This window comes from Pseudomonas sp. GW821-FHT04D07 (assembly GCF_059420225.1).
This window is the reverse complement of sequence record NZ_JBWKTH010000024.1, coordinates 1-57,671: the sequence shown is the minus strand read 5'-3', so window position 1 is coordinate 57,671 and position 57,671 is coordinate 1. Positions and strand designations below refer to the sequence as shown.

The 57,671-nt window shown below is 59.7% G+C and carries 49 protein-coding genes and 5 pseudogenes; 33 read left to right on the top strand and 21 right to left on the bottom strand.

What is annotated here, in order from left to right; genetic code table 11:
* Positions 1-30 precede the first annotated feature (30 nt).
* A complete protein-coding gene (locus AC07T0_RS23725; protein ID WP_495003508.1) occupies positions 31-2,019 on the bottom strand; it encodes a sigma-54 interaction domain-containing protein in 1,989 nt (662 codons plus the stop codon).
* Between the two features lie 210 nt (positions 2,020-2,229).
* On the opposite strand from AC07T0_RS23725, the gene AC07T0_RS23720 reads away from it, so the two are divergent.
* The 3 genes from AC07T0_RS23720 to AC07T0_RS23710 all read left to right on the top strand — a co-directional run bounded on the left by AC07T0_RS23720 (position 2,230) and on the right by AC07T0_RS23710 (position 5,067).
* Positions 2,230-3,252, top strand: a complete 1,023-nt coding sequence (locus AC07T0_RS23720) for a Gfo/Idh/MocA family oxidoreductase (RefSeq protein WP_495003470.1) — start codon at positions 2,230-2,232, stop codon at positions 3,250-3,252.
* A complete protein-coding gene (locus AC07T0_RS23715) occupies positions 3,249-4,037 on the top strand; it encodes a TIM barrel protein (protein WP_495003469.1) in 789 nt (262 codons plus the stop codon). The genes AC07T0_RS23720 and AC07T0_RS23715 overlap by 4 nt, the downstream gene beginning before the upstream one ends.
* 100 nt (positions 4,038-4,137) lie before the next feature.
* On the top strand, positions 4,138-5,067 hold the full coding sequence (locus AC07T0_RS23710) for a sugar ABC transporter substrate-binding protein (protein ID WP_495003468.1): 930 nt from the start codon (positions 4,138-4,140) through the stop codon (positions 5,065-5,067).
* On the opposite strand, the gene AC07T0_RS23705 is transcribed toward AC07T0_RS23710, so the two are convergent.
* The 4 genes from AC07T0_RS23705 to AC07T0_RS23690 form a co-directional block, all read right to left on the bottom strand.
* Positions 5,024-5,251 (bottom strand): YbiU family protein, encoded by a 228-nt coding sequence (locus tag AC07T0_RS23705; RefSeq protein WP_495003507.1) that lies wholly within the window; start codon positions 5,249-5,251, stop codon positions 5,024-5,026. The two genes, AC07T0_RS23710 and AC07T0_RS23705, sit on opposite strands and share 44 nt — an antisense overlap.
* Positions 5,252-5,538: 287 nt before the next feature.
* Positions 5,539-8,625, bottom strand: coding sequence for an efflux RND transporter permease subunit (locus AC07T0_RS23700; protein WP_495003467.1), 3,087 nt, complete (start codon positions 8,623-8,625; stop codon positions 5,539-5,541).
* The gene (locus AC07T0_RS23695; protein WP_495003466.1) at positions 8,622-9,743 is read right to left on the bottom strand and encodes an efflux RND transporter periplasmic adaptor subunit; all 1,122 of its coding nucleotides are present in this window, start codon (positions 9,741-9,743) and stop codon (positions 8,622-8,624) included. Before AC07T0_RS23695 ends, AC07T0_RS23700 begins: the two co-directional genes overlap by 4 nt.
* Before the next feature lie 178 nt (positions 9,744-9,921).
* Positions 9,922-10,542: a TetR/AcrR family transcriptional regulator gene (locus tag AC07T0_RS23690; RefSeq protein WP_495003465.1), complete on the bottom strand. Its 621-nt coding sequence runs from the start codon at positions 10,540-10,542 to the stop codon at positions 9,922-9,924.
* Between the two features lie 88 nt (positions 10,543-10,630).
* Between AC07T0_RS23690 and AC07T0_RS23685 the strand changes: the two genes are divergently transcribed.
* Together AC07T0_RS23685 and AC07T0_RS23680 are read left to right on the top strand one after the other, a co-directional pair.
* Positions 10,631-12,100, top strand: a complete 1,470-nt coding sequence (locus tag AC07T0_RS23685; RefSeq protein ID WP_495003464.1) for an efflux transporter outer membrane subunit — start codon at positions 10,631-10,633, stop codon at positions 12,098-12,100.
* Between the two features lie 323 nt (positions 12,101-12,423).
* Entirely contained in the window at positions 12,424-13,062 is a 639-nt protein-coding gene (locus AC07T0_RS23680) for a LysE family translocator (protein WP_495003463.1), read from the top strand.
* 67 nt (positions 13,063-13,129) lie between these two features.
* On the opposite strand, the pseudogene AC07T0_RS23675 reads toward AC07T0_RS23680, so the two are convergent.
* Together AC07T0_RS23675 and AC07T0_RS23670 are read right to left on the bottom strand one after the other, a co-directional pair.
* Positions 13,130-13,606 (bottom strand): annotated as a pseudogene (locus AC07T0_RS23675) (ATP-binding cassette domain-containing protein); the annotation flags it as partial.
* Positions 13,585-14,310: a B3/B4 domain-containing protein gene (locus AC07T0_RS23670; protein WP_495003462.1), complete on the bottom strand. Its 726-nt coding sequence runs from the start codon at positions 14,308-14,310 to the stop codon at positions 13,585-13,587. The gene AC07T0_RS23670 and the pseudogene AC07T0_RS23675, both read right to left, overlap by 22 nt.
* 46 nt (positions 14,311-14,356) lie before the next feature.
* Here AC07T0_RS23670 and AC07T0_RS23665 point away from each other — a divergent pair, with 46 nt between their 5' ends.
* Together AC07T0_RS23665 and tnpC are read left to right on the top strand one after the other, a co-directional pair.
* Positions 14,357-14,974, top strand: coding sequence for an XRE family transcriptional regulator (locus tag AC07T0_RS23665; RefSeq protein ID WP_121131710.1), 618 nt, complete (start codon positions 14,357-14,359; stop codon positions 14,972-14,974).
* A gap of 498 nt (positions 14,975-15,472) precedes the next feature.
* Positions 15,473-16,246, top strand: a pseudogene (gene tnpC / locus AC07T0_RS23660) (IS66 family transposase); the annotation flags it as partial.
* Positions 16,247-16,267: 21 nt separating this feature from the next.
* Here tnpC and AC07T0_RS23655 read toward each other — a convergent pair.
* Positions 16,268-17,014 carry an NADPH-dependent F420 reductase gene (locus tag AC07T0_RS23655; protein WP_495003461.1) on the bottom strand — a complete coding sequence of 249 codons (747 nt, stop codon included), beginning with the start codon at positions 17,012-17,014 and terminating at the stop codon, positions 16,268-16,270.
* Positions 17,015-17,116: 102 nt separating this feature from the next.
* On the opposite strand from AC07T0_RS23655, the gene AC07T0_RS23650 reads away from it, so the two are divergent.
* Positions 17,117-17,470, top strand: a complete 354-nt coding sequence (locus AC07T0_RS23650; RefSeq protein WP_495003460.1) for a winged helix-turn-helix transcriptional regulator — start codon at positions 17,117-17,119, stop codon at positions 17,468-17,470.
* Positions 17,471-17,502: 32 nt separating this feature from the next.
* On the opposite strand, the pseudogene AC07T0_RS23645 reads toward AC07T0_RS23650, so the two are convergent.
* Positions 17,503-17,613 (bottom strand): annotated as a pseudogene (locus AC07T0_RS23645) (hypothetical protein); the annotation flags it as partial.
* 308 nt (positions 17,614-17,921) lie between these two features.
* Positions 17,922-18,374: an Lrp/AsnC family transcriptional regulator gene (locus AC07T0_RS23640; protein WP_495003459.1), complete on the bottom strand. Its 453-nt coding sequence runs from the start codon at positions 18,372-18,374 to the stop codon at positions 17,922-17,924.
* A 147-nt stretch (positions 18,375-18,521) separates the two neighbouring features.
* Between AC07T0_RS23640 and AC07T0_RS23635 the strand changes: the two genes are divergently transcribed.
* From AC07T0_RS23635 to AC07T0_RS23625, 3 genes are read left to right on the top strand one after another with little or no spacing between them, the layout of a single operon-like run.
* On the top strand, positions 18,522-19,139 hold the full coding sequence (locus tag AC07T0_RS23635) for a LysE family translocator (protein WP_495003458.1): 618 nt from the start codon (positions 18,522-18,524) through the stop codon (positions 19,137-19,139).
* A gap of 24 nt (positions 19,140-19,163) precedes the next feature.
* Positions 19,164-20,006: a 3-methyl-2-oxobutanoate hydroxymethyltransferase gene (gene panB, locus AC07T0_RS23630; protein ID WP_495003457.1), complete on the top strand. Its 843-nt coding sequence runs from the start codon at positions 19,164-19,166 to the stop codon at positions 20,004-20,006.
* A 16-nt stretch (positions 20,007-20,022) separates the two neighbouring features.
* Positions 20,023-20,508, top strand: a complete 486-nt coding sequence (locus AC07T0_RS23625) for a MaoC family dehydratase (protein WP_495003456.1) — start codon at positions 20,023-20,025, stop codon at positions 20,506-20,508.
* 62 nt (positions 20,509-20,570) lie between these two features.
* On the opposite strand, the gene AC07T0_RS23620 is transcribed toward AC07T0_RS23625, so the two are convergent.
* The 4 genes from AC07T0_RS23620 to AC07T0_RS23605 form a co-directional block, all read right to left on the bottom strand.
* On the bottom strand, positions 20,571-21,131 hold the full coding sequence (locus tag AC07T0_RS23620) for an NADPH-dependent FMN reductase (protein WP_495003455.1): 561 nt from the start codon (positions 21,129-21,131) through the stop codon (positions 20,571-20,573).
* Positions 21,132-21,178: 47 nt separating this feature from the next.
* On the bottom strand, positions 21,179-21,697 hold the full coding sequence (locus tag AC07T0_RS23615) for a cupin domain-containing protein (protein WP_495003454.1): 519 nt from the start codon (positions 21,695-21,697) through the stop codon (positions 21,179-21,181).
* Positions 21,698-21,757: 60 nt separating this feature from the next.
* Positions 21,758-22,873, bottom strand: coding sequence for an alcohol dehydrogenase catalytic domain-containing protein (locus AC07T0_RS23610; RefSeq protein ID WP_495003453.1), 1,116 nt, complete (start codon positions 22,871-22,873; stop codon positions 21,758-21,760).
* An 83-nt stretch (positions 22,874-22,956) separates the two neighbouring features.
* Positions 22,957-23,538, bottom strand: coding sequence for an amino acid synthesis family protein (locus AC07T0_RS23605; RefSeq protein WP_495003452.1), 582 nt, complete (start codon positions 23,536-23,538; stop codon positions 22,957-22,959).
* 118 nt (positions 23,539-23,656) lie between these two features.
* Between AC07T0_RS23605 and AC07T0_RS23600 the strand changes: the two genes are divergently transcribed.
* Genes AC07T0_RS23600 through AC07T0_RS23585 form a run of 4 tightly spaced genes read left to right on the top strand, consistent with a single transcriptional unit; the run spans position 23,657 to position 28,215 of the window.
* Positions 23,657-24,508: a fumarylacetoacetate hydrolase family protein gene (locus AC07T0_RS23600; protein ID WP_495003451.1), complete on the top strand. Its 852-nt coding sequence runs from the start codon at positions 23,657-23,659 to the stop codon at positions 24,506-24,508.
* Between the two features lie 42 nt (positions 24,509-24,550).
* Positions 24,551-25,108, top strand: coding sequence for a VOC family protein (locus AC07T0_RS23595; RefSeq protein WP_495003450.1), 558 nt, complete (start codon positions 24,551-24,553; stop codon positions 25,106-25,108).
* 59 nt (positions 25,109-25,167) lie between these two features.
* On the top strand, positions 25,168-26,598 hold the full coding sequence (locus AC07T0_RS23590) for an aldehyde dehydrogenase family protein (protein ID WP_495003449.1): 1,431 nt from the start codon (positions 25,168-25,170) through the stop codon (positions 26,596-26,598).
* Positions 26,599-26,652: 54 nt separating this feature from the next.
* Positions 26,653-28,215 carry a bifunctional 3-(3-hydroxy-phenyl)propionate/3-hydroxycinnamic acid hydroxylase gene (locus AC07T0_RS23585; RefSeq protein ID WP_495003448.1) on the top strand — a complete coding sequence of 521 codons (1,563 nt, stop codon included), beginning with the start codon at positions 26,653-26,655 and terminating at the stop codon, positions 28,213-28,215.
* A 60-nt stretch (positions 28,216-28,275) separates the two neighbouring features.
* Here the strand turns inward: AC07T0_RS23585 and AC07T0_RS23580 are convergent, their stop codons facing one another.
* The 3 genes and pseudogenes from AC07T0_RS23580 to AC07T0_RS23570 form a co-directional block, all read right to left on the bottom strand.
* On the bottom strand, positions 28,276-28,962 hold the full coding sequence (locus AC07T0_RS23580) for a GntR family transcriptional regulator (protein ID WP_495003447.1): 687 nt from the start codon (positions 28,960-28,962) through the stop codon (positions 28,276-28,278).
* A gap of 85 nt (positions 28,963-29,047) precedes the next feature.
* Positions 29,048-29,569, bottom strand: a pseudogene (locus tag AC07T0_RS23575) (methyl-accepting chemotaxis protein); the annotation flags it as partial.
* A gap of 336 nt (positions 29,570-29,905) precedes the next feature.
* Positions 29,906-30,094 (bottom strand): annotated as a pseudogene (locus AC07T0_RS23570) (HAMP domain-containing protein); the annotation flags it as partial.
* Between the two features lie 1,194 nt (positions 30,095-31,288).
* Here AC07T0_RS23570 and AC07T0_RS23565 point away from each other — a divergent pair.
* From AC07T0_RS23565 to AC07T0_RS23545, 5 genes are all read left to right on the top strand, one after another.
* Positions 31,289-32,944, top strand: coding sequence for a DUF1302 domain-containing protein (locus AC07T0_RS23565; RefSeq protein ID WP_495003446.1), 1,656 nt, complete (start codon positions 31,289-31,291; stop codon positions 32,942-32,944).
* Positions 32,945-32,970: 26 nt separating this feature from the next.
* Complete coding sequence (locus AC07T0_RS23560) at positions 32,971-34,323, top strand: DUF1329 domain-containing protein (protein ID WP_495003445.1); 1,353 nt, start codon at positions 32,971-32,973, stop codon at positions 34,321-34,323.
* A 70-nt stretch (positions 34,324-34,393) separates the two neighbouring features.
* Entirely contained in the window at positions 34,394-35,512 is a 1,119-nt protein-coding gene (locus AC07T0_RS23555; protein ID WP_495003444.1) for a WD40/YVTN/BNR-like repeat-containing protein, read from the top strand.
* Positions 35,513-35,579: 67 nt separating this feature from the next.
* On the top strand, positions 35,580-37,919 hold the full coding sequence (locus tag AC07T0_RS23550) for an efflux RND transporter permease subunit (RefSeq protein WP_495003506.1): 2,340 nt from the start codon (positions 35,580-35,582) through the stop codon (positions 37,917-37,919).
* A gap of 238 nt (positions 37,920-38,157) precedes the next feature.
* Positions 38,158-38,805 carry an alpha/beta hydrolase gene (locus AC07T0_RS23545; RefSeq protein ID WP_495003443.1) on the top strand — a complete coding sequence of 216 codons (648 nt, stop codon included), beginning with the start codon at positions 38,158-38,160 and terminating at the stop codon, positions 38,803-38,805.
* Positions 38,806-39,118: 313 nt separating this feature from the next.
* Here the strand turns inward: AC07T0_RS23545 and AC07T0_RS23540 are convergent, their stop codons facing one another.
* Positions 39,119-39,766, bottom strand: coding sequence for a methyl-accepting chemotaxis protein (locus AC07T0_RS23540; RefSeq protein ID WP_495003505.1), 648 nt, complete (start codon positions 39,764-39,766; stop codon positions 39,119-39,121).
* A gap of 1,492 nt (positions 39,767-41,258) precedes the next feature.
* On the opposite strand from AC07T0_RS23540, the gene AC07T0_RS23535 reads away from it, so the two are divergent.
* Positions 41,259-41,456: a hypothetical protein gene (locus AC07T0_RS23535; RefSeq protein WP_495003442.1), complete on the top strand. Its 198-nt coding sequence runs from the start codon at positions 41,259-41,261 to the stop codon at positions 41,454-41,456.
* 104 nt (positions 41,457-41,560) lie between these two features.
* On the opposite strand, the gene AC07T0_RS23530 is transcribed toward AC07T0_RS23535, so the two are convergent.
* Positions 41,561-43,336, bottom strand: coding sequence for a helix-turn-helix domain-containing protein (locus tag AC07T0_RS23530; RefSeq protein WP_495003441.1), 1,776 nt, complete (start codon positions 43,334-43,336; stop codon positions 41,561-41,563).
* A gap of 168 nt (positions 43,337-43,504) precedes the next feature.
* On the opposite strand from AC07T0_RS23530, the gene AC07T0_RS23525 reads away from it, so the two are divergent.
* The 12 genes from AC07T0_RS23525 (at position 43,505) to AC07T0_RS23470 (ending at position 56,091) form a co-directional block, all read left to right on the top strand.
* Positions 43,505-44,104, top strand: a complete 600-nt coding sequence (locus AC07T0_RS23525; protein WP_495003440.1) for an amino acid synthesis family protein — start codon at positions 43,505-43,507, stop codon at positions 44,102-44,104.
* 129 nt (positions 44,105-44,233) lie between these two features.
* On the top strand, positions 44,234-45,217 hold the full coding sequence (locus tag AC07T0_RS23520; RefSeq protein WP_495003439.1) for a flavin reductase: 984 nt from the start codon (positions 44,234-44,236) through the stop codon (positions 45,215-45,217).
* Positions 45,218-45,239: 22 nt separating this feature from the next.
* A complete protein-coding gene (locus AC07T0_RS23515; RefSeq protein ID WP_495003438.1) occupies positions 45,240-46,751 on the top strand; it encodes an aldehyde dehydrogenase in 1,512 nt (503 codons plus the stop codon).
* Between the two features lie 22 nt (positions 46,752-46,773).
* On the top strand, positions 46,774-47,850 hold the full coding sequence (locus tag AC07T0_RS23510; RefSeq protein ID WP_495003437.1) for an LLM class flavin-dependent oxidoreductase: 1,077 nt from the start codon (positions 46,774-46,776) through the stop codon (positions 47,848-47,850).
* A 5-nt stretch (positions 47,851-47,855) separates the two neighbouring features.
* Positions 47,856-48,668 carry an alpha/beta fold hydrolase gene (locus AC07T0_RS23505; RefSeq protein WP_495003436.1) on the top strand — a complete coding sequence of 271 codons (813 nt, stop codon included), beginning with the start codon at positions 47,856-47,858 and terminating at the stop codon, positions 48,666-48,668.
* Complete coding sequence (locus AC07T0_RS23500) at positions 48,661-49,050, top strand: carboxymuconolactone decarboxylase family protein (protein WP_495003435.1); 390 nt, start codon at positions 48,661-48,663, stop codon at positions 49,048-49,050. The genes AC07T0_RS23505 and AC07T0_RS23500 overlap by 8 nt, the downstream gene beginning before the upstream one ends.
* 250 nt (positions 49,051-49,300) lie before the next feature.
* Complete coding sequence (locus tag AC07T0_RS23495; protein ID WP_495003434.1) at positions 49,301-50,434, top strand: quaternary amine ABC transporter ATP-binding protein; 1,134 nt, start codon at positions 49,301-49,303, stop codon at positions 50,432-50,434.
* Positions 50,427-51,323 (top strand): ABC transporter permease, encoded by an 897-nt coding sequence (locus tag AC07T0_RS23490; RefSeq protein ID WP_495003433.1) that lies wholly within the window; start codon positions 50,427-50,429, stop codon positions 51,321-51,323. Before AC07T0_RS23495 ends, AC07T0_RS23490 begins: the two co-directional genes overlap by 8 nt.
* A gap of 71 nt (positions 51,324-51,394) precedes the next feature.
* The gene (gene proX / locus AC07T0_RS23485; RefSeq protein ID WP_495003432.1) at positions 51,395-52,429 is read left to right on the top strand and encodes a glycine betaine/L-proline ABC transporter substrate-binding protein ProX; all 1,035 of its coding nucleotides are present in this window, start codon (positions 51,395-51,397) and stop codon (positions 52,427-52,429) included.
* Between the two features lie 165 nt (positions 52,430-52,594).
* Positions 52,595-54,067 carry an NAD-dependent succinate-semialdehyde dehydrogenase gene (locus AC07T0_RS23480; RefSeq protein ID WP_495003431.1) on the top strand — a complete coding sequence of 491 codons (1,473 nt, stop codon included), beginning with the start codon at positions 52,595-52,597 and terminating at the stop codon, positions 54,065-54,067.
* Between the two features lie 11 nt (positions 54,068-54,078).
* Entirely contained in the window at positions 54,079-55,464 is a 1,386-nt protein-coding gene (locus tag AC07T0_RS23475; protein WP_495003430.1) for an aspartate aminotransferase family protein, read from the top strand.
* Positions 55,465-55,599: 135 nt separating this feature from the next.
* Entirely contained in the window at positions 55,600-56,091 is a 492-nt protein-coding gene (locus AC07T0_RS23470) for an Lrp/AsnC family transcriptional regulator (RefSeq protein ID WP_495003429.1), read from the top strand.
* Between the two features lie 171 nt (positions 56,092-56,262).
* Here the strand turns inward: AC07T0_RS23470 and AC07T0_RS23465 are convergent, their stop codons facing one another.
* Together AC07T0_RS23465 and AC07T0_RS23460 are read right to left on the bottom strand one after the other, a co-directional pair.
* Positions 56,263-56,502 carry a transcriptional regulator gene (locus AC07T0_RS23465; RefSeq protein WP_495003428.1) on the bottom strand — a complete coding sequence of 80 codons (240 nt, stop codon included), beginning with the start codon at positions 56,500-56,502 and terminating at the stop codon, positions 56,263-56,265.
* A protein-coding gene (locus AC07T0_RS23460) for an IS5 family transposase (protein WP_495003427.1) occupies positions 56,469-57,322 on the bottom strand; the annotation gives its coding sequence in 2 pieces (ribosomal slippage) (positions 56,469-56,978 and positions 56,981-57,322; 852 coding nt in all). The genes AC07T0_RS23465 and AC07T0_RS23460 overlap by 34 nt, the downstream gene beginning before the upstream one ends.
* Between the last annotated feature and the right edge of the window lie 349 nt (positions 57,323-57,671).

The window sequence follows — 57,671 nt, the reverse complement described above, 5'->3', positions numbered from 1 at the left end:
GTAGCGAGGGAGCCAGGTCCAGTCAGCCCGTCAGAGGCCCGGCCCCGACCGAAAAGTATCAGCACTCAGCCCGTACCGACTCATCTTGTTGTACAGCCCACCACGAGAAACATTCAGCTGTCTGGCGGCCAGGCGGATGTTGCCGCGGGAATCCTCGAGGGCCGCGATGATCGCGTTCATTTCATGGGCGCCGAGATCCAGGGCCGCCCGGGGTTCAGGCACACCTCCCCGCGCCGAAGGCCGCATGCCCTGCTTGATTTCGAGCGGTAGATCTCCGGGCTGGATCAGTTCGGTCACCGACAGATTGGTCGCGCGCTCAATGGTATTTTCCAGCTCGCGAACATTACCTGGCCAATGGTAAGCCGACAGGATATCCAACGCCTCTGGCGAGAAGCCTTGCACCGACTTGCGCAACGACCGAGCGCAACGACTGAGAAAATGTCGCGCCAATAACGGCACATCCTCCCGGCGCATTCTTAGCGGCGGAACCGTCAAGTTCAGTACGTTGAGCCGGTAGTAAAGATCCTCGCGGAACGCGCCATTGGCCACCGCCTGACTCAGGTTGCGGTGGGTGGCGGCGATGATGCGCACATTCACCTGCCGGGATTTTTTCGCGCCCACCCGCGTCACCTCGCCTTCTTGCAAGACGCGCAGCAGGCTGACCTGGGCATCGAAGGACATGTCACCGATTTCATCGAGAAAGATCGTTCCGCCATCGGCCAATTCGAACTTCCCGGCCGAGCCGCCACGGGCCGATCCGGTGAAGGCGCCCTCTACATGCCCGAACAGTTCGCTCTGCACCAGGTCTCGCGGAATCGCCCCGCAATTGACCGCCACAAACGGACCGCTGCAACGGTCGCTGGCGTTATGGATCGCCTGGGCGAACAGCTCCTTGCCAGTGCCGCTTTCACCGAGGATCAGCGTGGTCGAGTCACTGCGACTGGCGATCCGCCCCAGGTGCAAGGCGTCCTGAATCGCTCGCGAACTGCCCTGAATGGTTTCAAAGGTGTAGCTGGCCTGAGTGCCGATGATCCGCCGGGTAATTTCCCGGATGCGTCGGTTCTCCCGTAACGAAACAATGCGCCCGCCCTGCTCCAGCGAGCATACGGACACCAGGCACGCCAGGTGACTGCGATCATGCAGCTCAAAGGTGCAATCCAGATCCCGCAGCCCTTCCCCGCCACGTCGCAAAATCTCGTCGGTCAGTTCGCTCTGGCCCAGATGCTGGAACGGACTGCCCAGCAGGTCCCGACCCACGCGAAACAATTGCCGTGCATAGCGGTTGAGTGCCTTGATGCAGCCACGCTCATCCAGCACCACCAATCCCTCGTTGAGCACTTCAAGCACGGTTTGCTGTTCTTCCAGCAAGGCCTGCAGCGCCATCTGCCGCGAGACCGCCTCGGCCGCCGCCTGCACAGTGCCCAGGGTGTGAAAATGAAACCAGCCCGGCTCTGCGGTCAGGGTCAACATGGCCAGCGTCCGGCCCTGGGCATCCCGGATCGGCGCGGCGGCACAATGCATGCGCCGCCGGCGCAGGCCAAGCCCGAAATTTTCCTCGGCCAACACATATACCAATCGGTCTTCGGCAATCGCCAGCCCCGTGCAATTGGTGCCCTGCACTGACTCCAGCAAGCGGCTGCCCACCGGCGTGAGATCGAGGCCGCAGAAATACAGCGTCGTGCCTTCGGCATCGGTCAGGTTGATATGGCCCCTGGGGTTGTATGCCAGCAATCCGCGCATAACTTCCGCCGCCGCGATGATCAACACCCGATTGGCCGCCAGCGTTGCGGCCAGATCGACAGGGGCGACAAAGCGATATTCGCCATCTTCAGGATCGAGGCCGGCACTGACGCTGCGCAGCCAGGAATCCCAGATCACCTGCCGAACCCCGGCGGGTCGATCGATGCGCCCCTTCAAACACGCCTGCCAGGCCTGCTCCAACGCAGCGATCGGTCCTTCGCTCAACGACGCAGGCCCGAGCGCGGTGATGTAATCGAGGTCTTGCACGCTGAAGGCCATTGGCTGCTGGTTCACGTCCCGCTCCTATGTTCATATTTTCGACATGTCAGTATAGACATGTCATAGGAATGAACACTTATTTCAACGACATCAAATTAACTCGTTAAATATCAATAAGTTAAATATTGGCACAGCACTTGCTGACTGCCTTGTACCAGCGAGGGCATTCCTGCTGTCGAATCATTGAACAACAATAAAAGGGAGTCATTCATGAGTGCATCCAAGACCCTCCGTCTCGGCCTTATCGGCGCCGGCCGCATGGGCAGCTTTCACGGCCTGACCGCGGCCCGGCACATTCCTGGCGCTTGTCTGGCCGCCATCGCCGACCCGACACCCGGCCAGGCCTCTCGCCTGGCGGCAGAGTTGGGTGTACAGCGGGTCTATACCGATCCACAGCAACTGCTCGATGACCCGGACATTGACGGCGTGTTGATCGCCGCCCCGGCCCGCAGCCATGCCGAACTGGTGATCAGCGCCGCCCGGGCCGGCAAAGGGGTGTTCTGTGAAAAACCCATGGCCATCACCCTGGACGAAGCCGACCGCGCCATCGCTGCCGCTGCCGACGCCCAAGTGACACTGCAAGTCGGCTTCAATCGCCGCTTCGCCAAAAGCTTCCGGGCTGCGCACCTGGATGTGGTCGCCGGCCGTATCGGCAAGCCGCAACTGCTGCGCTCGTTGACTCGCGACCCGGCGCTGAACAATCCGGCCGCCTCACCACAGTGGGTGATTTTCCTTGAAACCCTGATTCATGACTTCGATACCCTGCGCTACCTGAACCCCGGCGCCGAAGCGGTCGAAGTGTTCGTCATGGCCGATGCGCTGATTGCACCGGACTACAAGAGCAAAGGATTTCTGGACACCGCTGTGGTCACGATCCGTTTTGATAACGGCGCCATCGCCACGGCCGAGGCCAACTTCCAGGCAGTTTATGGCTACGACGTTCGGGGCGAAGTCTTCGGCAGCGCAGGCATGCTGACCATGGGCGGCGTGAATGACTCTGACCTGGTTCGCTATCTGGCCAATGGTATCCAGGCCGACACCCAGCGCCTGGACACTGACCTGCTGCGTGACGCCTATGTGGCCGAGCTCAACCACTTTGTCGATTGTCTGCGCACTGGCGAAAAACCACTGGCCAGCGGCGAAGATGCCCGAGCGGCACTTGCGATTGCCCGCGCCTGCATCGAGTCCTTCCAGCAGGGCAAACCGGTGCGTGTGCAAGGAGCCCGCTCATGAGTTTCACACCGTTCAAACTGGCGGTCAGCGCCGAGATGGTCTTCCTCGACCTGCCATTCACCGAGCGCGTCAAACGGATTCACGCACTGGGTTTCAGTGTCGAAATCTGGGACTGGACGACGAAAGACATGGCGGCCCTGGTCGCCACCGGCGCTGACTTCACCTCCATGACCGGCTACATCTCGGGCAACCTGACCGATCCCGAGGACATCCAGCACCTGCTTGACAGCGCACGGGAATCGCTGGCTGTCGCCGCACAATTGAATTGCCCGAGTCTCAACCTGCACGGCACTGGCCTGGGCGACCAGGGCTTACCGGTCAAACCCGTGGCCCAGACCACGGGCCGCATGTGGTTGAGCGCCTGCAAGACCCTGGAAAAAATCGCGCGCCTGGGCGAAGACGCCGGCCGGGTGTTCCTGCTGGAAAACCTCAACACCGAAGTGGACCATCCCGGCACTCCGTTTGCTCGCGCCGACGACACCCTGGCACTGATCGAGGCCGTGGGCAGCCCTTATCTGAAGATGAACCTGGATCTTTACCACGCCCAAATCGGCGAAGGGAACCTGATCGAACTGATCGGACGCGCCGGCAGCGCCATCGGGGAAATCCAGGTCGCCGACGTCCCCGGCCGCATGGAACCCGGCACCGGCGAAATCCATTATCCAGCCATTGCCAAAGCCTTGTTCGGCATGGGATACACCGGTGTTGTCGGGCTCGAGAGCTGGGCCAGCGGCGCTAGCGAAGCGGCATTGGAACGCTTCCGACAGGCGTTCACGCTGGATTGAGGAGCCTGCGGCGCGCTCGGACGTTGACTCAAAGCGCGCCACCAACCTTCACGGTTGATCTTGATGAGCTTCAACTCATAACAACAAAAGGAAAACCATCATGCGTCGTTGCACAGTGCTTTTTGCCACCCTGTTATTACTCTTCAGCCAATGGGCCGCTGCCTCCAGCTATCGTATCGGCGTCAGCATTGCCAGGGTTGACGACAACTTCATGACCTATGTACGCAGCGGCCTGGAAGACGCCGCCAAAAAGGAAAACGTCCAGATCCAGTTCGAGGATGCCCAGGGCGACGTGGTGCGCCAGCTCAATCAGGTCCAGGACTTTCTCAATCAGAAGGTAGACGCGGTCATCGTCTTGCCCGTGGACACCGCCGCCACCGCCAACGTGACCCGCGCCGCCGTCGAGGCAAAGACCCCGCTGGTCTACGTCAACCGTCACCCGGACGAACGTGTCCTGCCCAAAGGCGTGGTCACGGTGGCGTCCAATGACATTGAGGCCGGACAGCTGCAGATGCGCTATCTGGCGAAAAAGCTGGGGGGCAAGGGCACCCTCGCGATCATCATGGGCGACCTGGCGCAAAACTCCACGCATGACCGCACCGAAGGCGTCAAACAGGTGCTCAAGGACTATCCCGACATCAAGATCGTCGAACAACAAACGGCTGAATGGCAGCGCAACAAAGGCATGGACCTGACTAGCAACTGGCTGCTGGCCGGCACCCGCTTTGACGCCATCGTGGCCAACAATGACGAGATGGCCATCGGCGCCGCCATGGCACTGCAGCAAGCCGGTAAAGCCAAGGGTGAAATAGCCATTGTCGGCATCGACGGCCTGCCTGACGGACTGGCGGCGATCAAGCGCGGGATGCTGGTCGCCTCGGTCTTTCAAGACCCCAAGGCCCAAGCCAGCGTCGCACTGCAAGCGGCCATCAAAATGATCAAGGGCGAGCCGGTCGAGACGGATGTCTGGGTGCCCTTTCAGCTGATCACGCCGGAACAGGTGGCCATGTTTGAGCAACATTATAAATAGCGTCGAATGCTAACCCAACCCCGGCACGTCCCAGCGCGTTCAGGCGCTCTACGGTGAAACGCGCCTCCCAGGCCTTTTCGTAATCTTCACGAGGAAAATCGTCAGGGGGCACGCCCTGCTCGAACGCCCTGAACACCTCCTCGGCGTAACGCAGGTTTTTCGGGCACATAGGCGCCGCGGGCATGTCACCGTGCAAATTTTTGCCAAGCGTGGTTGTCGGGTGTTCGGCACCGCGCAACCACTCAGAAGCGGTAGGTGACAGAAGTACCGAAACCGTTGAGAATCCAGTCCCCATACCGCTGATACTTTGTTCGTTGATGGCAAAACCACTCGCAAACAAATGCCCGGATGCAAGCATTGCAGCGAGGCCAAGGGAAGTCTTGAGGATTATTTTTTCATTATTATGACTCCATGATTAATCACTGAACGTGGGTAGCAGAAACGGATGAAGGCGATCCAGGTACTCAGCCATCAAGCAACGTGAGTGTTCGCAGCGAGCTCATGTGCAGGCTCGGGCTTGATCTTGAACCAGAGGGAATACATCGCCGGCAGGAACACCAGTGTCAGCACTGTGCCGGCAAAGGTGCCGCCGATCAGCGTGTAGGCCAGCGTTCCCCAGAACACCGAGTGAGTCAGCGGAATGAATGCCAGCATCGCCGCCAGCGCCGTGAGAATCACCGGCCGCGCACGCTGAACAGTGGCTTCAACCACTGCGTCATAAGGCGAAAGACCGAACTTCTCATTGGCGTGAATCTGTCCGATAAGGATCAGCGTGTTGCGCATCAGAATCCCTGACAACGCAATCAGTCCAACCAAGGCGTTGATCCCGAACGGCTGCTGAAACAACAGAAGAATCGGCACCACACCAATCAGACCCAAAGGCGCCGTGGCGAAAACCATCATCATGGCCGACATCGAACGCACCTGAATAATGATGGTCAGCAACATCAGCGCGATCATGATCGGGAACAACGGCAGCAATGCCTTGTTCGCTTTGTCTGATTCCTCGATGGAACCAGCCAGCTCGATCCGGTAGCCCACGGGCAACTTTTCAATGAGCGGCTGCAACTGCGCCATCACGGCATTGGAGACATCGGGAGGCTGAAGACCTTCGGCCACATCACCGCGTACGGTTATGGTCGGCGTACGATCGCGACGTCGCAGGATAGGCTCCTCCATCCGAACATCGACCACCCCTACCTGGGACAACGACACTCGCTGCCCCTGGGCGCCGGTCAGCGTGAAGGCGGAAATTTTCGACGGATCCAGACGCGTCTCTCCGGCAGAGCGTGCGACCACCTGAACCGAACGAATGTCTTCACGCACCTCGGTAACAGGCACCCCCACCAGCAGGAACTGCAGCTGTTGCGCGACATCCGTCGAGGTCAAGCCGAACGCTTGTAGACGATCCTGATCCAGCGTGAGATGAAGTGCCGGTGCGCGCTCACCCAAGTCCGTGTTGACGGTTCTCATCATTGGGCTGGCAGTCATCACCTCACGCACCTGCGCGGCGATATTACGCAACACCGCCGGATCCGCACCCACCACCCGAAAAGCCACCGGAAAAGGTGAATAAGGACCAAATACCAACTGCGTCACACGCACCCGGGCTTCAGGCGCCAAGCCATCGGCGGCGGCTTGCCTGAGTCGGAGCTTGAGTGCCTCACGCTCTTGCTGATTCGCGGTCAGTACGACGATTTTTGCAAACGAAGGATCGGGCAACTCAGGTGCCATGGCCAGGTAGAAGCGCGGTGCACCCTGACCAATGTAAGCGGTGACGATCTTGGCTTCCGGCTGCGTTGCCAACCACGCCTCGACCTTGGCTGTGGCTACATCAGTCTGCTCGATCGACGTGCCGTAAGGCATCTGCACCTCAACCAGCACCTCGGGTCGATCGGAAGTTGGAAAGAACTGCTTCTTCACCACGCCCATGCTCAGAATCGCAGCAATGAACAAGCCTACGACGCAGACAGCCACCAGGCCTTTGCGGCGGATAACGCCGCCCAGCAGGCGCCTGAAACGCCGGTAATTCGGCGTACCGTAAATGGCGGTGTGACCACCCTCGGGCACCTTGAGCTGCGGCAGCAGTTTGACGCCCAGGTAGGGTGTAAACACCACTGCCACGACCCAGGAGGTGATGAGTGCGATACCGACGATCCAGAACATATTGGCGGTGTACTCACCGGCCGTCGACTTGGCAAAGCCGTTGGGCATAAAGCCGATAGCCGTGACCAGCGTACCCGACAACATCGGAGCGGCCGTGTGGCTCCAGGCATAAGCCGAGGCTTTGATCCGGTCGTAGCCCTCCTCCATCTTCACCACCATCATCTCGATGGCAATGATTGCATCGTCGACCAGCAACCCCAGCGCCAAAATCAACGAGCCCAGGGTAATTCGGTCAAAATCCTTGCCTGTGGCCGCCATGACAATGAACACCGCGGCCAGGGTCAACGGTACTGCCGCGGCGACCACAATGCCGACGCGCCAGCCCATGCTGAGGAAGCACACCAGCAGCACGACGCCCAGCGCGGCAAAGAACTTCAGCATGAACTCGTTGACGGACGCCCCAATGTTCACCGCCTGGTCCGTGACCTTGGTCAGACTCATGCCCAAGGGCATTTGCTCATTGATCGCTGCAGCCTCGGCTTCCAGCGACTTCCCCAGATCCAGGCCGTTCCAGCCATCGCGCATGACCACGCCGAGCAACAATGCAGGCTCGCCGTTGTTACGCACCAGGAACGTCGCCGGGTCCTCATAACCGCGCTTGACCTCGGCCACATCGGACAACTTGAGGGTTCTGCCCTGCACCGTCAGTGGGGTATCACGAATCTTCTGCAGATCGTCAAATGCACCATCCAGACGAATGAAAACCTGCGGGCCCTTGGCTTCAACCGAGCCGGCCGGAGTCATCATGTTCTGCGTGTTCAGCGCACTGAAGATGTCTCGTGCGGAAATGCCCAGTGTCGCCAGACGCTCGTAGGACAGCTCGACGAAAATGCGCTCGGCCTGTTCACCGATGATATTGACCTTCTTCACTCCCGCTACATGCAGCAAACGCTGGCGCAAGCCCTCGGCTTCGCGCACCAGCAAGCGTTGCGGTTCACCCTTGGCCTTTAGCGCATAAAGAGCGAAGGTGACATCGGAATACTCATCATTGACCATCGGCCCGATTACCCCGGACGGCAACCCTTTCTCCTCATCCAGGATTTTCTTGCGAGCCTGGTAAAACTCCTCCTGAACAGCGGAGGGCGGTGTGCTATCGAGCAGGTAAACCGTGGTGAAGGCCAAGCCGGGCCGGGTAAAGGTCTCGGTCCGATCGTACCAACGCAGTTCCTGCATGCGTTTTTCCAGCTTTTCCGCCACCTGGTCTTGCATCTCCTGAGCCGTTGCCCCAGGCCAGGCTGTCACCACCGTCATTTGCTTGATGGTGAATGCGGGGTCTTCCGCACGTCCCAGTTTGAAGAAGACAAACAGCCCACCCACAGAAATAAGCAGGATCAAGAACAGGGTGATTGAGCGCTCGCGCACCGCCAGTGCGGACAAATTGAACCCGCTCATCGACGCACCTCGGCCACGGGTGGCTGAAGGGTCATTGCCGTTTCAGTCCTGACCTGCTCTCCCTCACTCAACAGGTGAGCGCCCAATGCAACGACACGATCCCCCACCTGCAAATCACCCATCACGCGCACGCTGGCTTCATTGTTCAGACTGCGAACCGTGATCGGTCGCCAGGCCACACGCTCCGGCTCGCCCCCGACCACCCAGACGCCCGGACCTTTACCTGCGTCGTAAAGGGCCCCCATGGGCACCTGCAACTCCCTGGCATCGGCAACCTCCGCATCAGCTATCACCACTGAGATCGTCGAGCCCAGCGTCGCCTTGGAAAGTACCCCCTCCAACACATAACGCGCTTCGAAAGTTCGGGTCTGTCGGTCAGCTGAATCGGATAGTTGGCGTAAACGCGCGCTGCCTGCACTTAGGCTCTGCCCATAGAGCTCAACCGTCGCCGACGAACCCAACGAAGGACGTAGCGTCTCGGGTAACTGGATCACTGCCTCGCGTTGTCCTGAATGGGCAACGCGCACCACCACCTGACCTGCGCCAATCACCTGCCCCGGCTCCGCCAAGGTGTCCACCACAACCCCGTCGGCATCAGCCAATAACGTCGAGTAACCCGTCGCGTTTCTCGCCACATCAGCCTGGGCTTGGGCCGCGTTGAGTTGGGCTTTCGCCGAGTCGGCAGCCGCTTTAATTCCTGCGTAAGTGGAAGCGGACACCGCTCCGACAGATACCAGATCACGGTAGCGAAGCTCATCATCAGAGGCCTGCCGGGCCCGAGCCAAGGCCGCCAGTACGGCGTCCTGCTGTGCCCGTGCGGTCAGCGTCAGATCGTTAGCATCGATTCGCATGAGTGGCTGCCCGCGCTTGACACTCTGTCCGGTATCCACCAAGCGCTCCAACACTTTCCCTGGCACTCGAAAACCGAGATCACTCTGAACTCGGGCAGCGACGATACCGGTGAACACCCGTGGCGCAGGCGCGGAAGGTTGAACCACACCGATACGCACCAAGGGCACTTGGAGACGAGGATCTGCAGGCATGGCTTCGTTGCATGCAGCCAGGGCAAACGGCAACAAACCAATGAAAATAAATAATCTGTAATGGCGCTGGATCATGGAGACCTCTCGGTAGCGGATGCACCATGCTTATTCAAGTAACCATTTATGTCAATAGTCACAATCCAGGCAAATGATAGTCGCCCTGCAGATCAGGGCAACCGAGAGTGGTTTGATATCTGATTTTTCAGACGCGCTCGCTGACACGGGTGCGCAACACATCTGCCAGCTGCAACGCTTAAGGCATCAGGCTACGCAGAACAAGATTGGAGATGAGCGAAGGGGCCTCTTCAACAAAATCGAGGTTGTACTGCAACAACAAAGGGTTGATGAAGGGCCGTAGAGCGAGATGTATCGCTTCGACTGTCTCATCCAACGGTGTCTTGCGTTCAAACTCCCCAAGCTCTCGCCCCTGACGCACGATTTGCAACACAAAGTGCTTGATACGTGCGTCATAGACCTGCGAGCTGGGCCAGCTTTCCGACGCGGCGAACGCTGCGATGTCATAGAGTTTTCGGTCGTTAAAAAACAGGTTCACACCTGTAACGATCAGGGTTTTGACCAAGCGCCGAAAGCGCTCGGTCGGCGAGATGGCGTCCGCATTGATCGCCTGTTCCACCGTCGCGACGATTTGCTCCAGGCAATGTGCGCAGATGGCATCACCAATCGCCTGTTTGGAATCAAAGAACTTGTAGATGTAAGCCTTGGAAAAACCGATGGCCTTGGCCAGATCGGAGACCGTTGTTTTACCGTAACCGTATTGACTGAAATGTTCGTTGGCCGCCGCAACAATCTGGTCTCGAATGTCGTGATCGGCTGGGCCACGGGCGCTGGGCGAAGATATTGATGGCGGGTTCATGCGATCAGCTTACTCACCCAAAGGGTGATTGACAACAAGTGACCAAATTGTAATATGGTCACATACCCAACCATTCCGAAGGTATCGCATGTACCCTCCTCTTCGTTTCGCCGCCTTGCTGTGTTTCGGTATGGTTGCGGGCTGCACAGTGGGCTCCGACTACTCAGAACCCATTATGGAATTGCCCGAGCATTTCTCGACTCAAACACCCAAAGCACAACAGGCGAGTGCTACAACAACCGATCTAGCCGCTTGGTGGAACACGTTCAATGACCCGGTACTGAGCCAACTGATAAATCGAGCGCTTGAACAGAATCTCGACTTGGCCCAGGCAACTGCAAGGATCAAGCAGGCTCGTGCAGGTCTGAGCGCAGCCAACGCCGCCCTTTTGCCATCGGCCACCGTCAATGCTCAAGCAGCCCGGGCCCGTCAGTCAGTAGAGACACCGCTAGGCCAGGTGCTGAACTCAAACCCTTCCTATGATCGCTACGGGAGTGCCTACGAGGCGGACTTGAATGCAGGCTGGGAGCTGGATGTGTTTGGTGGGCTGCGCCGGGGCAAAGAGGCCGCCCTCGCCGACTATCAGGCATCGCAAGCCGGAGCAATTGCCACACGCCTGGCAGTGGTGGCGCAGACCGCAGACCTTTACCTCAGCGTCCGTGGCCTGCAGGCACGCTTGGAAATTGCCCGACAGCAAGTTGAGACTCGCCAACAGTTGCTCACTACCCTTGAACACCTCTACGCAAAAGGACTGGTTGCTGATCTGCAATTGAACCAGACCCAAGGATCGCTGAATCAAGCCCAGGCAACCGTACCGGTACTGCAAGCCAGCCTCGACGCGGCGATGAATGCCTTGGATGTATTGTTGGGCAAACCACCGGGCACTTACAGCGCGCAGTTGACTGAGCCGGCGCGTATACCCGATGTGCCAAGCTTCGCCAAAATGGGCTCTCCGGCCGACCTGCTACGCCGGCGCCCTGACTTGATCGTCGCTGAGCGCCGCCTTGCGGCATCCAGCGCCCGCATTGGCGAAGCCATTTCCGAGTATTACCCCAAACTCTCCGTGAGTGCCTTGCTAGGCAGCGCCACATCGGTCTCCAGCGCAAATCTGTTCAGCAACGGCGCCAGCCAGGCCTCGACGGTATTGGGATTGCGCTGGAGACTGTTCGATTTTGGCCGCATCAACGCCCAGATTGACTTGGCGAAAGGCCAGGAAGCGGAAGCGTTAGCCGCTTACCGCCAGTCAGCTCTACGGGCCACCGAGGACGTCGAAACCGCTTTTTCGGCGCTGGTCAACCGCAAGCAGCAATCGACAAAGCTCGCCCAGGCCGAGTCTGCCTATGCGAAAGCCCGAGCGACGTCGTTTGCCGCGTATCAAAAAGGTGTTATCAGCCTGATCGAAGTGCTGGACGCCGATGAGCACCTGTTAGCGGCATCTGACGGTAGAGCACAGGCACAAACCGAATCGGCTCGCGCTGCTGTGGCCACATTCAATGCATTGGGAGGCGGCTGGAAGAGCGACGACTCAGAGTCTCGCTTTATCACGAAGGCACACTAGCGCCCTTTGAATGTAATACCGCCGTTTCATCCCAATTTACGGCCTTAATCGGCCGTTTTTTTCTGGCGCACAGTGATTTACCAAGCGCCGGATTAATTACAAAAAAATGTACCAAGAAAACTTCGTGGATTCCTGAGGGCAGAAATGGGCTTGATTCTGGACTGGTTTTCATCGGGTATCGAGCCTCCAAAAAATCGCGAAGAGCGCAACACCAACCTGGCTCGACCGATTGCGGAACACTCACAAAGGTCACTATATTGACCAAAACGGTCGGTGATATCTATAGTGCCCTCGCCGTCACTCATCCTTCAACGAGGCTATACATGTCAGCTGATTTTCATCATCTATTGCTGGTTTTCACGGTCTACGTCATCGGTGCGGCAAGTCCAGGGCCGAGCAATATGCGCATCATGGGGGTTGCCATGCAGCAAGGCAGGCAAGCCGCCCTCTGCTTGGCGGCAGGGGTGGTAAGCGGCTCACTGTTCTGGGGCTTCCTTGCCGCCACGGGCATATCCGCTGTCCTGGCCGAGTACGCGAAAGCGCTGATTGTCATGAAGGTTTTGGGAGGAGCTTATCTGCTTTTCCTCGGTTTCAAAGCTGCTCGTTCTGCACTCAAGACCGATGAGCAACTTGAGAAAGGTGCTGCTACCCAATCGTCTAAAATAACCGGCTTCAAGCTGTACCAACGTGGCCTGCTCATGCATCTGACCAACCCCAAGGCACTCCTTGGCTGGGTCGCCACGATGACGCTTGGCTTGGGCCCAGAAGCTTCGCAATCGACAGTTTCCCTCATTTTGGCAGGTTGCGCGGTACTCAGCATCACCATCTTCTGCGGCTATGCAATTGCCTTCTCAACTGCGCCCATGATTCGTGCTTACCGGTGTGCGCGCCGATGGATTGAAGGTTCGCTGGCGATGGTTTTCGGAGCGGCAGGACTTAAGCTTTTGTTAACGAGGACCTAATGGAGGCGAAGCGTTATTTTTTCTCTTCGCATCCATTCTCAGCTTTTCTCACTTCAGCCCATTGAGTAGGTTCGTCGAACAGAAGAATCTCCGGTTCCATGGCCAGTGCACGAGCAATCGCCACCCGCTGTTGCTGGCCGCCGGAAAGGAACGCCGGGTATTGCTCCGCCACGCGCGCCGGCAGCCCCACCTTGTCCAGATAACGCCGAGCACGCTCTTCAGCCTCCTTTTTGCTGACACCCAGTACCCGGCGCGAGGCCATGGTGATGTTTTCCAGCACAGTCATATGGCTCCACAAGTTGAAGTGCTGGAACACCATGGACAGACGGGTACGCAGTCGTTGCAGTTCAGCAGCGTCAGCCACATGCATACCATGGTGGTCCTTGACCATGCGAATCGGCTTGCCATCCAGACTCATGGCACCATCGTTGAGGGTTTCGAGAAAGTTGATGCAACGCAGGAAGGTACTTTTACCCGAGCCGCTGGCGCCGATCAGGCTGATGACATCACCGGTTTTGGCGCTCAGAGAAACGCCCTTGAGCACTTCGTGGTTACCGTAACATCCGAACCAATGAGTGCGCTCTCGATCTGGGCACCTGGCATCATCAGCTGCAAGCCTTCAATCAGCTTGTCACCGGCTTCCGTCAACGCCTCAAGTGGCATGGCTGGCAGGCTTTCGAGAATGAACCACATGTGCTTTGCATCAGCGCTCAGTCGTGTTCTGACGCCTTGGCGCCAATTCCAACGGCGGCAAGTCACCCCTTTGTCGTCCCGCCAGACGACCTCACCCGAATCAGGGTACTCATGGGCAGGGGCGCCTTCTTTCACGGTGTCAAAGGGTTCGCTGCCATCAGCGACAGCAAGTCGTGGCGACCCCACATAGGCTTCGACATTCTCCCCCCCGACAGGGACGGCATACTCAATGCTGATCGCATTGTAGAGGTCTACCACCGGATCGATGCTCGGCAGGCTGCCGTCACGCAGCACCCGCTTGCGCAGCGCTTCAGCCGAACAAGGGGTACGCTGCGGTTTGGCACCGAATTTTCGGAAGAGATCCGCCCAGGCCGCCAGGTGAGCGTCCGCCCAACTGGCGCCGCCTGCCGCGACCGATTGACAGGCTCGATCCAAAGCTTCCCTGGCGATGTCCGGATTGGTAATTGGCGCAGCTTCGACCACAATGCTCAACGCTCTGAACTCAGGGGCCAGATTGGCAACATCTTGGTCGATTGACGGCAGTACGGACAGCATCAGAGAATCCCCTTGAACCCTAAATTTCATCACATGCTAGCGACCAATGACCAAAAAAGTCAATATATCGACCGAGCCAGGTGCTGATGCTCAGGCTGTCAGCGAAGCTGTAGCCCGCAAGCTCAAATATGAGCGAAAAAAGCAGAAGATCACCTTGGACGAGCTTTCTCGTCGCTCAGGTGTCAGTAAGGGGATGGTCGTCGAAATAGAGAAATGCACCGCCAACCCAAGCATCGGCATCCTGTGCAAAATCGCCGCAGCGCTAGGTCTTTCGGTGGCGGATGTTGTGAATGTGGCGGATACCCCCTCTGCCCACCTGATCGAAAGTCAGGATATACCGACCCTTTGGACCGGGAGCCTTGGAGGTTCAGCGCGGCTTCTTGCCGGGACAACCGGGCCCAACATGATTGAACTATGGCGCTGGGAGATGTTTCCAGGGGAGTCATTTGCGTCGTCAGGACACCCGCAGGGCACTTTTGAATTGTTCCACGTAGAGAAAGGAACCCTTCAATTCAAAGTAGGCGAGACAGAGCTGATCATTAATGCCGGTTGCTCCGCGGTGGCCAAAACGGACCTTCCACACGCCTACTCAAACGGCGGTAAATCCAAGCTGACATTCACTATGTCCGTCACTGAAATACATCAGTCAGCCCCAGAGATCTGAGTTTTACTGCAGCAGGGCTCAAGACGCCATCGCCCTTCCAGGAGTCGGGTTTACCTGCCGCGCTCGGCGGCAGGCATGAAGGTCATCTAGCGGTTTTTCCAGGCATCCGAAGCCGGCGCACGGGTCGCGGTAGGGATGGCAGTTACCTGCCACCCCCCCGCACAGATCCGTACGTGCGGAACTACCGCATACGGCTCCTGCCTCGGGTATGTGACGCGAAGCGATCCTCAGGGTAAGGATGTGCATTTCTGGGTCTAGGTATGTAGAGATCGGCAAGGCGTCCGTAGCGTGACCATTGAAGCCGATTTCGCTGGCTGCGACGTGTGAGGGCTTGCCGCCATAGACGGCATACCGCCAACCGAAAACCACCAAGACGTATCAGGTTTCCCGGCACCGCGTGGTAATTGAAGTATCCCGTGACCACCCGGGTAAGCCACTGACCCACGACTTGAACAGACTCGTGGCGTCGGCGTTTCAGTTCATCCCGAATGGCCCGCAGGCGAGAAGAAAACTCACCGGGCTTACGTCTGGGCCTACGGCACCACGCCATTCTCGGCACTCAGGGCCGTGGTTTACGACTTCAGCCCGAGTCGGGCGGGAGAGCATGCGCGCAACTTCCTGGGAGCCTGGAACGGCAAGCTGGTATGCGATGACTTCGCCGGCTACAAAGCTAGTTTCGAAAAAGGCATCACTGAAATCGGCTGCATGGCCCATGCCCGCCGCAAGTTTTTCGATCTGCATGTAGCCAAGAAAAGTCAGTTGGCGGAACAGGCGCTGCACTCGATTGGCGGCTTGTACGAAGTTGAACGGCAGGCCCGAGACATGAGCGATGAGGATCGTTGGCGAATACGCCAGGAAAAGGCCGCGCCGATAATCAACACGCTGCATGACTGGATGTTGGCCCAGCGCGATTTGGTGCCCAACGGCTCGGCCACTGCCAAAGCCCTCAATTACAGCCTGAAACGCTGGGTAGCGCTGACGCGCTACCTGGACGATGGGGCTGTGCCCATCGATAACAACCAGATCGAAAACCAGATACGACCGTGGGCACTTGGGCGCTCGAACTGGCTGTTCGCCGGGTCGCTGCGCAGCGGCAAACGAGCGGCAGCGATCATGAGTTTGATCCAGTCGGCACGCATGAATGGGCATGATCCGTATGCCTACTTGAAGGACGTTCTGACCCGCCTACCTACACATCGAGCAAGCGAGGTCGAGCTACTGTTACCCCAGCGCTGGAGCCGTTCACCTTCCAAAGAGGCAGGTGTTGTTTGAGTCGCTCGTATTTGGCGAACGTCAATCCAGCGGGTTGAAGGAGCGGTTCATGGCTACAAGATCACCATGGCTTGGGTTCGGCCCGAGCCACTCGAAGTGCTGGGGCAGTTCATCTCTCTTTATTGCTGCCTGTCCCTTAACTGCCACCGCTAGAGCCCTGCGCATGGTTTCAGCGTCATAGTCACAGCAGTAGCACGGTGTGGACGGTTGTTGCCTCCAAGACTCTTCAAGAGAACCGCCGTCAACCGGGTCGAAGCCAGCTTGGTTCACCAGTGACATTACCGTCTCTTTGGCCTCGTGATCGTCACCCGCTACCGCTGCCGCCAGGCGACCTTCAGTACCCTCCGGAAGACCTAGCTCTGCCAAGGTATAGGCCAGCACATTGTTGAAAGCTTTAATTACAGGACGCCCAATTTGCTTAGTCACCCAGACGCTTTCCGTCATCCCTTGATCGATTTCAGCAATGTGGGGATCACGCAAGCCAGGGTAATAATTACTGGTGTCCACCACCGGGACGCTGTCAGGCACAGAGGTAAACAGGTCAGAAGGGAGTGCGCTCAACGCAGGTAGCGGTATCGACAGTACGATCAAATCCACCCCATCTACCGCGCCTCGAATATCTGCAGGTTCCGCTCCAATTTCTTCGGCGAACGCACGAACGCCGTTGACGCCTCCAGAGTTTGCGACACGGATCTCATGACCGGCAGCTCTAAGCTTACGGGCGATGGTACCCCCGATATTTCCGGTTCCGATGATGCCGATTTTCATGGCTAAACCTCGTTAATTGATTGCCTTGCACCGAGTTTAGGGTGCTCATGAGATAATGGTAAGTACACACCAAAAGGTGGGTAACTCACTTGCGAGAAAGAAATGGGACGAGACTGGAACTGCGACGATCCACAAAATCGAAGAAATTGGGCTGAGGCGACGACTGAAACTCTTCGCATACTGGAAGGGAAATGGAAGATCATCATCTTGTGCCAGCTTTTCGCGGCAAAGGGCGCGCTTCGCTTCTCGGATCTGGAGAAATTGATCGAGGGGATCAATCAGAAGATGCTGATCCAACAGCTTAAGCAGCTAGAAAAGGACGGTATCGTACTCCGGACGGTGTACCCGCAGGTGCCACCTCGGGTGGAGTATCAGCTCACGCCTATTGGCCATGCACTCGGGCCGTCAATCCAGGCGTTGATTGAATGGGCGGAGATGAGGCGCGATCACGTCTGAGCGCTATGAGTGGACTTGCCCCTACCAGACCAGACACTGCGAATAGCCTTGTCGTTATCCTTACGAAAGTCGGCGATGGTTTTGAAATCTGGAGCCAAACGGCCCGTCAGCCACATCAACTCGACGTTGCGCTGGGCCTGCTGGGTCCAGCCCGGCGTCACTGGCGGCGTCACTGGCGGCGCATAGGACAATTCGAGTAGCCACGTCCAATTTTTTGCTTGGAATGATCGCGTCCAATGCATGTTGAACATCTGGGTAGCTGGATGCCAAACGTGAAGGCATGTCTTTTTCCTGGCCCACTTTAGATGGAGTGTGAAAGACCTAAGGTTGTTTGTCTTATGCTATTTGATCCATCGGCAATGTTTTCACACAACCTGGGCCAAAAGCGGACATTTTCCACCTCACGCTCACACACGGGTATCCCCCCATACCTTTTCGCCTGCATCCAGCGCTATAGAGGCAATGGCCTATCCTGTACAACCCGCTTCATAACAAGTGTCGAAGTCAGCCGCAGCACATTGGGCAACGTCGATAGGCTTTCATCATAAAGCCGTTGAAATGCTGGCAAATCCTGAGTGATGACGTGCAATAGATAGTCCGGTTCCCCAAATAACCTTTGGGCATCGACCACCTGCGGGATGTCAACCAGTGCCGCCTCGAAAGCCTCGACAGCCTGTCTGTTCCCCTCACGCAATGTAGCAAACACCATGGCAGAAAAGTTAAAGCCCAATGCACCCGGGTCCAGCTGTGCTCTATAGCCGAGCAATACACCCGACTCTTCCAGTGCCCGTACTCGTCGATGACAAGGGGAAAGACTCAGCCCCACACGCTCGGCCAATTCGGTGACCGAAAGGCGACCGTCCTTTTGCAGCTCAGAAAGAATCTTTCGATCAATCCTATCCATCTGGAATAATCTCCCCACCTGCAGCAATCAAATGATTATCTTTGGAAGTAAATTCTAACAGTAATTCATTATTCTTCCTCGCACCAATAATTACCGGAGCCGGACGATGCAGCACGCGGTGTGTCAGCAGCAGAGGTGGGTAGCACCATGACCTTGAGCGTTTTTGTTGCCTTTTGGGCAGTGTCGATTCTATTCGTTATCACGCCGGGCGCAGATTGGGCCTATGCGATTTCGGCGGGTATGAAGGGCCGAGTCGTCATACCCGCCGTGGGCGGGCTCGTGTCCGGCCATTTGATCGCGACCATGATTGTTGCCGGTGGTATCGGCACGCTGGTTGCGAACCACCCCACTGCCTTGACCGTACTGACCGTTGCCGGGGCGGGCTATCTGCTTTGGTTAGGTCTAAATATGCTTGCCCGCCCCGCTACGCCACACTCTGATGATGTTCAGACGTCGGGGTCCTGGAAGCGCTGGGCGATCAAGGGTCTTTGCGTGAGCGGGCTGAATCCGAAGGTGTTCCTGCTGTTCCTGGCGCTTTTGCCTCAGTTCACCGACGCCACCGCTGTCTGGTCTGTTCCGATGCAGATGATTGCACTGGGGTTCATCCACACGGTCAGTTGCGGCGTGATCTATCTGCTGGTCGGATTTGGCTCACAGGTGGTCCTGCAGGCACGTCCAGCTGCGGCTCGTTTCGTCAGCCGATTCTCCGGCGCAGCGATGATCATCATCGCGATCGCTCTGCTCACCGAGCAAATGCTGGGTTAATCCATTTTTAAACGAGGCGACACCATGACCGATCAGTCTTCACCATATGGCGGTACCTCTGACGTCTCCCAGGCACCGCGCGTCCGGATCCCCCATCTAAAACAGATGAAAGTAGAGGGCCAGAAATGGGCGATGCTCACTGCGTATGACATGTACAGCGCAGCCATCTTCGAGGAAGCGGGAATACCCGTCCTGTTAGTCGGCGACTCTGCGTCCAACAATGTCTATGGTAATGAATCCACCCTATCCATCACTGTCGACGAACTTATCCCTCTGGTTCGCTCGGTCAGCCGTTCGACACGGCGGGCGCTGGTGATCGCCGATCTTCCTTTCGGCTCTTATCAGGCCTCGGCGGAGCAATGTTTCCATACCGCCGTCCGGTTCATGAAGGAAGGCGGTGCGCATGCTGTCAAACTCGAGGGAGGAGTTGAAATGCTGCCTCAGGTCGAGAAACTCGTTCAGTCCGGCATTCCCGTCATGGCTCACATCGGCTTCACGCCGCAGATGGAACATCAACTAGGTGGTTATCGTGTTCAAGGTCGGGGCGAAGATGCGCAGCGCCTGATAGACAGTGCCAGAGCGTTTGAAGCAGCGGGTGCATTTGCTGTTTTGATCGAGATGGTGCCAGGAGATGTGGGGCGAGCGATCACTGAAGCCATTTCAATTCCTACCGTCGGGATTGGCGCAGGTAGCCAATGCGATGCCCAGGTGCTGGTCTGGCAGGATATGGCAGGACTGCGCACCGGTCGCTTGCCGCGATTCGTCAAACAGTACGCTGACCTTCGTTCAGTGCTTCACACGGCGGCAAGGGACTTTGCACTTGAAGTGGGGGCAGGAACGTTCCCAGGTCCCGAACACACATTTTAACTGCGCGGGAATCGTTATGAAGAGCCCCAGAGAACGCGCAGCTGAAGGTTTACAGATAGGCGACCGGTTCACGATATTCCGCTGTTTTTCAGATGAGGAGATTCGTCAATTTTCGCAAATTTCTCGCGACTACAATCCGGTTCACTGTGATGCACGCTATGCGCAACTGCGCAGGTTCAAGACGCCCATCGCCCATGGCCTGCTCACAGCCAGTCTCATCACTGAAATTGGCGGGCAAATCGGTTGGCTGGCGACGGGGATGAACCTTGCATTCAAACGGCCGGTTTACCCGGGAGAGTCGATCGCCTGCCACTGGCTGATCGTTGACATCGATGAACGTGGTCATGCAAAAGCCGAAGTCAGGGTACTCAACGCAGAGGGCATCACCGTGCTGGAGGCGACCACAACTGGCGTGCTCCCCGGAACCGAAGAACGAGAATGCCTCAAACAGATGCTTTCTGAAGGAGATCCTACCAACGGTGCTGCCGTCTCCATAAATTGACCGGGTGGACGATCGTGTGTCGATTTCTCAACACACTCGTAGAACAAGTGTCCCTACTCGGCTCAAGTACTGGATTGAGCCTGGGCTGTCTGAATCAGCCGCTCAATCCCGCCCATCAAAAACTGCTCAACGGCTTCGTCTACCAGAAATCCGTCCTGGACCTTGCCGGTCACGCCGCCAATCACAATCTGCGGATAGACCACCAGTTGCGCCTGGATGGCCCACAAGGTTTCATTCAGTTGTTGATGAGCCCGCACGCCACCGGTAAAGGCCGGGGAGGCGGTAAAGGTCAGCACCGGTCGGCCGCTCAGTACCGAATGGCCATGGGGGCGGGACAACCAATCCAAGGCGTTTTTCAACAACCCCGACATGCCGTGATTGTACTCCGGCGAACCGATCAACAGCCCGTCGGCCTCGGCCACCGCGGCACGTAGGGCGACCACCGCCGGCGGCGCGTGGGGGCCATCGTGGTCTTCGTTATAGGGCGGAATATCCTGCAGTCCATGCAGGCTCAGTCGCACCGAATCGGGCAACCTTTCGGCCACCGTACGCAGCACCGCCGTGTGCGCCGATTGCCGACGCAGACTGCCGGATAAACCCAGAATATTGATAGTTGCTGTCATGGATGGCATTCCTGGCGAATCGTTTGTACCCAGTCCCAAGCCAAAGCTCAACGACCCAGGCCCTGCATAAAGACCGCGGCCTTGGCCACCTTGTCGGACTTGTTGCGCCAGGCATGGCGGGTACCGTTCTGGATCACCACCTCGCCGCTGCGCACCAGGCGTTCCTGGCCGTCATCCAACTCCAGCCATAATTCACCTTCGATCAGCACTACATAGTCGATCGTCGGGGTGCGGTGCATACCCGGCACCTCGGGTTCGAAGCACTCGATCAGCCCCGGCAACGCTTCGAGCATCTCGCCAAACGCCCGTTGCGGGTCCACTGGCGCAGCCATCACCGAATCCGGCGGCAGGCTGATCATCAGCAAGGACGAACCACCCGCCCCCGGCAACAACGAGCCGCCCAGTGTGCTCTGATCGCCGTCGAGCGCCGGCCCAGCGAGCCAGACCAAGCTGAAGCCATAACCCGGAATATCGCTGAAATCCTTGGCCCGGGGGGCACAGGCGTCGCTGATAAACACCGACTTGCCCTGCCCATCGTGACCGGTGACCACTCTACGTATCTGCATTGTGCTTTCTCCTGCCCAGCCCATGGCGAGGGCACGGAACTATCCGCGCCCTCGCGCCATTCAAGGACGAATAACGAAGTTGCCGAAACCACCCTGGCGATTCTCGATCCCGCTGATGGCCTGGTTGACGTCTTCCAGGGCAAACACGCTGTGCTCGAAGAACGACAGGTCCAGTGCGCCGGACTCCACCATATCAGCCATGTTCTGCCCTTGGCCGGTGGTGAACCAGGCCGAACCGCTGAGCTGGATATCATTGTCCATCATCCAGTGCAGATCGAGCGGCACTTCACCCGCTACCGCGCCGATATTGACCAGATGCCCGCCGCGCCGCAGGCCGCGCATGGCGTCCACCAGGCCCGCGGCAGGAGCGCCGGGCCCAAGAGCATCGATCACCACATCCAGGCCTTCGCCGCCGGTGACCCGGTCAGTCCACTCGTGGGTTGGGCAGGAACCCAGGGAAAGGATTTCGATACGTCCCGGCGCAGCCAGGTCCTTGACCCGCTGGAACAGCGTCTCGTTGCGCGCGGTGCCGAGGATCTTGCGTACCCCCATCGCCAACGCCAGCGCCACGGCTCCCAGGCCAAGGGTGCCAGTGATGCCGTTGATCAGGATCGTACTGCCCGGACCGGCATTGGCCTTGATCAAGGCGCGGTAGGCGGTCCCCAGGTAACCCAGGCGCGCGGCGGTTTCGAAGCCCAGGTTATCCGGCAGCCGCACCAGGCTGTACTGCGGTGCAGGCATGTATTCGCAAAGGCCACCGTAAGGGTAATCCTCGAACATCCTCGGGCTGCGCGGGGTAAAGCCGAAATAACCGTTGAAGGTGTAGGCACTGCAACCGGTGGTATTGCCGGCACGGCAGGCGCGGCACGAACCGCAGTAACGCGCCGGATTGACATAGACCCGATCACCGGGCTTGAAGTCGTAGACCTGATCGCCCACGGCCTCGATCACCCCGGCCGGGTCCAGGCCAAAGATCGCCGGAAGTTTCGGCAATGGCAGATGAGGGAACCAGGTGACCCAGTTGGTCAGGATATTGTGCAGGTTGGGCACGATGCCGCAGGCGGCGACCTTCACCAGCACCTCTGTGGGGCGAATGGCCGGCACCGGTACCTCTTCGATTTGCATCGGCTGGCCGCCTTCGTACATACGTGCTGCACGCATCATTTTCGGACTCATGACTTTCTCCAACGTTTTTTGTTGTTGTTCTCGGCGGCGGCCTGAATCAGACAGGCACGCCTTTTATACAGAATTCGTGGGACTCAGCGCAGGCCATCCTCGCCTTTGACGTCACTGGCGGCGAGACCGCCGATACGCGCGTGGATCCGCCCGCCGGTGGCCATGGCCAGGCCGAAGGCGATCTCGTTGCGGCGCGGACCGTCCCACAGACTCATCTCGGCCACGCCGAAGTGACTGCGCACATACGCCGCCTGGATATGCCCAAGGGGGATCATGATCCGCGAACCGGGCCCGGCGATGCTTTTTGCCGCCGGGACGATGGCCTTGGGATTGCCCAACGCTTCACGCATGGCCCAGCCACCCGCCTCGTGCCACACCGCGCCATGCTCCAGTTCACCGTCCTCACCGACGATGGCGCCCTTGCCATAGGCCTGGATCCGTTCCGGGCCGCCCAGGGCGGTGATCAGGCGCAGGGACAATTCACTGCCCAGGGCCCGCAGTTGCTCCATGAACGGCAACAGGTTTTCTTCATAACGCCCGGCATAGGGATTCTCCACCACCGCCACGGCCACCGCGATCAACAACGGCTCCGCCACCACCGGGCCGCCCTCATGATGCACTTCTTCTATATCCAGTTTGAATTTGCGGATCTTCACCAACGACATGCTTGATCTCCGGCAGGCACCCGCCTGTAAGAAGTTGCTTGGCGGGCTTCCATAATATGCATTTTGTAATGTATGGTGCAAGAAATTATGTTTTATGCACAAAAAGGAAAAGCACTCCATGAAACTGATCTCCTATCACCATGACCAGCAAGCCTGCTTTGGCGCAGTGGTTGACGACCAGGTCATCGACCTGGGCCGGCAATTCCCCGGAGTCGACAACCTGGCGGCACTGCTGGCCAATCCACAACTGCTGTTGCAGGCCCGGGCCCGGGTCGCTGAAGTGGCGCCGGACTATCCCCTGGCCAGCGTGCACCTGGACCCGGTGATCCCGGCTCCGGGCAAGGTCATCTGCGTCGGCATCAACTATGTGGCCCATGCCGAAGAAGCCGGACGCAAGGTCGGCCAGTACCCGGTGATCTTTCAGCGTTTCGCCGAAACCCTGCTGGCCCATGGCGAGCCGCTACTGCGCCCGACCGTCTCCGAGCAGTTCGACTTTGAAGCAGAGTTGGCGGTGGTCATTGGCAAAGGCGGCGCGCATATCGCCGTGGAAGACGCCATGGAGCACGTCGCAGGCTACACCTGCTTCAACGACGCCAGCGTGCGCGACTGGCAGTTCCACACGCACCAGTACGGCATGGGCAAGACCTTCCGCAGCACTGGCGCCCTTGGCCCATGGCTGGTAACCGCCGATGAAATTGCTGACTATCGCGCGCTGCAAGTTCGCGGCATTCTCAACGGTGAACAGCTACAGGAGGGTTCCCTGGGCGACCTGGCGTTCGATATCCCGACGCTGATCGCCTACGTCTCCAAGGCCCTGACTTGGAACCCGGGCGATATCCTGGCGACCGGCACCCCGAGCGGCATCGGTTTCAAACGTACGCCGCCAATTTTCCTCAAGCCCGGGGACATCTTCGAGGTGGTGATCACCCAGATCGGCACCTTGTCCAACCCGGTGATCGACGAGGCTTGAAGCCCGCTTCGCACAAACAATGACAAGAATCAGGAGCAAAGCATGAACACCCTTCCGCGCATCAACTTCACCCACACCGGGACCTTCTGCGCCGACCTAGACAACATGGTCGATTTCTATTGCAGCAAGCTGGGCTTTGTCGTCAGCGACAAAGGCGTGGCGTCCACCGGCCACCGCCTGTTTTTCATGACCCAAAATCCTGAAGTCCACCATCAATTGGTGCTGTTCGATGGCAAGCCGGTGGACCTGCCTTTCAACCCGATCAACCAGCTGTCCTTCCTGCTCGACTCCCTGGAAGACCTGCAGCGTTTTTACCAGTTCGCCAAGGCCAACGGCATCGGGCCCATTGACCAGGTTGACCATGGCAACGCCTGGTCCCTGTACTTCAAGGACCCGGAAGGCAACCCGATCGAGATGTACGTCGACTCGCCCTTCTATACCGCCCAGCCGTGCCGCGAACCTTTGGACCTGGAGCAAAGCACTGAGCTGATCCGCGCCCAGACCCACGCCATGTGCCTGCGTCGTCCCGGATTCCAGACCCGTGCCGAGTGGATGCAATCCATCAGCGAGCGAATCGCCGAACAGCGCGTGCGCTGGTAAGCCTCCTGGCGGCGACCGGCGTCGGGCCGGTCGCCCACATATGCACTCAGAGCCATGCCATGCATAAGAATCTGATAGCGGGACAGTGGATTGAAGGCTGCGGAGTCAGGGAAAACCTCAGCCCCTCGGATATCCATGATCTGGTCGGGCTGTATGCCCAGGCCAGCGCCGAAGACGCGCGCAACGCCATCCAGGCCGCGCGGGTCGCGCAACCGATCTGGGCGGCCAGAAGTCCGCAGCAACGGGCCGATGCCCTGGATTTCGTCGGCAGCGAATTGCTTGCCCGCCGGGACGAGCTCGGCCATCTGCTGGCACGGGAAGAAGGTAAAACCCTGCCGGAAGCCACGGCGGAAGTGATGCGCGCCGGACAGATCTTCAAGTTTTTCGCTGGCGAATGCCTGCGCCTGCGTGGTGAGCACCTGGCCTCGGTGCGCGCCGGCATCGAGATCGACATCCTGCGTCGGCCGGTAGGTGTGGTGGGGATCATCACCCCGTGGAATTTCCCCATTGCCATACCCGCCTGGAAAATCGCCCCGGCCCTGGCCTACGGCAACAGCGTGGTGTTCAAGCCCGCCGACCTTGTGCCTGGAAGTGCCTGGGCCCTGGGTGAAATCATCAGCCGCGCCGGACTGCCGGACGGCACCTTCAACCTGCTGATGGGCCGAGGCAGCATTGTCGGCCAGGCGCTTCTCGAAGCACCGGACGTCCAGGCCATCAGCTTCACCGGTTCCCAGGACACCGGACGCCAGCTGATGCAGGTCGCCGGCGCGCGCTTTGCCAAGCTGCAACTGGAAATGGGCGGCAAGAACCCGCTGGTGGTGTTGGCCGATGCCGACCTGGCCCATGCGGTTGAATGCGCGGTGCAAGGCGCCTATTTCTCCACAGGGCAACGCTGCACCGCGTCGTCGCGATTGATTGTCGAGAAGGCGATCTACCCGGCCTTTGTCGCTGCGCTGACGGAACACCTGAAGGGCTTGCGAGTCGGCCATGCGCTGTCTCCGGACAGCCAGATCGGGCCAGTGGCGGACGGCTCGCAACTGCGTCAGAACCTGGAATATGTCGCCATCGGCAAAGTCGAAGGGGCTACCCTGGCCTGGGGCGGTGAAGCCTTGCAACGTGGCACCGACGGCTACTTCATGAGCCCGGCGCTGTTTGTCGATACCGATCCCCAGGCGCGCATCGCCCGTGAGGAAATCTTCGGTCCCGTCGCCTGCGTGATCGTTGCCGATCACTACGAGCACGCCTTGCAACTGGCCAATGACACACCCTTCGGTCTGTCGGCAGGGATCTGCACCACCTCGCTGAAGTACGCCACGCATTTCAAGCACGAGGTGCAGAGCGGCATGGTGATGGTCAACACCGCCACTGCGGGAGTGGATTACCACGTGCCCTTCGGCGGCAGCAAGGCTTCCAGCTACGGCCCGAGGGAACAGGGCAGCCATGCCGTCGAGTTTTTCACCACGGTCAAAACCGCCTACACCCAGGCCTGAGGTATTTCCCTATCGGCCTCAGCTGGGTAAAACAACAAGAAGATGGAGCACAACATGGATTACGATCTGATCATTGTCGGCATGGGCCCGGTGGGTGCCACGGCAGCCAACCTGGCCGGCCTCTGGGGCCTCAAGACCCTGGTCCTGGACAAGGCCCCCGACATCTATGAAAACCCGCGGGCCATGGGCTTCGACCATGAAGTCATGCGCACCCTGGACAATATCGGCCTGGCCGACGCCATCGCCAGCCACACCATGCCCTATCGCGCCTCACACTACCTTTCCAGCGGCGCGCGCCTGATCAAGCGTATCGACGCGGCCAAGCCACCGCACCTGTTGGGCTGGTCGCCCAATTACGTGTTCTCGCAACCCCCGGTGGAACGGGCGCTGCGGGCGCGGATCGACACCTACGCCCACGTAAAGGTGCAGTTGGGGGCCGAAGTACTGGACGTGCAGTCCCAGGACCAACAGGCCGAAGTCCTGGTGCGTGACGCCCAGGGCCAGGAGCACCGCTGCAGCGCCCGCCATGTGCTGGCCTGCGACGGTGGCAGCAGCCCGATTCGCACTCGCCTCGACCTGGGCATGGAGGACCTGACCTTCGATGAACCCTGGCTGGTGGTGGACGTGTTGCTCAACGAGGGCGCAGGCAGCTCCCTACCGGAAACCAATGTGCAGTACTGCGAAGTCGAACGCCCCTGCACCTTCGTGGTCGGCCCGGGCCGCCATCGGCGCTGGGAGTTCATGATCAACCCTGACGAATCACCAGCGGACATTGCCCAGCCCGAGTCGATCCGCAAGCTAATCTCGCGCTGGCTGCCGACGGCGGACTACGAGATCTGGCGCGCCTCCAGCTACCGCTTCCATGCGCTGATCCTGCGCCAGTGGCGTGCCGAACGCATCTTCTTCCTCGGCGACGCCGCCCACATGACCCCGCCGTTCCTGGCCCAGGGCATGTGCCAGGGCATTCGCGATGCATTGAATCTGGTCTGGAAACTGGCCTTGGTCGGCCGTGACCTGGCCGGCCCGGGCCTGCTCGACAGCTACCAGGCCGAACGCGAGCCCCATGTACGGCGTACCACCGAAGTGGCCAAAACCTTCGGCCAAACCATCTGCGAGCGCGATCCACACAAGGCCGTGGAGCGTGACGAACGCCTGCTGGAGCAGATGCGCACCTCCCCCGACGGGATGATCCGCCAATCGCTGATCCCACATCTGAATGCCGGGTTGATTGACAGCTCACCGGCTGCCGGAGAGCTGTTCCCGCAACCCTGGGTCAGCAACCGCGACGGCGAACAAGGTTTGCTCGACCGTTTCACCGGGCAAAGCCTGCGCCTGGTGCTGGCCGCCGACTTCGCCGCCGACAACCTGCTGCGGCGCTTGCCCGAGGGCCTGAAACGCCTGCCGTTGCAGATCGTCCAACTGGTGGACAAGGCGCCCGTTGTCGGCGATTCAGCGAATCACTATCAGGAGCGAGAGGGCTTGCTCGGCCGCTGGATGGCAGAGCATGAGTGCAAGGTGCTGCTGGTGCGTCCCGACCATTATGTGTTCGGCAGCGCCAGCAGCGAAGATCAGGCGCGGGCCCTGATCGATCGTCTGCTGCTGGAACTGAACCGCTAACCCCCATGAAAAACGCCGCGCCAGGATCACTGGCGCGGCGTTCTTTTTTTTGGTCCGGATTTATTGCAGGGTGGAATGCTGTCCCAACAAGGCATCGGTGACCCGACTCAGGGTTTCGGTGATATGGCTGTCGAGCAAGGCCACTGCCTTGTCGGTATCACGCGCCAGCACCGCGTCCATCAGGCGCTTGTGCTCGTTACCCTTATGCCGCTCGACCTTGCGTCGCAGGGCCGAGAAACGCCGGTAGCGTTCGGCCCGATCAAACAACGAATCGATGGTGCGCAGCAGCAGTGACGACTGGCAGGCGGAGAACAAGGCGAAGTGGAACGCCTTGTGCCGCTCCGACCAATCATCATCCAGGGCCACCGGTAAGCCACTGAGCTTCTTCTCCACCAGGCTCAGGCGATGATAGGCGCCGAGCACATCGGCTTCCCAGGCATCGTCGCCGTGGGCGATAGCGTTGGCCAAGGCCTCGCGCTCCAGCAGACAGCGCAGGTGGGTGATCTCACCGAAATCCGCCACCGACAACCCAGCCACGCGAAAGCCCTTGTTTTCGCTGGCTTCGACAATGCCCTCCTGGGCAAGGCGGTTGAGCGCCTCGCGGATCGGCGAACTGCTCAAGCCGTAAGACTTGGACAGTTCGGCGACTTTAAGCTTTTCGCCGGGAGCCAGGTCGCAGCAGATGATGGACTTCTTCATCTGCTGCAACGCCACTTCGATCAACGACCCGCTTTGATTACTGAGCATGTTCATGGACCTGATAGATATTGCACTGTTGGCAATTTTATGCGCAAAAAACACTTTGTGCAATTTACTCTTGAACTGAAAAGCCTCAGGACAGACGGAAAAACTGCAGGATATCGTGCAACTCCTGTCCCAGTCGCTCCATGTCCTTGCTCGCCGAACCCAACTGCTGGTTGCTGGACAGGTTGCGCTCACAGGTTTCCCGAACCTTGAGCATACTCAACCCCACCCCCTGCGCCACCTGGCATTGCTCCTGGGTAGCATGGGCGATCTGCTGGTTGAGGCCGTGCATGATGCTCAGGTTATCGGCCACCTGTGCCAGGGCGACGCTGGCCTGGGCCGAGAGTTGTTGATTCAGTAGGGCCTGCTCCCGGGCAATTTCAATGTCCTGCACCGCGCCCTTGGTCTGGCGTTGCAGGGACTGGGTCATGGTGCCGATCTGCGCCGCTGCTTCCTGGGTGCGATTGGCCAGATGCCGGACTTCGTCGGCCACCACGGAAAAACCCCGGCCCTGCTCACCCGCCCGCGCCGCTTCGATCGCAGCGTTCAACGCCAGCAGATTGGTCTGCTCGGCCAATGCATGAATCACCTCCAGCACTCCGGCAATGCGCCCGCTCTCTTCATCCAGGCGCCGCATGGTCTGGCTGGCCCCCTCCATTTGCCCGGCCAGTTCGCGACTCTGTAGCGCCACTGCCGCGACGTCGCGCTCACCGGCCTCGTAACCGCTACGGGCCGCATCCGCCGATTGCAGGGTGCGCTCGGTGTGCCGGGCCACTTGCACCAGGCTGGCATTGAGCTGCTGCATGGCCGCGGCCGTGCTGTCGGCTTCCCGCGATTGTTCCCGGGCGCCCCGCTCGGCGGCAGCGGTGGCCGAGGACAGCTCACCACAGGCCAGGGTCAGGCGGTGACTGCCCTGGCCAATACGACTCATGATCTCGTGCAGGCTACGGGTCATTCCCTGCATGGCCAACAGCACCTGACCCAGCTCGTCCCGGCGTGTCACCTCCAGGGACTGGTTCAGGCTGCCCGCCGCCACATCGCCGGCCACCCGGGCGGTGTAACGCAGCGGCGCGACAATGCGCCGACGAATAAATACCGCCGCGCCGGCACTCAACACCAATGCCAGCAAGGTCATACCCAGCAACCCGGAATAGGCCTGCCTGTCCAAGGCACTCTGGTGCGCCATCACCTGCTGCTTCAAGGTCGTGAAATCCGCTAGCATCTGCTGTGCCAGGGCGTCCATGATCTGTTCGCTGACGCGGCTTTCCTGGGCCCGCAAGCGAAACTCTTCAAAGGCCTGACGATAGCCACCCAAGGACTCCAGGGCCGCTTCCAGGGTCTGATGTTGAACCTCAGCGGCGCCATTGGCCAGGGATTGGGTCGAGGATTGCAGGTCGCTCATCAGCAACAGCCATTGGTCGTAATGCACCGCGTCAGGTTGTCTGGCGAAGGCCCATTCACTACTGCGCACGGCCATCAACTTGCGCATCAAGGCCATGGCGTTATCGGCCTGAGTCACCAGATCGAGGTTGGCCTTGCCTTGACCAATGGTCTCGCCCAAGGCTTCGAGTAGGTCCTGCTCCACCCCTTCAAAACCACCCTTGGCCGCTTCAGCCTGGCTTTGCATGCTGCCCTGGGTGGCCAGCGTGCGCTCACGCGTGACGCTGAAACGCTCGAACTGGTCAAGGTATTCCTGGCTGGCCCGAAGCAATGACTGACTGTCGGCAAATCCTCCGTCAAGCACCTTGATCATCCCCCGAAGGGTGCTCAGCACCTCCTCACGGGCGCTGTCCGCGCCCTCCACACGGTAGGTTTTTTCCGCGGCACGGGCACTCAGCACTCCGGCGTGCAGGTCGTTGACTTGCTCCAGCCACTCCTCCCCCTCCACCACCGCCCGCAAGGCATAAGCCGCCGTGCCGGCCAAGACCACGGTCAAGCCGCATAAAAGGCTGAACCCCGTGATCAGCAAGGCGCTGATGGACAAAGGACGGCGCAGGACACCGGGCAATTTTCGCATTGTTGTTTTTCCTGGGCAGATAACGGGAATCAAGGAAATCGCCCCTGGCCTGGTAGAGCCTGCGGTTTTCCTTGACTTTGCAAAACAGCGGATTTATTTTTTGTGCACAAATTCATTTTTAGGGCAAATTAAAGTTAATAATGCACAAAATAACAATCCGTGCAACAAAAGCCAGTTACCCCACCCCTCAGGAGACCTGATCACCACCTTTCGCGCTTCACCGGAGCCGCTCCACCGCCAGACCGCTGTTCAGTGCTGCCGCACATCTGAATCGACTCGCTTAACAACAATAAAAAAGCAGAAGAGGTCACCATGAAAACACTCCACAGCCGCCCGGGCCGTCCACAGTACTTCGCCCGTGCCACCGGTACCGTCGGCGCTGCCATCGCCTTGTGCACCTCGGTCAACGCCGTTGCTTTTCAGTTCGATACCGGTATCCCCGACCTCACCACCAGTTGGACCAACACGCTCAAGTACAGCAACGCCTTTCGCGTCAAGGGTCGCGAGGGCAGTGTCTCTGGCGGCCCCGGCACCTCGGTCCCGAACCCGAACATGGATGACGGCGACCGTAACTTCAGTACCGGCCTGATCTCCAACCGCCTCGATTGGCTGTCGGACCTGGACGTGCACTACAAGGATGTCGGCGCGCGCCTGAGCGGCGCCGCCTGGTACGACTCGGTGTACAACGAGAGCAACGACAACAATTCGCCGGGCACCGCCAACGCCCTCAGCGTGCCCAACAATCACTTCACCGACGCCACCCGCAACCTCCACGGACGCAAGGCCGAAGTGCTCGATGCGTTCGTCTACGGCTCCCGTGATGTGGGTGACACCCGGGTCTCCGGGCGTCTTGGGCAATTCACCCAGATCTACGGTGAAAGCCTGTTCTTCGGCGCCAACGGCATCGCCAATGCGCAATCCACCGTCGATCTGGTCAAGCTGCAATCGGTGCCCGGTTCGCAGTTCAAGGAAATCCTCTTGCCCACCAAGCAGGTGTCCGGCAACTGGCAACTGAGCGATAGCGTCAGCGTCGGCGCCTATTACCAATTCGAGTGGAAGAAAACCCGCCTGCCGGGCTCCGGCAGCTATTTCAGCGGCGGTGATTTCGTCGGCGCGGGGGCCGAAAGTGTCTACTTTCCCACCGGGGTCCTGGTGCATGACGGCAGTATCAATGCACGCAACTCGGGCCAGTTCGGTGCCCAGCTGAAATTCAGCGTCGACGATTGGGACTTCGGTCTCTACGCCGCCAAGTACCACGATAAAACCCCGATTTTCTACTTCCGCCCCGCTGCACTGATCCCCGGCGACAACGACACTTACGTCGAGGTCTATGCCCAGGACATCAAGGTCTTCGGCGCCAGCTTCAGTACCCAGGCCGGTGAGGCGAATGTCGCCGGCGAGCTGTCGATGCGGGTCGATACTCCCCTGGCAGCCACCGGTGGCGTAGTGATCACCGGCATGGGGGCCGACAACGACAGGAATCCCGCATACCCGATCGGTAACTCGTTGCACGCCCAGGTGTCGATGATCAACGTCTACGGCGGCAATAAAATCTGGGATGCGGCGTCCTTCGCCGGTGAGTTGGCGTTCAACCGACGCTTGAGCATCAAGGAGAATGCCGACCAGCTGGATCCCAACACCACACGTGACGCCTACTCACTGCGTTTCACCTTCGAGCCGCAGTACTTCCAGGTCATGCCCGGGGTCGATGTGCAATTGCCGATCAACGTCGGTTACACCCCTTACGGCCGCTCTTCGGTGACCCCGCAAGCCTTCTCTCCGGAACACGGTGGCGACATCACATTCGGGCTCAAGGCCGACTACCAGAAGACCTGGTATGCCTCCCTCAGCTACACCAATTTCTTTGGGGCCGGCGGGCCGATCATCGACTCCAGCAACGCTTACACCTTCAAACAAAACATGAAAGACCGCGACTTCGTCGCGCTCTCGATTCAACGCACGTTCTGATTCCAGTCATGCTCCGGAGAACAATTATGAAACAGCATGCCCCCCTTCTTTCTGCCCTGGCCCTGCTCAGCCTCGTCTCGGGCCAGGCCCTGGCCGCGGTGTCCGCCGAACAGGCCGCGACCCTGAAAACCACCCTGACGCCGATGGGCGCCGAGAAAGCCGGCAACAAGGATGGCAGCATCCCAGCCTGGACCGGCGGCCTTACCCAGGACGTGCCCGGGCCGAAGTTCGGCGATGTGCCGGCCGACCCGTTCCCCGGTGAAAAACCACTGTTTCAGATCACCGCGAAGAATGCCGCGCAATACGCCGACAAACTCAACGAAGGCACCCGCGCCCTGCTGGAGCAGTACCCGGACACCTTCCACCTGGAGGTCTACCCGAGCCACCGCAGCGCCGCCGCGCCACAGTGGACCTATGACAACACCCAGAAGAACGCCACACAGTGCCAACTGACTCAGAACGGCCTGTCGGTGCAGGGCTGCTACGGTGGCGTACCGTTCCCGATTCCGGCCAACGGTAACGAGCTGATCTGGAACTTCCTGCTGCGCACTGAAGCCGAGTCCATCGAACACGGCTACCGCAACATGATCGGTAACTCCGATGGCTCGCGGACCCTGGCCAGTCGGGGCGTGGAGAACTGGCAATACCCGTACTACTACAAGGATGGCGACACGCAGAAGTGGTCCGGCCAGTATGTACTGCTGCGTTTTCTCACCAACGAACCACCGTTCAAGGCTGGTGAGTCCCTCGTCACCCACGACAGCATCGATGCCGCCAACCCCCGTGAAGCCTGGCAGTACCTGGTGGGCCAGCGCCGCGTGCGCCGCGCGCCGACCGTGGGTTACGACACACCCGACTTCGTCGCTTCCGGCGCCAACTACTTCGACGAGGTCCATGGTTTTATCGGCCATCCGGACCGCTACCAATGGAAGCTGATCGGCAAGAAGGAAATGTACATCCCGTACAACCTCAACAAGTTCCACGCCGAGAAGCCGGATGACGTATTCACCGAGAAAACCCTCAACTCCAGCAAGATGCGCTGGGAGCTGCACCGGGTCTGGGAAGTCGAAGCCAGCGTCGCCCCCGGCAAGCGCCATGCCGTACCGAAACGGCGCTTCTACATCGACGAAGACAGCTGGACCATCGCCCTGGCCGACGGCTACGACGCCCAGGACAAGCTGTGGCGCGTAACCCAGGCGCTGCCGTTCGTGGTGCCGTCGATCCCGGCCGTGGTGGTCAAGCCAGTGGTCATCTACAACCTGCAGGCCAAGACCTACAGCGTGGTTCAGGGCCTCAACGGCGAGACCTACAAAGTCGTGCCGCGCAAGCCGGAGAACTTCTTCAGCGGCAACGCCGTGGCCTCGGGCTCGGCACGCTGACTCTGTGACGCAGCACATGGGGCCGGCACCTGGCGGGCCCCATTCCCGGATTGTCGAGGTAGAGATGTCCATGCACCTATTCAAACGCACTGTCCCCCACCTCCCCTGCACTGCGCTGGCCCTGCTGTTGGGCCTGGCACCGCTGGCCCAGGCCGAATCCGCCAGCGAGGCCGAGCTCTTTCAACGTCGGGCGCTGCACAGCGAGCTGGCTCCGCGCTCACTGATGCTCAGCGTGGCCCGAGCCGGTCAATCATTGGTGGCAGTGGGAGAGCGCGGTTTTATCCTGCGCTCCGCAGACAACGGCCAGTCCTGGCAACAGATGCCCTCGCCGGTGAGCGTGACCCTGACCCAGGTGACCTTTCCCTCCGCCGATCAAGGCTGGGCGGTAGGGCATGCCGGGGTGATCCTGCACAGTGCCGATGGTGGCCTGAGCTGGACCTTGCAACTGGACGGTAACCAGGCCGCCCGACTGGCGCTGGATGCGGCCAACCAGGCACTGGCCGAAACTCCGGGCGATGAGGCGCAACAACGCATCGACGACGCGCAACGGCTGCTGGAAGACGGTCCGGACAAACCTTTCCTGGCCGTGCACTTCTTCAACCCACAGCACGGCCTCGTCGTTGGCGCCTACGGCCTGGCCTTCGAAACCCTGGATGGCGGCCAGCACTGGCAGTCCATCAGTGCGCGCCTGGACAACCCGTCGGCGCTGCACCTATACGGCATCCTGGACCTGCAAGGCACGCTGTTTATCGCTGCCGAACAAGGCCTGCTGCTGCGTTCCACCGACCAGGGCGGGCATTTTCGTCGTATCGAGATCCCGGCCAATGGCACTTTGTTCGGCCTGCTCGCCAGCCACCAGAACCATCTGTTGGCTTTCGGCCTGCGCGGCAAGATCTACCGTTCCGAAGATCAAGGCAACAGCTGGAGCAACATCGCCAACAACCAACCCGTGACGCTCACCGCTGGCCTGGCCAGCGCCGACGGCAGCCTGTTGCTGGTGGACGAAACCGGGCGGGTGCTGCGCAGCCAGGATGACGGCCGCAGCTTCAGCGCCACCGCCCAAGGGCAGAACACCGCCCTCAATGGCCTGGTCCAGACCGCCGGCGGTGGCTTGGTGGCCGCCGGTGCCCATGGGCTTATCGCCTTTTCCCTCAGAGACAGCCAGCGGAGCAGCGCCCGTGAACAGTAAAGTGATCGACCCTCACAGCAACACGGCGCCTGAACCGCTGCTGTTCGACAAACGCTCCGGCGGCTTGATGGAGCGCCTGCTGTTCAACCATCGCGCCCTGGTCGTGGCCTTGTGTCTGCTGATCAGCGCGGTGCTGGGGTATCAGGCCACCCACCTCAAGCTCAGCGCCGCCTTCGAAAAGATGATCCCGGTGGGTCATCCCTATATCGAAAACTACTTCAAATACCGTGGCCAATTGGGCGAAGGCGGCAACACCCTGCGTATCGCCCTCGAAGCCAAACAGGGCACCATCTATGATGCCGAGTACCTGGACACCCTCAAGCGCATCAACGACGAGTTGTTCCTCGTCGACGGTGTCGACCGGCCCTACATGAAATCCCTGTGGACCCCGGCCACCCGCTGGATCGGCGTGACCGAAGAAGGCTTCGACGGCGGGCCGGTGATCCCCGACGACTATAACGGCTCGGCGGCGAGCATCGATCAGGTCCGCCAGAACGTCGAACGCTCCGGAGAGTTGGGCCGCTTGGTGGCCTCGAACCTGCACTCCAGTGTGATCCTGCTGCCGCTGCAGGACACCAGCAGCCAAGGCAGCGCCCCGCTGGATTACCACGCCCTGTCGCAACGCCTGGAACAACTGCGCCATCACTACGAAAGCGACCGTTACTCCATCGCCATCACCGGTTTCGCCAAGGTGGTCGGCGACTTGATGGACGGCCTATTGCTGATGCAGGTGTTCTTCGCCGGCACCCTGCTGATCTGTGCCCTGGTGTTGCTGTGGTACACACGCTGCCTGCGCAGTACCCTGCTGGTGCTGTCCTGTTCGCTGATCGCCGTGCTATGGCTGCTGGGCCTGTTGCCGACCCTGGGTTATCAGCTGGACCCCTACTCGATCCTGGTGCCGTTCCTGGTGTTTGCCATTGGCCTGAGCCATGGCGCGCAGAAGATGAACGGCATCATGCAGGACATCGGCCGTGGTGCCGACAAGCTGGTGGCCGCACGCTTCACCTTCCGTCGGCTGTTCCTCACCGGGCTGATGGCGCTGATGGCCGACGCCGTGGGGTTTGCGGTGCTGATGATCATCAATATCCCGGTGATCCAGGACCTGGCGATCACCGCCACCCTGGGGGTGATGGTGCTGGTTTTGACCAACCTGGTGCTGCTGCCGATCCTGCTGTCCTTCACCGGCGTCAGCCGCCGCGCCGCCGAACGCGAAGCCCGGGCCGAACGCCTGGCCCTGAGCGACCTCCAGCACCGGCGCCATCCGTTGTGGGCGTTTCTCGACCGCTTCACCGAGTTGAAATGGGCCCGACGGGCGATTGCCGTGGCGGCGCTGCTGGGAATCGCCGGCTTTGCCGTCAGCCTGCACGTCAAGGTCGGCGACTTGAACCCCGGCGCCCCGGAACTGCGTGCGGATTCGCGCTACAACCGCGACAACGCGTTCATGGTCGGTAACTATGCGGCCAGCAGCGACAAGTACGTGGTCATGGTCAAGACCCCGCCTTTCTACTGCGCCAACTACAACACCCTGGTCACCGTGGATGCCCTGGAAGCGCGCCTGCAACAATTGCCTGGCGTGGTCTCCACCAGCTCCCTGGCAGCCTTGAGCAAACAGGCGGCGGCCGGCATGAACGAAGGCAACCTGCGCTGGTATGAAATCCCCCGCAACCAGGGCTTGCTCAACGCCATCATCACCCGCGCGCCACGGGAGTTGTTCAACCAGAACTGCGACCTGCTGACGGTCAACGTGTTCCTCTCCGATCACAAGGCCGACACCCTGACCCGCGTCGCCAACACCGTCGAAACCTTCGCCGCGAGCCACAACACGGCTGAGCTGCAATTCATGTCCGCCGCCGGCAATGCCGGGATCGAGGCCGCCACCAACATCGTGGTCAAGCGCGCCAATATACAAATGCTGCTGGTGGTGTACCTGGCGGTGATCGTGCTGTGCCTGATCACCTTCCGCTCCTGGCGCGCCGTGATCTGCACCGTGCTGCCGCTGATGCTCACCTCGATACTCTGCGAAGCGCTGATGGTCGGCCTGGATATCGGCCTGAAGGTCGCCACGCTACCAGTGATCGCCCTGGGGGTCGGTATCGGCGTGGATTACTCGTTGTACATTCTGAGCATTACCCTGGCCAACCTGCGGCAAGGCGCAAGCCTGTCCAACGCCTACTACACCGCCCTGCTCTCCACCGGCAAAGTGGTCGTGCTGACCGGCGTGACCCTGGGCGTGGCGGTCGCCACCTGGGTGTTGTCGCCGATCAAATTCCAGGCCGACATGGGCATCCTGCTAGCCTTCATGTTTATCTGGAACATGCTCGGAGCCTTGATCCTCACCCCAGCTCTCGCGCGGTTATTGCTCAAACCTGCAGAAGCCAACCTCAGGGTACCCTCAACCACTCGTTAATCCCGGGCATGCAGCGCTCTGAGCAAGCGCTGCAACATCGACGCCTACACGGACAGCGCGCACGCCCCACCATCAGCCTGTGCGTCATACCGGAAAAATGGCTCATGAAAGTCACAAGACATCTCCCCCTGCTACTCGTATATTTCTCCCAGGGCTCGCTCACCTCTCTCACATGCATGCCTTTATTTTTGAACGATGACGGTCATAAGCTCCGAACGGCTTCAGGAAGCACGACAGCATGACAACAAAGAGCCAACTTCTGCAGGGTGCCAACGGAAATCTGGAAGTTTTCCTGGATAGACCGGAGCAGGTCAGGGCCAGTGCCTTGGTCCTGCATCCCCACTCTCTGTTGGGTGGAAACGCGAATCACAAGGTGCCGTTCACTATCATGCGCGCATTGGTCAGCGCAGGCGTTTGCGTGTATCGCCCTAATTTTCGTGGCGTGGGCAATTCGGCGGGGACCTTCGACGCTGGTGAGCTGGAAACACAAGATACGCTCTGCCTGATCAAGCACATTCGTGAAGCCGAAGGGCCTCTCCCGCTGGTATTGATAGGCTTCTCGTTTGGCGCTTATGTCGCGGCAAAAGCAGCCTTGGCAATGGGCCCCGCTGACGAGCCTTGCGATAACCTGGTGTTATGCGGCCTGCCCTATGGCGAGGTAAAGGAGCGCCGCAACTACGACACACCCACTATTTCTGGCGCTTACCTCATCCATGGCGAACAGGATGAGGATGCACCGCTGTATAACACGCTGCGCTGGGCGGCATTGAGCAAGACACCGGTCATGGTCATACCGGACGCGGATCATTTTTTCAGTGGAAAACTGGGTGTGTTCGGCGCATTGATACGCGACCGGGTGATCGCCAGATTGGCAAGCGTAGGCTAAGTGTCACACCAGTGCGGCCCTCAAAAAGCCATGCCTGCCTGCCACTCGACGCCAAGAGCCTCAAGCCAATACCGGACAAGCAAGAAAGCGATGAGGTAACTGCCACGCCGCAACCCACCCCTGCAAAACGCTCCTTACCCAACACTAACTAGAGCACCGATGTACTCGCCGCACAGCTAGAGAGTGAGCAATATTTCAGTTTTTAATAGTTGAATCCCTCACCAAAAGACATGATCCAAGCGCATCGATGGCGGCCCGGATCAACTCCATACTCTTCACCGATCTGTCGTGCTCTGAAGTACACTGCAAAGCCTCAAGCAGCACTCTGTCGGATACTACTGCTCACCTCGAACAGTCCCACCAACTTTTGCAGTTTATTGGCATCGAGCCTTACCGTTTCCGCACTGGTCTGCAGCACGATCACTGTCGCGCGCATCTCTGCGGACGACTGGTCGACCTGTTTGATCGTTTTGCCATAGTCGAGGCTGCGTTCATTGAGCTGTTGAATGATGCTGAACATGCTTTCCACTGCCTGATGCAGTTGCACATTTTCCGAGGATGCTTCTTCGGCCAGGCGCAGGCTGTTATCAACATCCTTGACTCCGTTTTCCATAAAACCCACAGCTTTTTGCGTTTCGCTTTGCAGGCCTTCGACCATCTGCCGGATGTCGTCGGCGGCGCGGGATGTACGCGAGGCCAAGGTTCGGACTTCATCGGCTACCACCGCAAAACCCCGACCATGTTCGCCGGCGCGGGCGGCTTCTATGGCGGCGTTCAGCGCCAGCAGGTTGGTCTGATTGGTGATGTCGCTGATCAGGCCGGTGATATTGCCGATTTGTGCCATCCGGCTGTCAAGCAACTGCACGCTCGAAGAAGAGCGCTCCACGACATCGCGAATTGACTGAGTCCCCACCTGTACCGCGAGAAATTGCTCGCGGGCTTGGCTCACCACTTCGTCCATCGCTTGCTTCATTTGTTCGGCACTGACCGAAGCTTGTTGGATCTCGCCCAGTTGCTCTTCGACAATAATCATCATCCGATGCACCGCATCCGCGACTTCGCCGGAGGTGAGGCTGGCTTCCTGGCTGCGGCCGAGCATCAGCTGGTTGGTCTTGCCAACGCTGTGGCTGGCCTTGATCACCTGCCCGACGACTGCATCCAGATGGTCGATAAAACTGTTGATCCAACGGCCCATATCTCCAGTCTCGTCGTTGGCCATCCGCGTGGTATCAAGGCGCTGACGCAGATTACCCTCGCCTTCAGCGATGGTCCTGATCACACCGGTCATTTCGTTTAGGCGCGCAGCCAACCGCTTCGGGCCAAAAGTGCTGAACAAGACCGCAGCCGCCAGCATGCTCAAAGTCTCGCAAGCATCGATCAGGCTCTGCTCCAGACCGCTGTAGTGCTGGACCAGGAAATTGCAGGCGAACAAGCCAACCATGGTTGCCAGGTAAGGTTTCATCAACCCGTAACTCAGCGAGCGCCGTCGATAGACCTCCTCCAGATCGGCCTCGCACATCATGCCCCAGCGGTCAGGCGAACCGGGTAGTTGGAAAGTAACGCCCTTGCCGACCACCGGAATGTGTCGATAGTCCGAGTAACCGGGATAGGTGACGAACAGATTGGAGCCGCTGCGAATGGTTTCCCGCACGCCAGGGTGCAGTTGCTGGGTCGCCGGGTCGGTGAAGCGCAGTTCCAGTTCAGTGTGGCGCTGCACCTGCACGGTCTTCCAGGGAGTCCGTACACCAGTTTTGAGGTTCTCGCCGTGGGTAAACGTACCGTCCTCGAAGCGTGAACGTGACAGGGCAATACCCGGCTGAATCGTTGGATCGAAGCGCGACTGGACCATGAACAGATAGTTATCCCCCGACTCGGCAAAAATATGCCCGGCCTCACGCTGGATCAGGTCACCCAAGACATCATTCGGCACGCGGCCGCAGAGACAGCCAAGGACTTTGCCGTCAATCTTCAGGGGCTGGTAGAACATCAGCGTGACCTCATCGTGAAAGCGCGATGATGAGGGACCAATCTGCAAGGTCAGAGGATCGTTGTAGGGGCCGTGGAGAAACGGTGCTTTCAAACCTTCGGTCAGTGCTTTGGGATTGCAGGGGCTGCTTTTGCCATGGCCACTCCAGGTCGAGGCGATGACTGCGCCACCTGTATCGACGACAAAGAGTTCGGAAAAGTCCTCGGCCTGGCCGAGCTTGTCCAGCAGCGGATGATTGTCGAGATGGGAGAAGTCATGGCTAAGGGTCGCGACCAGTTCGGCCAGGTGTTCCCACTGCTCCCGAGTCCAGTTGTGCAGCAATTTGACCCGGGTTTCGGCAATAGCCTCGAATGTCTGCTCAATCACCGGGTAGGCAGACCGATTGAGTCGGCAGGACCAGCTCATTGCCAGTTTCCCGGTCTTGCCAAACCAGGGTAACCAGTGCTTTTCGGCGGAGGATAACTGCATGGAATTGCTTGATAGCGACATTCACTTCCCCAAGTACGACATACGAATGCCGAAACTGCAGGCAAATACCACGCCAATTCGAAAGCTTGCTATCCATCGCCGAGGCTTAATAACTCAGGGTTGGATTGAGCTGCACTCTCCGAAGCTGAAGGTTATCGGCGCTCGCTGGCAGCACAGAGCGGCAGACGGTTATTGAACGAGCTATCCGATTGGAACATTTGTGTTTCAAATAAGTGCACGATGCAATACGTGCTCACTAACAGGGCCGCATACGACTACCCGATGCATCTGATAGCGCGACTAGTTATCAATTACCTGTTGTAGGTGAATCGCCAACTCCGTTGCAAACCGCCGCTCCGGTGTCTCGACATCAATGCCGAATAGCTCCTGAATCCTTGCCAGCCGATAACGCAGCGTCGTCACATGCACCCCCATCGCATCCGCGCACGCCTGGCTGCGGCAGCTCTCGCGCAGATAGGCGGTCAGGGTCTCCATGTAGGGCGTGTGGTGCTTGCGGTCATGGGCCAGCATGGCGCCGACGCTGTCATTGACAAAAGTGCGAATATCTTCCCCACCCACCGCAGCGACAAACATCGGAATAGGGCCAAAATCCTGATTAGAGATCGGCCCGCTGCGACCGAATGAACGGGCAATCTCGATCAACCGCCGACAGCGTTCCCAGGCAGCGGGATAATCCACCAACAACCGGCAAACCCCGCTGGCCAGCAGAATCGGCTCAACCCCAAGGTAATGCGCCAGGTCCTCGGCGATCTGCCGTTTGACCTTGGCCAACCGGCCCTTTTCTCCTTCCGCCGGCACCAGGCACACCAGTCCGTTGTCGACGATGATCACCGCCCCCTGCATCCCCGCCCGCTGCAGTATCCGGGAGACGTTGTGGTGCAGGTTCTTCACTTCCCGGGCCTTGCCGCCGTAGTCGACAATGATCATCTGCTGCGCGGTGTCGAAGCTGATGCCCAGGCGCTGCGCCCGCTGCTGGACATCATCGGCGTCGCGCCATCGGCTTTCGAGGACTTCGAACAGCAGTTCGGTCTGAGTCCGGGTTTCGAAGCGAAAGCGGATAAAGCTGCGCATCATCTGCACGCTTAGGGCGAACTTGGCGCTTTCGAGCATCATCAGGTCCAGCTCGTTGAGCGGCTGTGCCACCGGAAACAGCACCAGCGCCCCCACCAATTCGTGATCGACCATAAGCGGCTCAATCTGCGCCCGCAGGGTGAACTGTCGCTGGCCGTCGTCGAGAAATAAATTGACCGTGCTCCGGAGGGCACTGCGCAGGCTTTCATGGGCGGCCTTGGAGATTTGCGCACTCAGCACCCCGGCGGCCGCAGTCTGCCAGGCGCTGTCATCGAACAGCGCGGTGTCCGGTGAACGCCCGGCCACTACCTGGTTGGCGGTGAAGTCCACGGCAATCACCGGATTGGGCAATTGGTTGCCGACCATCAGCGACAGCGACGTCACCGAACCGCCGCCCAGCACGTGTTCCAGCAGCGTGGTGTGCACGTGCAACGCCTGCTGCATGCGTTCGGCGGCGCGGCGTTCGGCTTCGAGTTGGCGCTGACGCTCCACGGCAATGGCGCCGAGGTGGATGATCATGCCGAGAAACACCCGGTCTTCCTCCGACACGTCCATGAGCGTGCGGGAGATCACGCTGAGCACCATGGGCCGGCCGTCGAAGTCGGTGCAGTTCATCGGCATCACCATCACCGTGCGGTAATCCCGTTCCAGGGATTCGCTGCGATAACCGGGGTACTCGCATTCGCGCACGTCGCGGATGAATACCGGCTCATTGCGTTGCAGAGCGGTCATCACCGGGCTGGACGACAGCTCCCAGCAATCCACCAGCGGCCGCTGCACCAGGGTCGGGTCATGGCGGGCGATGACGTGACCAAAACCGGCGTCCATATCGATCGCCATGATCGAGCTCATGGTCCAGTGGGTGTGGCGACAACTTGCGTAGACCAGTTGGTGCAGCATCGATTGCAGATCGCCGCCAGAGTTGATCTGACTGGCCACATCGCGCAACGACAGTATCTGCATTTCTCGATTCAAGGCGCTCACCTGAACGTGGAGGTCACGGCAGCAAACTAGCGTGCCAGGCCGACCTGATACTTGCTCCGGTTACGAGCAATGTCCAGCTCATTTGTACGCCTGAACCATGGAAGACGCTGTTTCCCTTTGCTCCTAGCCTAAGGCCACAACCCATCGCTACAAAGGCAACGAGTCATCATGAATCTAGAGAATCTGGGCGTCAGGAAGTACTGCACCTTTATCGAGGAAACCTTTATCGAGGGCGGCAAGGACGCCGGCAAACCAATCACCCTGATCGTCGTCGCCGCCGTGCTGAAAAACCCTTGGGCCGGCCAGGGCTTCGTCGAAAACCTGCGTCCGGAGATCCTGCGCCTCGCGCCGGGCCTGGGCTACGAAATGACACGCCGCCTGATCGCGCTGATGCCCGGCGACCAGGTCGAAGCCTTCGGCAAGGCCGCCGCTGTCGGGGTCAACGGTGAAATCGAGCACGCCTCGGGCCTGATCCACACCCTGCGCTTCGGCAACCTGTTCCGCGAAGCCGTGGACGGCACCGCCTACCTGAGCTTCACCAACACCCGCAATGCACCCGGGGCCCTGCTCTCCCTGCCGATGGTGCACAAAAGCGAAACCGGCAAGCGCTCGCACTTCCTCACCGCCAATTTCCAGATCGCCGATGCCCCGGGGCCGGACGAAGTGCTGATCGCTATCGGCGCCGCCGACGGCTCGCGCCCTCACCCGCGCATCGCCGACCGCTATCAGGACATGGCGGAAATGGAAGCCGAGCGAACTAAGGACTGATCACTGCTTTGAACCGCAGCAAAACTTTTGCTGCGGTTGCTCCCGATCGATGCAAGCCCAAGCGTTTTGTTCCCCGTAGGCTTGCTTTAAACCACAAAAGAAACACGCCTTGAACACAGGAGTACTCCGATGCCGAGCACCATGGTCAGTGCCAACGTAGCAGCCGTCGATCCGGGCGCCTTGCGTCAGGCTTTCGGCACCTTCGTGACCGGAGTGACGGTCATCACCACCCATGATGCCGACGGCAATCCACGGGGCATGACGGCCAACTCGTTCACCTCGGTGTCCCTCGACCCGCCGCTACTGTTGGTGTGCGTCGGCAAATCCGCCGCCAGCTACACCTCGTTCGCCAGCACCGAGCACTTCGCCGTCAACCTGCTGCACGAAGGCCAGGTCGATGTCTCCGGGACATTTGCCTCCAAGTCGCCGGACAAATTCCATACCGTCAATCACGACAAGGTCCACACCGGCGCACCGATCCTCACAGACAGCCTGACCTGGTTCGACTGCACCGTGGACCAGCGCATCGATGCCGGCGACCACCTGGTGCTGATCGGCCAGGTCCGCGCCTTCGGCACCAGCCCCAAGCTGCCGCTGTGTTTCTGCCGCGGTCGCTACGCCAACATCCAGGACGCGCTGCCGGCCAGTTGGCTGGCCTCGCACAAGATGATCATCGGTTACCTGATCGAAGCCGGCGACGCGATTCTGTTCCGCGCCGATGGCAAGGGTGGCTGGACCCTGCCCGTGGCCGGCAAGCGCAAGGGCTTTATCGATGCGGGCCAGACCGCGCTGTCGATCGAGCTGGAATCGACCTTCCTGTACTCGGTGTTCGACGTCGATGACACCGATCCCGGTTTCCTGATCTACCGCGCGCAACTCGACAACCTCGACCCCGACCTCGAGTTGCCCGACACCCTGCGTTTCTTCCCACTGGACGACTTGCCCATCGAACAGATGCCGGTCAACGAACTGCGCTCGGTGGTGCGCCGCTATGCCCGTGAACGCAAGAACCAGCAGTTCGGCATCTACACCGGCTCCGCCGACAGCGGCCGGGTGGAGATGATCGAGAACGCCATGCCGCCGCAACCCGCGCTGGCCCACGAATCCCTTTGATCCATACGCACAGGACGCCTGCATGAAAACCACGGTCAGTGCCCTTGAGGGCAATCGCCTCAACCTGTTTATCGACGGCCGCTTCGTCGCCCCCGACAGCGCCACTTACTTCGACAGCTTCGACCCCACTACCGGCCAATCCTGGTACCAATTTGCCCAGGCCGATGCCGCCGACGTAGCCCGTGCCGTCGCTTCGGCCCACAAGACTTTCAACGACCCGCAATGGCGCAACATGACGCCCACTGCACGCGGCAAATTGCTCTATCGCCTGGCGCAACTGGTGGCCGAACACGCCGAAGAACTGGCCCTACTGGAAACCCGCGACAACGGCAAGCTGCTGCGCGAGATGCGCGCCCAGATGAGCGCCCTGCCCGACGCCTACATCTACTTCGCGGGCATGGCCGACAAGCTGCAAGGCGACGTAATCCCGGTCAACAAGCTCAACCAGCTCAACTACAGCAGCCGTGAACCCCTCGGCGTGGTCGGCATGATCACCCCATGGAACTCGCCGCTGATGCTGCTCACCGGGACCCTTGCGCCCTGCCTGGCCATCGGCAACACCGTGGTGATCAAACCGTCGGAGCACGCCAGCGCCTCTACCCTGGCCCTGGCCGAATTGATCATCGAGGCCGGCTTCCCAGCCGGTGTGGTCAACGTCGTCACCGGCAATGGCGCGGTCACCGGCGATGCCCTGACCCGTCATCCGGACATCGCCAAATACGTGTTCACCGGCAGCACCGAAACCGGTCGGCGGATCGCTGGCAACGCCGCCAACAACCTGGTTCCGTGCCAGATGGAATTGGGCGGCAAGTCACCGCATGTGGTGTTTGCCGATGTGGATATCGACAAGGCCGTGAATGGCGTGGTCTCCGGCATCTTCGCCGCCGCCGGGCAAAGCTGCGTCGCCGGTTCGCGCTGCTTCGTCGAAGCGCCGATCTACGACAGGTTCGTCGAAGCCCTCGTCGCACGCACACAACGCATCACCGTTGGCCATCCGATGGAAGAACACACCGACATCGGCCCATTGGCGCTGCAAGCCCAACTGCAAAAACTCGAAGGCTACATCGCCAGCGGCGCCAAACAGGGCGCGCAGATCTCCATCGGCGGCAAGCGCCCCAACGCCGCTAACCTGTCCGAAGGCTGGTACTTCGAACCAACCGTAATGGCCAACGCCACCAATGACATGCCCTTCATGCGCGACGAATTGTTCGGCCCGGTGGTCGGCGTGATGCCCTTCACCTCGGAAGAACAAATGCTCAGCCTGGCCAACGACACGCACTACGGCCTGGCCTCGGGCATCTGGACCCAGAACATCGACCGTGCCATGCGTTTTGCCAGCCGGATCGACGCCGGCACGGTGTGGATCAACACCTACCGCAGTTCGGCCTACATGTCCGCCAATGGCGGCTTCAAGCACAGCGGTTATGGCCGTCGCGGCGGCTTCGATGTGATGCGCGAGTTTTCCCGGGCCAAGAACGTGGTCATCGACTACTCCGGCGAGATGCAAGACCCCTTCGTCATTCGCCTGCGTTGATCAAGTCATTAAGGAGCATCTTATGAAATTTGCCGTATCCCTGAGCATGGAACGCTTTTCCCCTGACGTGCCCATGCAGACCGTCATGGCCAACCTGCTGGAACTGGCGAAGATCGCCGATGAAGGCGGCTTCGAAACCCTGTGGACCTCGGAGCATCACACCCTCGAATGCACCATCGCGCCCAACCCGTTCCAGACCCTGGTCTGGCTCGGCCAGCACACCGAGCGCATTCGCCTGGGCACCGCGACGCTGGCCGCTGCTTATTGGCACCCGATCCGCCTGGCGGGCGAAGCGGCTTTGTGCGATCACCTGACCAACGGACGCCTTGAGTTCGGTATTGCCCGGGGTTCCTACCAGTATGAATTCGACCGCATGACCCCCGGCCTGCAACAGCAGGAAGGCGTGGGTTACATGAAAGAACTGGTGCCGGCGGTGCAAAAGCTTTGGTCCGGGGATTACGCCCATGACGGCCACTACTGGAAATTCCCGCTGACGGCAGCGGTGCCCAAACCCCTGCAACAGGATCACCCACGCATCTGGGTCGCGGCACGGGATCCAGGTACCTTCGACTGGGCGGTGAGCATCGGCGCGAACATCCTCTCCACCCCTCTCTCGTTACCGGCCGCGGAAATCGCCGTACTCGGAGAGAAATTCAACAAGGCCGTGGCCGATCACCCCGAAGTGCCGCAACCACGTTTCATGATGCAGCGCCGCACCTGCGTCTACGCCAACGCCAGCGATTGGGAGCGTCCGGTCAAGCACAGCATGGACTTTGGCCGCGCCTTCGAAAACCTGATGCAGAACATCGGCACCGTGCACAACGGCTTCCCCGAGCCGGTGCCATTTGAAAGCGTCAAAGGCAAGGACAACTACAACCCGGAAAACATTCGGCGCAACCTGATGTTCGGCACCCCGGAAGAAATCATCGAGAAACTGCTCGATTACGAAGCCGCCGGCGTCGACCAGTATTGCCTGGGCCTGACTTTCAACCTGCCGTTCGAATTGCAGAAACAGACCCTGCGCCTGTTTATCGATGAAGTGATGCCGGTGTTCGCCGAACGCGAACGCGCCAAACGTTGCGAACAGGTTGCGGGGTAAGCGCCATGAGCGACGCACAACGTTTCAGCGTGGCCAACGTGACGCTCAACTATCGCATCGATGGCCGGGGGCCGCGCGCGCTGGTGTGCATCCATGGCGTCGGTTCAAGCCTTGAGGCTTGGACCGAAGTGGTGAAAGGTTTGAAAGACCAGTTCACCGTATTGACCTTCGACCTGCGCGGTCATGGCCAGTCGTCGCACACCCAGGGCCGTTATGAAATCGATCATCTGGTGGGCGAAGCCCTGGCCCTGGCCGACCATGTCGGTTTCGACCGCTTCGACTTGGCCGGTTTCTCGTTGGGCGGGTTGATTGCCCAGCGCATGGCCCTGACCCACCCGGCCCGCATCCGCCGCCTGGTGTTGCTGTCGACCGTCGCCGGACGTAACGCTCAAGAGCGTGAGCGGGTGCAGGAGCGTTTGACGGCGTTGCAGGCCGGCGCACCGGTCGCCCACTACGAAGCGTCGTTGTCGCGCTGGCTGACCGAAGACTTTCAGGCGCGTCATCCCGACGTCGTCAGCCGTTTGCGCGAGCAAAACGCCGCCAACGATCCGGGCTGTTACGCAGCGGCTTATCGGGTACTGGCGGAGTCGGACTTCGGTGAACAGCTCGCGCAGATCCGCTGCCCGACGCTGATCGCCACGGGCGCCGAGGACTCGGGATCCAACCCGCGAATGGCCGACCTGATGCACGAACGCATTCAGGGTTCACAGCTGAAGATACTGCCGGGATTGCGGCACTGCATCCTGATCGAAGCGCCACTGCAGGTGGCAGCACTCATGCGCGATTTTCTGACTGATTCGGAGACACACCATGGATAAATCATTACAGGCCCAAGGCGAAACCGTTCGCCGCCAAGTTCTGGGCAACGCTTATGTCGATCAGGCCCTGGGCAAGGCCGATGATTTTTCCCGCCCCTTCCAGGACGTGCTCAACGAGTATTGCTGGGGCATGGTCTGGACCGACGACGCCCTCGATCTCAAGCAACGCAGTTTGCTGAACCTGGGCATGCTCGCGGCGCTGGGGCGGATGGACGAGTTCGGCACCCACTTCTGCGGGGCAATACGCAACGGCCTCAGTGACGACGAACTGCGTGCCGCCCTTACACAGATCGCGGTGTACTGCGGCGTCCCGGCGGGTGTCGAAGCCTTCCGCATCGCCCGCAAAGCACGGGAAAGCATGAGCCAGGACGAACGGCCATGATTTGGCAACCGACTGGCGTCTCGGCGTTGCACTCGCCACGCCGCTCATGCTGTAAGTGCCATTGAACAACAAGAAGTTTTTGAGACTGCACCCTTGCGTGACTGAATGACCTTTAACTGCCAGTAGCCCAAAAATTTCTATACATGAAGTTTTCCGCAGATTGAAAAATAACAATTGGAGGCAATTGGTGAGCGAACGACTGAAGATTGAGAACCTCTACAAGGTCTTTTCCTCGGCGCCAGAGAGGGCCATGCAGCTCTTAACGGCCGGGGCCAGCAAAGACCGGATCCTGGCCGAGACGGCGACAGTGGTCGGCCTCAATAACGTATCGCTGTCCATTCCCAGTGGCGCGATCTACATGATCATGGGCCTGTCCGGCTCGGGCAAATCAACCCTGGCGCGGTGCATCAATCGCTTGAACGAACCGACGGCGGGCAAGATCCTGCTCGACGGCCAGGACCTGGTGACCCTCAACGAAAGCCAGTTACGCGAAGTGCGCCGAACGCGCATCTCCATGGTGTTCCAGCACTTCGCCCTGCTGCCGAACAAAACCGTGATCGAGAACACTGAATTCGGCCTCAAGCTGCGGGGCGTGCCGCTGGCCCAGCGCCGCAAGCGCGCCGAAGAAGTGCTGGCAGTCGTGGGCCTGGCCAAGTGGGCCGATCACCATCCCCACGAACTGTCCGGCGGCATGCGCCAGCGGGTCGGCCTGGCCCGTGCCCTGACCACCGACGCTGACGTGTTGATCATGGACGAAGCCTTCAGCGCCCTCGATCCGCTGATCCGCACCGAGATGCAGGACGAGTTGCTGCGCCTGCAACGCACCCTGAAGAAAACCATTCTGTTCATCACCCATGACTTCCAGGAAGCCCTGAAGCTGGGTACGCGCATCGCGATCATGGCCGACGGCCAAGTGGTGCGCGAGGGCACGCCCCAGGAAATCGTTATGGATCCGGGCAGCGATTATGTCGCGGCGTTCACTCGGGATGTGGACCGTTCACGGTTGTTCGATGCCCTGTCGATCATGCAAACCGCCGGCACCTTGCTGGTCCAGGGCGACACCCGGGTGGTCGGCAATGACAGCGCCGGTGCGTTCGTCCTCAACGTTAGCGGCAAAGCGGTCGGCGTGCTCGATTCCGCCGCATTGCTGGCCGTCGGTGGCGGCGCCGATGCGCTGCAACGCCTGTCGCCGCAGTTTGTCAGCGTGCCGGGCAACGCCAAATTGGTGGAAGTGGCGCGCCTACTCAAGCCGGGCCTGCTGGTGGCCGTGGTCGACGGCGAGGGGCTGTTTATCGGCACCCTGAGCAGCGCCCACATTCTCGATTGCATTGCCAGCGTCGCGTCCCATCGCCCGAGCGCTGCGGAGGTTGCACATCATGCTTAGTTCAGAAGACATCGCGGTTTTCCCCGTGGACCAATGGATCAGCCAGGGCGTCGAGTGGCTGGGCATTCATTTGCGGCCGATGTTCCTGGCGATTCGCTGGCCGGTGGAGCACTTGCTGGCGTTGAGCGACTCGCTGATCCACGCCATTCCCTTCCCGATCATGGTGCTGCTCATGTTCCTCGTGGCCTACCGTGCCGCGAGCCTGGGGGTGGCGCTGTTCAGTGCTGCGGCGCTGGTGGCGATTGCCGTGCTGGGTGTCTGGGACGAGGCCATGACCACCTTGTCGCTGATCACCACGGCGATTGTGATCTGCATGGTCGTCGGGATTCCCATGGGCATCTGGTGCGCCCGCAGCGAACGGGTCTGGCAGGCGATGCGGCCGATCCTCGACATCATGCAGACCACACCGACCTTCGTGTACCTGGTGCCGGTGGTGATGCTGTTCGGCGTCGGCACGGTGTCGGGTGAAGTGGCGGTGGTGATTTCCGCCTGCCCACCGCTGATTCGCTTCACCTACCTGGGCATCCGCATGGTGGACACCGAACTGGTGGAAGCCGGCCACGCCTTTGGTGCGGACCGCCGACAAATGCTCTGGGAAATCCAGCTGCCCCTGGCGATCCCGACCATCCTCGGCGGCCTCAATCAGACCGTGCTCACGGCCATGGTGATGTCGGTGGTGGTGGCGATGATCGGCGCCGAAGGTCTAGGCCTGGTGGTGTTGCAGGGCCTCGGGCGCATGGACGTTGGCCGCGCCGCCGTGGGCGGGATCGCCATTGTGTTGCTGGCGATGATGCTCGACCGGATCACCCAGAAACTCGCGCAACCGTCCGTGCGTAAACGCAAGTCGCTGTTCAAGCGCCTACTCAATCCCCGACCGGTAAACGCATAACAACAAAGAAATCCTAAATGCCCGTTGTTGACTGCCAACCCTTAACCATAACGAGAAAAAAAGAGGAAATTATGATGCGTCCATTCAAAGCCTTGCTTGGATTTGCAGCAACGTTGTCCCTGGTTGGTCTGGCCTGCACGCAAGTGATGGCCGACGACCTGCCCGGCAAAGGCAAGACCATTCGCTTTGTGCAGTCGGAAAGCACCGGCGGTAACTACGTCATCACCAAAATCGCCATCGAAGCCAGCAAGCGCCTGGGTTATGCGACCAAGTTGAGCACGGTCAACACCACGCTGTTTTTCCCAGCGGCGGCCCAGGGCGACTTGGACCTGTCGATGGACGTGACCCTGCCCCAGCTGCAACCCAGCTTTGACAAGGTCAAGGATCGCACCGAAGTAGTGGGCGGCGGTTCTATCACCGGCGCCGGCTACAACGGCTACATGATCGACAAGAAAACCGCCGACGCTTACCACATCACCAGTCTGGATCAGCTCAAGGACCCGAAGATCGCGGGGCTGTTCGGCAAGAACGGCAAGGCTGACCTAATTAGCTGCGACCCAGGTTGGGGCTGCGGCGATGTGGTCGACTATCAACTCGACAAGTTCGGCCTCAAGGCCACCGTCAACCCTGTGCGCGGCAAATATGAGGCGCTGATGTTCGAAAACGTCGCGCGCCTGAAACGCGGCGAGCCGGTGTTTTTCTATGCCTGGGCACCGTCATGGATGACCAACACCATGGTGCCGGGCAAGGACGTGGTCTGGCTGCCGACACCGTTCGATGCCCTGCCGGGCAATGTGCCGAGCAGCGTTTCGGCGTTGACCCCAGGGGTGACCGGTTGCGCCGGCGGTGCAGATCCTTGCCGCATGGCCATGGCCGCGTGGAACTGGTACGCCATCGGCAACAAGCAATTTGTCGCGGCCAACCCGGCCATCAAGGCGCTGGTGGAGCAGATGACGTTTCCCCAGGCCACCTGGAGCTATTGGGAAAAAACCATCAGCCAGGACGGCTCCAGCGAACGTAACATCCGCAAGCTGGCGGATGACTGGATGAGTGAAAACAAGGCAACGATGGATGGCTGGGTGGCCACGGCCAAAGCCGCTCAGTAACGCCGCAGACTTTGCGCTGAGCGGGTTTGCCCGCTCACCGCAAAAACCGCTGTTTGACGGCCTGTAATCAGAAAAAACCCGCTGCCGTCCCCCCGCCAAAACTCCAGTTACCGTTCCCGCCCTGCCCTAGCATGAGTCCTACCCAGACAAGTTGGAGTGAACGCAATGAGCTACAGACACCCGCTGCTGTTCAAGGCCCTGTGCTACGTCGACGGGCATTGGGTCCACAGTGACAGCGGTCGCAGCATCGCCGTGCACAACCCGGCAAACCATGAATTGATTGGCCATGTGCCGTTGCTCGATCAACCGCAGATTGTCGCGGCAGTCGATGCGGCGCACCGGGCCTTTGCAGGCTGGCGCGAACTGAGCCTGGAAGCCCGCGCCACGATTCTGCGACGCTGGGCCGCGTTGATCCTTGAGCACCAGGAAGATCTCGCGCGCATTGTCAGCCAAGAACAAGGCAAACCCCTGGCCGAGTCCCGTGGTGAAATCGCCTATGCCGCGAGCTTCATCCCCTGGTTCGCCGAAGAAGCGCGACGCCTCTACGGCCAGAATATTCCCAGCCATATTCCCGGTGCGCACCTGGGCACCGTCAAGGAACCCGTCGGCGTCTGTGCACTGCTCACACCGTGGAACTTTCCCTCGGCAATGATCACCCGCAAAGCCGCTGCCGCCCTCGCCGCCGGTTGCACCGTGGTGATCAAGCCGGCCCATGAAACGCCGTATTCGGCGCTGGCCCTGGCGCAACTGGCGGAAGAAGCCGGGTTCCCGGCGGGCGTGTTCAACGTGGTGCTGGGCGAACCGCAGATGGCCATGCAAACCTTGGTTCAGGACAGCCGCGTGCGCTCGGTCAGCTTCACCGGCTCGACCCGGGTCGGCAAGTTGGTACTGCAAGCAGCTGCCCAGGACGTGAAGAAGGTCGCGCTGGAATTGGGCGGCAATGCGCCGTTCATTGTCTGCGCCGATGCCGACTTGGAACTGGCGGTGAAGGTCGCGGTGGAAGCCAAATTCCAGACTTCCGGCCAGGATTGCTGCGCGGCCAACCGGATCATGGTCGAGCGCTCGATTTACCCGGCGTTCCTCAGTCGTTTCGCCGCCGCCGTGCGTGAGCTGCGGGTCGGCCCGGCGCTGATCGGCGAGCAGGAACAACAGGTCGATATCGGCCCGCTGATGCACCAGGCCGCTTTTGACGTGACCGCCGAACGTGTGGCCGATGCACTCAAGCTGGGCGCGCAACGCCTGGTGGGCGGCGAGGCTCACGCCTTGGGTGGCTTGTTTTACCAGCCGACCGTGCTGGCGGATGTCACGCCGCCAATGCGCATCTACCGTGAAGAAAATTTCGCGCCGATTGCAGGGGTGATGCCGTTCGACACACTGGAGCAAGCCATCGAAATGGCCAACGACACCGAATACGGTCTGGCGGCCTACATTTGTTCCAACCGCCTGGACCTGATCTCCCCCCTGATTCGCCGCCTCGACCACGCCATGATCGCGGTCAACGGCGTCAAGTTCACCGGCCACCCGATCCCGTTCGGTGGCATGAAAGCCTCGGGGCTGGGCCGCGAAGGCGGCACCGAGGGCTTCGAAGCCTTTGTCGAAACCAAATACTTTTGCCTGCACCATCAAGGCCAGTTCTAAGGAGACTTATCATGACCCAAGAATTCGACACGCTGTTTGAGCAAGACCGCGCACACTTCATGCACCCTTCGACCCACGCCCATGACCACGCCAGCGGCGCGCTCAAGGGACGCATCATCCAGAGCGCCTCGGGCATCCGCATCCGTGATCATGAAGGCCGCGAATTCATCGACGCCTTTGCCGGTCTGTACTGCGTGAACATCGGCTACGGCCGCACCGAAGTGGCCGACGCGATCTACAGGCAAGCCAAGGAACTGGCCTACTACCACACCTATGTCGGTCACTCGACCGAGGCGATCATCGAGCTGTCGAGTCGAATCATGGACTGGGCGCCCGAGGGCATGAAAAAGGTCTATTACGGCCTGTCCGGTTCCGACGCCAACGAAACCCAGATCAAACTGGTGCGCTACTACAACAACGTGTTGGGTCGTCCGCAGAAAAAGAAAATCATCTCCCGCGATCGGGGTTACCACGGCTCGGGCATCATGACCGGCAGCCTCACCGGATTGCCGACGTTTCATCAGCATTTCGACCTGCCGGAGCAAGGCGTCAAACACACTATTTGCCCACATTGGTACCGCAAAGCCCCCGCCGGTATGGACGAGGCCGCCTTTGTCCGTTATTGCGCCGACGAGCTGGAGAAAATGATTCTCGCCGAAGGCCCCGATACCGTCGCCGCGTTCATTGGCGAACCGGTCATGGGCACCGGCGGCATCGTGGTTCCTCCTGCCGGTTACTGGGCGGCGATTCAGGCGGTATTGAATAAATACGATGTGTTGCTGATCGCCGACGAAGTGGTCTGCGCGTTCGGCCGCTTGGGTTCGAAAATGGGCAGTCAGCGTTACAGCATGCGTCCGGACCTGATCACCACGGCCAAAGGCCTGACCAGCGCCTACGCGCCGTTGTCGGCGGTGATCGTCGGCGAGAAAGTCTGGGACGTCATCGAAAAGGCATCCGAATCCCAAGGCGCCATGGGTCATGGCTGGACCTATTCCGGGCATCCGCTTTGCGCGGCGGCGGCCCTGGCCAACCTGGATATCCTCGAACGAGAAAACCTCACGGCCAACGCCGATAAAGTCGGCAGCTACCTCAATCGCCGCTTGCGTGAAACCCTCGAAGGGCATCCTCTGGTGGGCGAAGTGCGTGGCGACGGCATGCTGGCAGCGGTCGAGTTCATGGCGGATCGTGAGCAGCGCACGCCGTTCGATGCCGCGCTGAAGGTTGGCCCGAAAGTCTCGGCGGCATGTCTCGAACTCGGCATGATCGCCCGGGCGATGCCCCATGGCGACATTCTCGGCTTCGCCCCGCCGTTGATCCTGACCGAGGCAGAGGCCGACCTGATCGTCGACATCACCAAACGTGCGGTCGATCAAGTAGCCAGTGAAGTGCTGGTCTGAGTCTCCCAAGGCGCTGAGCGTTTTAAAGAAACGGCGAAACCCCGGATAGCCGGGATTTCGCCGTTTGAAGCAGCCGTTGCGAGAACGTTGCAGTCGGCCTGACACTCACCCCTGCGCTTTCGGAGTTCGTTCACGATGCACAAGTTAGACCGCTATGACCTGAACATCCTGCGGATCCTCTCCGAGGACGGGCGTATCACCAAGTCGAATCTGGCAGAGGCCATCAACCTGTCGGTGACACCGACCTGGGAGCGAGTGCGCAAGCTGGAAAGCGCGGGCCTGGTGAAGGGTTACCGCGCCTTGATCGACTGGAACCAGGTATTCAAAAGACAACGGTTGCTGGTGGAAATTACCTTGGCCCGGCACACGGCATCCGACATGCGCCGGTTCGAACAGCGCATGAGCGCTGCGGACGAAGTGGAGTTCTGCTACGCCACTGGAGGCGGTGTGGATTACATTGCAATGATCCAGGCGCCGGACATTGATCAGTACCAGCGTTTTATTGATCAGTTACTACTGGAAGACCTGGGAATCGAGCGCTATTTCACCTATATCGTCACCAAGACCATCAAAACCGGCGGGGCGCTGCCGCTCCAGGCGTTGAAAGTGTTATCTCTCGCAGACTAATGCTAGGCGACAGGTCAACCCTACCGCCTCCGCAACTTATTAAAGCGCTTGGCTTCATGCAAGTTACTGTGATCTGGTTTCTGAGCCTGGTCGCCAATAGAATTAACCGGCTCCTATGCACGTGGAGATGAAGCAAATCACAAGAGCAAATCCCACTTTAAATCACCTAAACTATTCTTGACTTCTATTTCGCACACTATGTTTTTGGTTATCATCATCGACTTGGTCTATACCTATTAAATCGGCAACCGCAGCCCCAGTCTCGACCCGAGACAGCCAGTCCAGCGTTGCTTGCTTGATCAACCAGTGCGGGGTTCGGCCGATAGAAGTAGCTGCTACTTTTAGCCGTTCAATATCCTTAATTTTTAGTTTTACTCCTAGGCTCTGTACAAAAAATGATGCCGTAAACACCGCATGGCACAGGCTAGGGAGAGCATTGCCGCGTAGCTTTTTGCGAGCTTGTCGAAGCGTGTCACGATTCGACGGCTTTCCTTCAGCCATCCAAACATACGCTCGATGATGTTGCGCTGACGGTACTTGGGTCTATCAAACAATCTCGGCAAACCCGGTTTGGGCTTGCGCTTCATGATGCGCAACGGAATCACAGACTGCATCCGATAACGATCACAGTATCGACGTAATGCCTCGGCGTCGTACCCCTTATCGGCAAGCAACCAACGACAGCGCGTGCGGGGGCGACCGCGCCGGCCAGGAATACTGGCGCCGTCGAGCAATGGTTCAGCATAGGTAATGTCGCTCGCGTGTCCGCCTGATAGTAGGAAATGCAACGGCACGCCATTGGCGTCGCTCAGCATGTGGATCTTGGTCGTCAGTCCCCCACGGCTGCGGCCAAGCGCATGCTCATCAGGCTCATCAAGCCCCCTTTTTTTCCCGCACCGGACGAGGCTCGGGTTGCGCGTACTGCAGTCGAATCGATCATCCACGTTTGCAAATCGATCAGGCCCTGTTCATTCAGCCTGAGATGTAATCGCTTGAGCATTTTGTCGAACGCTCCTCGGTTGCGCCAATCTCGAAACCGCTGATAAACCGTTGACCAAGGGCCCAAACATTCAGGCATATCTCGCCAGGGCGCCCCGGAGCGGAGGATCCAGAGGATACCGTCGAGCATTAGCCGATCATCAACACGAGGCCGACCTCTGTGGCGCCCCTCAGTGAAAAGATCCGCGACCAGATCCCAGGCTTCATCAGAGATTTCATAACGCTTTGCCATCACAGGATTCCTTTCCTTGAATAGCCGCCAACTCTACAAAATCTCAATGCCATAGGGGGCGTGGGGCGGTTTCCTCGAATTTCGTACAGAACCTAATCTTTTGGTGGGACCCCGCCTCCGTTACATTGAGCGGACGCCCAAGTTGTAACGGTAACAATCGACCCATAGCTGCCTGTTGCATCAGGCAGAAAACGGCCAGAAGCAGCCTCTGACCTTTGGCCCGCTTCGAATCGATTGTTTTCAAATGGCCAGCGGGGCGGGTAGAGTGTCGCCCCCCGGAATTGGATCCTGGGATTTCTGCCATGGAGTTGTTCAGTGAAGTACCTCAGTAAAGTTGTAGCCGGTGGTG

Coding starts and splice junctions, on each gene's coding strand:
- AC07T0_RS23480 (WP_495003431.1), top strand. CDS start 52,595: ATGAGCTACAGACACCCGCTGCTGTTCAAGGCCCTGTGCTACGTCGAC.
- AC07T0_RS23725 (WP_495003508.1), bottom strand. CDS start 2,019: ATGGCCTTCAGCGTGCAAGACCTCGATTACATCACCGCGCTCGGGCCT.
- AC07T0_RS23525 (WP_495003440.1), top strand. CDS start 43,505: ATGAATCTAGAGAATCTGGGCGTCAGGAAGTACTGCACCTTTATCGAG.
- AC07T0_RS23490 (WP_495003433.1), top strand. CDS start 50,427: ATGCTTAGTTCAGAAGACATCGCGGTTTTCCCCGTGGACCAATGGATC.
- AC07T0_RS23520 (WP_495003439.1), top strand. CDS start 44,234: ATGCCGAGCACCATGGTCAGTGCCAACGTAGCAGCCGTCGATCCGGGC.
- AC07T0_RS23590 (WP_495003449.1), top strand. CDS start 25,168: ATGCATAAGAATCTGATAGCGGGACAGTGGATTGAAGGCTGCGGAGTC.
- AC07T0_RS23655 (WP_495003461.1), bottom strand. CDS start 17,014: ATGAAAATCGGCATCATCGGAACCGGAAATATCGGGGGTACCATCGCC.
- AC07T0_RS23540 (WP_495003505.1), bottom strand. CDS start 39,766: ATGGACGAAGTGGTGAGCCAAGCCCGCGAGCAATTTCTCGCGGTACAG.
- proX (WP_495003432.1), top strand. CDS start 51,395: ATGATGCGTCCATTCAAAGCCTTGCTTGGATTTGCAGCAACGTTGTCC.
- AC07T0_RS23715 (WP_495003469.1), top strand. CDS start 3,249: ATGAGTTTCACACCGTTCAAACTGGCGGTCAGCGCCGAGATGGTCTTC.
- AC07T0_RS23515 (WP_495003438.1), top strand. CDS start 45,240: ATGAAAACCACGGTCAGTGCCCTTGAGGGCAATCGCCTCAACCTGTTT.
- AC07T0_RS23600 (WP_495003451.1), top strand. CDS start 23,657: ATGAAACTGATCTCCTATCACCATGACCAGCAAGCCTGCTTTGGCGCA.
- AC07T0_RS23500 (WP_495003435.1), top strand. CDS start 48,661: ATGGATAAATCATTACAGGCCCAAGGCGAAACCGTTCGCCGCCAAGTT.
- AC07T0_RS23665 (WP_121131710.1), top strand. CDS start 14,357: ATGACCAAAAAAGTCAATATATCGACCGAGCCAGGTGCTGATGCTCAG.
- AC07T0_RS23560 (WP_495003445.1), top strand. CDS start 32,971: ATGAAACAGCATGCCCCCCTTCTTTCTGCCCTGGCCCTGCTCAGCCTC.
- AC07T0_RS23620 (WP_495003455.1), bottom strand. CDS start 21,131: ATGACAGCAACTATCAATATTCTGGGTTTATCCGGCAGTCTGCGTCGG.
- AC07T0_RS23710 (WP_495003468.1), top strand. CDS start 4,138: ATGCGTCGTTGCACAGTGCTTTTTGCCACCCTGTTATTACTCTTCAGC.
- AC07T0_RS23640 (WP_495003459.1), bottom strand. CDS start 18,374: ATGGATAGGATTGATCGAAAGATTCTTTCTGAGCTGCAAAAGGACGGT.
- AC07T0_RS23720 (WP_495003470.1), top strand. CDS start 2,230: ATGAGTGCATCCAAGACCCTCCGTCTCGGCCTTATCGGCGCCGGCCGC.
- AC07T0_RS23470 (WP_495003429.1), top strand. CDS start 55,600: ATGCACAAGTTAGACCGCTATGACCTGAACATCCTGCGGATCCTCTCC.
- AC07T0_RS23565 (WP_495003446.1), top strand. CDS start 31,289: ATGAAAACACTCCACAGCCGCCCGGGCCGTCCACAGTACTTCGCCCGT.
- AC07T0_RS23510 (WP_495003437.1), top strand. CDS start 46,774: ATGAAATTTGCCGTATCCCTGAGCATGGAACGCTTTTCCCCTGACGTG.
- AC07T0_RS23625 (WP_495003456.1), top strand. CDS start 20,023: ATGAAGAGCCCCAGAGAACGCGCAGCTGAAGGTTTACAGATAGGCGAC.
- AC07T0_RS23595 (WP_495003450.1), top strand. CDS start 24,551: ATGAACACCCTTCCGCGCATCAACTTCACCCACACCGGGACCTTCTGC.
- AC07T0_RS23605 (WP_495003452.1), bottom strand. CDS start 23,538: ATGTCGTTGGTGAAGATCCGCAAATTCAAACTGGATATAGAAGAAGTG.
- AC07T0_RS23580 (WP_495003447.1), bottom strand. CDS start 28,962: ATGCTCAGTAATCAAAGCGGGTCGTTGATCGAAGTGGCGTTGCAGCAG.
- AC07T0_RS23635 (WP_495003458.1), top strand. CDS start 18,522: ATGACCTTGAGCGTTTTTGTTGCCTTTTGGGCAGTGTCGATTCTATTC.
- AC07T0_RS23610 (WP_495003453.1), bottom strand. CDS start 22,873: ATGAGTCCGAAAATGATGCGTGCAGCACGTATGTACGAAGGCGGCCAG.
- AC07T0_RS23650 (WP_495003460.1), top strand. CDS start 17,117: ATGGGACGAGACTGGAACTGCGACGATCCACAAAATCGAAGAAATTGG.
- AC07T0_RS23545 (WP_495003443.1), top strand. CDS start 38,158: ATGACAACAAAGAGCCAACTTCTGCAGGGTGCCAACGGAAATCTGGAA.
- AC07T0_RS23555 (WP_495003444.1), top strand. CDS start 34,394: ATGCACCTATTCAAACGCACTGTCCCCCACCTCCCCTGCACTGCGCTG.
- AC07T0_RS23505 (WP_495003436.1), top strand. CDS start 47,856: ATGAGCGACGCACAACGTTTCAGCGTGGCCAACGTGACGCTCAACTAT.
- AC07T0_RS23685 (WP_495003464.1), top strand. CDS start 10,631: ATGTACCCTCCTCTTCGTTTCGCCGCCTTGCTGTGTTTCGGTATGGTT.
- AC07T0_RS23550 (WP_495003506.1), top strand. CDS start 35,580: ATGGAGCGCCTGCTGTTCAACCATCGCGCCCTGGTCGTGGCCTTGTGT.
- AC07T0_RS23615 (WP_495003454.1), bottom strand. CDS start 21,697: ATGCAGATACGTAGAGTGGTCACCGGTCACGATGGGCAGGGCAAGTCG.
- AC07T0_RS23475 (WP_495003430.1), top strand. CDS start 54,079: ATGACCCAAGAATTCGACACGCTGTTTGAGCAAGACCGCGCACACTTC.
- AC07T0_RS23670 (WP_495003462.1), bottom strand. CDS start 14,310: ATGCTGTCCGTACTGCCGTCAATCGACCAAGATGTTGCCAATCTGGCC.
- AC07T0_RS23535 (WP_495003442.1), top strand. CDS start 41,259: ATGGAATTGCTTGATAGCGACATTCACTTCCCCAAGTACGACATACGA.
- AC07T0_RS23695 (WP_495003466.1), bottom strand. CDS start 9,743: ATGATCCAGCGCCATTACAGATTATTTATTTTCATTGGTTTGTTGCCG.
- AC07T0_RS23680 (WP_495003463.1), top strand. CDS start 12,424: ATGTCAGCTGATTTTCATCATCTATTGCTGGTTTTCACGGTCTACGTC.
- AC07T0_RS23705 (WP_495003507.1), bottom strand. CDS start 5,251: ATGCCCGCGGCGCCTATGTGCCCGAAAAACCTGCGTTACGCCGAGGAG.
- AC07T0_RS23690 (WP_495003465.1), bottom strand. CDS start 10,542: ATGAACCCGCCATCAATATCTTCGCCCAGCGCCCGTGGCCCAGCCGAT.
- AC07T0_RS23585 (WP_495003448.1), top strand. CDS start 26,653: ATGGATTACGATCTGATCATTGTCGGCATGGGCCCGGTGGGTGCCACG.
- AC07T0_RS23495 (WP_495003434.1), top strand. CDS start 49,301: ATGCAGCTCTTAACGGCCGGGGCCAGCAAAGACCGGATCCTGGCCGAG.
- panB (WP_495003457.1), top strand. CDS start 19,164: ATGACCGATCAGTCTTCACCATATGGCGGTACCTCTGACGTCTCCCAG.
- AC07T0_RS23700 (WP_495003467.1), bottom strand. CDS start 8,625: ATGAGCGGGTTCAATTTGTCCGCACTGGCGGTGCGCGAGCGCTCAATC.